At 45.7% G+C, this 43,721-nt stretch carries 41 protein-coding genes, 1 tRNA gene and 2 pseudogenes; 28 read left to right on the top strand and 16 right to left on the bottom strand.

What is annotated here, in order from left to right; genetic code table 11:
* The coding region (locus Q384_RS03245) for a transposase (protein WP_483855118.1) at positions 1-249 on the top strand (249 nt) is incomplete at its 5' end.
* Between the two features lie 146 nt (positions 250-395).
* On the opposite strand, the gene Q384_RS03240 is transcribed toward Q384_RS03245, so the two are convergent.
* From Q384_RS03240 to Q384_RS03210, 8 genes and pseudogenes are all read right to left on the bottom strand, one after another.
* Positions 396-2,927, bottom strand: a complete 2,532-nt coding sequence (locus Q384_RS03240; RefSeq protein ID WP_245608497.1) for a RelA/SpoT family protein — start codon at positions 2,925-2,927, stop codon at positions 396-398.
* Between the two features lie 19 nt (positions 2,928-2,946).
* Positions 2,947-3,150: a DNA-directed RNA polymerase subunit omega gene (gene rpoZ, locus Q384_RS03235; protein ID WP_037585929.1), complete on the bottom strand. Its 204-nt coding sequence runs from the start codon at positions 3,148-3,150 to the stop codon at positions 2,947-2,949.
* Positions 3,151-3,203: 53 nt separating this feature from the next.
* The gene (gene gmk, locus Q384_RS03230) at positions 3,204-3,824 is read right to left on the bottom strand and encodes a guanylate kinase (RefSeq protein ID WP_211251074.1); all 621 of its coding nucleotides are present in this window, start codon (positions 3,822-3,824) and stop codon (positions 3,204-3,206) included.
* Positions 3,825-3,890: 66 nt separating this feature from the next.
* Entirely contained in the window at positions 3,891-4,985 is a 1,095-nt protein-coding gene (locus Q384_RS03225; protein ID WP_156956416.1) for a phospholipase A, read from the bottom strand.
* Between the two features lie 107 nt (positions 4,986-5,092).
* Positions 5,093-6,511: an alanine/glycine:cation symporter family protein gene (locus tag Q384_RS03220; RefSeq protein ID WP_037585925.1), complete on the bottom strand. Its 1,419-nt coding sequence runs from the start codon at positions 6,509-6,511 to the stop codon at positions 5,093-5,095.
* A gap of 102 nt (positions 6,512-6,613) precedes the next feature.
* A complete protein-coding gene (locus Q384_RS13145; RefSeq protein WP_156956415.1) occupies positions 6,614-6,757 on the bottom strand; it encodes a hypothetical protein in 144 nt (47 codons plus the stop codon).
* Between the two features lie 27 nt (positions 6,758-6,784).
* Positions 6,785-8,860 (bottom strand): annotated as a pseudogene (metG, locus tag Q384_RS03215) (methionine--tRNA ligase); the annotation flags it as partial.
* Positions 8,861-8,930: 70 nt separating this feature from the next.
* Positions 8,931-9,725, bottom strand: coding sequence for an IclR family transcriptional regulator (locus Q384_RS03210; RefSeq protein ID WP_051940365.1), 795 nt, complete (start codon positions 9,723-9,725; stop codon positions 8,931-8,933).
* Between the two features lie 273 nt (positions 9,726-9,998).
* Here Q384_RS03210 and mgtE point away from each other — a divergent pair, with 273 nt between their 5' ends.
* The 4 genes from mgtE (at position 9,999) to Q384_RS03190 (ending at position 14,646) form a co-directional block, all read left to right on the top strand.
* A complete protein-coding gene (gene mgtE / locus Q384_RS03205) occupies positions 9,999-11,423 on the top strand; it encodes a magnesium transporter (protein WP_051940363.1) in 1,425 nt (474 codons plus the stop codon).
* Between the two features lie 95 nt (positions 11,424-11,518).
* The gene (phoR, locus tag Q384_RS03200) at positions 11,519-12,850 is read left to right on the top strand and encodes a phosphate regulon sensor histidine kinase PhoR (protein ID WP_037585921.1); all 1,332 of its coding nucleotides are present in this window, start codon (positions 11,519-11,521) and stop codon (positions 12,848-12,850) included.
* A 273-nt stretch (positions 12,851-13,123) separates the two neighbouring features.
* Positions 13,124-13,873, top strand: coding sequence for an amino acid ABC transporter permease (locus tag Q384_RS03195; protein ID WP_037585939.1), 750 nt, complete (start codon positions 13,124-13,126; stop codon positions 13,871-13,873).
* 17 nt (positions 13,874-13,890) lie between these two features.
* A complete protein-coding gene (locus tag Q384_RS03190) occupies positions 13,891-14,646 on the top strand; it encodes a HesA/MoeB/ThiF family protein (RefSeq protein WP_037585919.1) in 756 nt (251 codons plus the stop codon).
* Between the two features lie 17 nt (positions 14,647-14,663).
* On the opposite strand, the gene moaC is transcribed toward Q384_RS03190, so the two are convergent.
* Entirely contained in the window at positions 14,664-15,146 is a 483-nt protein-coding gene (gene moaC, locus Q384_RS03185; RefSeq protein ID WP_037585918.1) for a cyclic pyranopterin monophosphate synthase MoaC, read from the bottom strand.
* A 166-nt stretch (positions 15,147-15,312) separates the two neighbouring features.
* On the opposite strand from moaC, the gene mog reads away from it, so the two are divergent.
* Positions 15,313-15,891 carry a molybdopterin adenylyltransferase gene (gene mog, locus Q384_RS03180; protein WP_037585917.1) on the top strand — a complete coding sequence of 193 codons (579 nt, stop codon included), beginning with the start codon at positions 15,313-15,315 and terminating at the stop codon, positions 15,889-15,891.
* 273 nt (positions 15,892-16,164) lie between these two features.
* Entirely contained in the window at positions 16,165-16,476 is a 312-nt protein-coding gene (locus Q384_RS03175; RefSeq protein WP_245608496.1) for an ArsR/SmtB family transcription factor, read from the top strand.
* 418 nt (positions 16,477-16,894) lie between these two features.
* On the opposite strand, the gene nadD is transcribed toward Q384_RS03175, so the two are convergent.
* From nadD to Q384_RS03145, 5 genes are all read right to left on the bottom strand, one after another.
* A complete protein-coding gene (gene nadD, locus Q384_RS03170) occupies positions 16,895-17,542 on the bottom strand; it encodes a nicotinate-nucleotide adenylyltransferase (protein WP_037585916.1) in 648 nt (215 codons plus the stop codon).
* A gap of 41 nt (positions 17,543-17,583) precedes the next feature.
* Entirely contained in the window at positions 17,584-18,096 is a 513-nt protein-coding gene (gene lptA, locus Q384_RS03165; protein WP_084224373.1) for a lipopolysaccharide transport periplasmic protein LptA, read from the bottom strand.
* Positions 18,080-18,652, bottom strand: coding sequence for an LPS export ABC transporter periplasmic protein LptC (lptC, locus tag Q384_RS03160; RefSeq protein ID WP_037585915.1), 573 nt, complete (start codon positions 18,650-18,652; stop codon positions 18,080-18,082). The genes lptA and lptC overlap by 17 nt, the downstream gene beginning before the upstream one ends.
* On the bottom strand, positions 18,649-19,191 hold the full coding sequence (kdsC, locus tag Q384_RS03155) for a 3-deoxy-manno-octulosonate-8-phosphatase KdsC (protein ID WP_037585914.1): 543 nt from the start codon (positions 19,189-19,191) through the stop codon (positions 18,649-18,651). The genes lptC and kdsC overlap by 4 nt, the downstream gene beginning before the upstream one ends.
* Positions 19,192-19,981: 790 nt before the next feature.
* Positions 19,982-20,821, bottom strand: a complete 840-nt coding sequence (locus Q384_RS03145) for an NAD-dependent epimerase/dehydratase family protein (protein ID WP_037585912.1) — start codon at positions 20,819-20,821, stop codon at positions 19,982-19,984.
* A 534-nt stretch (positions 20,822-21,355) separates the two neighbouring features.
* Between Q384_RS03145 and Q384_RS03140 the strand changes: the two genes are divergently transcribed.
* The 5 genes from Q384_RS03140 (at position 21,356) to Q384_RS03120 (ending at position 24,701) form a co-directional block, all read left to right on the top strand.
* Positions 21,356-22,261 (top strand): LysO family transporter, encoded by a 906-nt coding sequence (locus Q384_RS03140; protein ID WP_037585911.1) that lies wholly within the window; start codon positions 21,356-21,358, stop codon positions 22,259-22,261.
* A 114-nt stretch (positions 22,262-22,375) separates the two neighbouring features.
* Complete coding sequence (gene dapF, locus Q384_RS03135) at positions 22,376-23,230, top strand: diaminopimelate epimerase (RefSeq protein WP_037585910.1); 855 nt, start codon at positions 22,376-22,378, stop codon at positions 23,228-23,230.
* A complete protein-coding gene (locus tag Q384_RS03130) occupies positions 23,230-23,901 on the top strand; it encodes a DUF484 family protein (protein WP_037585909.1) in 672 nt (223 codons plus the stop codon). Before dapF ends, Q384_RS03130 begins: the two co-directional genes overlap by 1 nt.
* Entirely contained in the window at positions 23,901-24,455 is a 555-nt protein-coding gene (locus Q384_RS03125) for a hypothetical protein (RefSeq protein WP_037585908.1), read from the top strand. The genes Q384_RS03130 and Q384_RS03125 overlap by 1 nt, the downstream gene beginning before the upstream one ends.
* Before the next feature lie 170 nt (positions 24,456-24,625).
* Positions 24,626-24,701: transfer RNA gene (locus Q384_RS03120), tRNA-Ile, on the top strand.
* Positions 24,702-25,080: 379 nt separating this feature from the next.
* Here Q384_RS03120 and htpG read toward each other — a convergent pair.
* Positions 25,081-26,976: a molecular chaperone HtpG gene (gene htpG, locus Q384_RS03115; protein WP_037585936.1), complete on the bottom strand. Its 1,896-nt coding sequence runs from the start codon at positions 26,974-26,976 to the stop codon at positions 25,081-25,083.
* 200 nt (positions 26,977-27,176) lie between these two features.
* On the opposite strand from htpG, the pseudogene Q384_RS13905 reads away from it, so the two are divergent.
* The 15 genes and pseudogenes from Q384_RS13905 to hisD all read left to right on the top strand — a co-directional run.
* A pseudogene (locus Q384_RS13905) lies at positions 27,177-27,489 on the top strand (transposase); the annotation flags it as partial.
* Positions 27,490-27,872: 383 nt separating this feature from the next.
* The gene (locus tag Q384_RS03105; RefSeq protein ID WP_037585906.1) at positions 27,873-29,423 is read left to right on the top strand and encodes an urease accessory protein UreH domain-containing protein; all 1,551 of its coding nucleotides are present in this window, start codon (positions 27,873-27,875) and stop codon (positions 29,421-29,423) included.
* Positions 29,424-29,700: 277 nt separating this feature from the next.
* Positions 29,701-32,193 carry a heavy metal translocating P-type ATPase gene (locus Q384_RS03100; RefSeq protein ID WP_037585905.1) on the top strand — a complete coding sequence of 831 codons (2,493 nt, stop codon included), beginning with the start codon at positions 29,701-29,703 and terminating at the stop codon, positions 32,191-32,193.
* 2 nt (positions 32,194-32,195) lie between these two features.
* Positions 32,196-32,936 carry a hypothetical protein gene (locus tag Q384_RS03095; protein WP_037585904.1) on the top strand — a complete coding sequence of 247 codons (741 nt, stop codon included), beginning with the start codon at positions 32,196-32,198 and terminating at the stop codon, positions 32,934-32,936.
* Positions 32,937-32,951: 15 nt separating this feature from the next.
* Positions 32,952-33,815 (top strand): aldo/keto reductase, encoded by an 864-nt coding sequence (locus tag Q384_RS03090; protein ID WP_037585903.1) that lies wholly within the window; start codon positions 32,952-32,954, stop codon positions 33,813-33,815.
* A 139-nt stretch (positions 33,816-33,954) separates the two neighbouring features.
* A complete protein-coding gene (locus Q384_RS03085) occupies positions 33,955-34,161 on the top strand; it encodes a copper ion binding protein (protein WP_037585902.1) in 207 nt (68 codons plus the stop codon).
* Positions 34,162-34,454: 293 nt separating this feature from the next.
* Entirely contained in the window at positions 34,455-35,156 is a 702-nt protein-coding gene (locus Q384_RS03080) for a response regulator transcription factor (protein WP_037585901.1), read from the top strand.
* Position 35,157: 1 nt separating this feature from the next.
* Positions 35,158-36,546 carry a sensor histidine kinase gene (locus tag Q384_RS03075; RefSeq protein WP_037585935.1) on the top strand — a complete coding sequence of 463 codons (1,389 nt, stop codon included), beginning with the start codon at positions 35,158-35,160 and terminating at the stop codon, positions 36,544-36,546.
* Between the two features lie 48 nt (positions 36,547-36,594).
* Positions 36,595-36,864 (top strand): helix-turn-helix domain-containing protein, encoded by a 270-nt coding sequence (locus tag Q384_RS03070; RefSeq protein WP_051940356.1) that lies wholly within the window; start codon positions 36,595-36,597, stop codon positions 36,862-36,864.
* Positions 36,865-36,932: 68 nt separating this feature from the next.
* Complete coding sequence (locus tag Q384_RS03065) at positions 36,933-37,220, top strand: hypothetical protein (RefSeq protein WP_051940354.1); 288 nt, start codon at positions 36,933-36,935, stop codon at positions 37,218-37,220.
* Positions 37,221-37,383: 163 nt separating this feature from the next.
* A complete protein-coding gene (ttcA, locus tag Q384_RS03060; protein ID WP_037585900.1) occupies positions 37,384-38,295 on the top strand; it encodes a tRNA 2-thiocytidine(32) synthetase TtcA in 912 nt (303 codons plus the stop codon).
* Positions 38,296-38,307: 12 nt separating this feature from the next.
* Positions 38,308-38,496, top strand: coding sequence for a zinc-finger domain-containing protein (locus tag Q384_RS03055; protein ID WP_037585899.1), 189 nt, complete (start codon positions 38,308-38,310; stop codon positions 38,494-38,496).
* 113 nt (positions 38,497-38,609) lie between these two features.
* A complete protein-coding gene (gene hisG, locus Q384_RS03050) occupies positions 38,610-39,260 on the top strand; it encodes an ATP phosphoribosyltransferase (protein ID WP_037585932.1) in 651 nt (216 codons plus the stop codon).
* Positions 39,261-39,281: 21 nt separating this feature from the next.
* Positions 39,282-40,556, top strand: coding sequence for an NYN domain-containing protein (locus tag Q384_RS03045; RefSeq protein ID WP_037585931.1), 1,275 nt, complete (start codon positions 39,282-39,284; stop codon positions 40,554-40,556).
* 2 nt (positions 40,557-40,558) lie between these two features.
* Positions 40,559-41,848 (top strand): histidinol dehydrogenase, encoded by a 1,290-nt coding sequence (gene hisD / locus Q384_RS03040; protein WP_037585930.1) that lies wholly within the window; start codon positions 40,559-40,561, stop codon positions 41,846-41,848.
* 272 nt (positions 41,849-42,120) lie between these two features.
* Here hisD and Q384_RS13140 read toward each other — a convergent pair whose 3' ends face one another.
* A complete protein-coding gene (locus tag Q384_RS13140; RefSeq protein ID WP_156956414.1) occupies positions 42,121-42,291 on the bottom strand; it encodes a hypothetical protein in 171 nt (56 codons plus the stop codon).
* Between the two features lie 981 nt (positions 42,292-43,272).
* Between Q384_RS13140 and Q384_RS03035 the strand changes: the two genes are divergently transcribed.
* Positions 43,273-43,721: hypothetical protein (locus Q384_RS03035; protein ID WP_037585898.1), on the top strand; the 449-nt coding region annotated here is incomplete at its 3' end.

Raw genomic sequence — 43,721 nt, 5'->3', positions numbered from 1 at the left:
AAAACAGCCGGTCAATTGATGAAAAAGATGATGAAGCGGCGCAGTGCAATAGAACCCATTATCGGTCATTTGAAAAAAGATAACCGTATGGGCATCAATTATTTAAAAGGCAAGATTGGTAATGAAATCAATCCGATTTTGGCTGCCGCTGCTTACAATTTCCGTAAATTGTTGACATGGTTGTTTTTTTGTCGAAAAAATTTAATTTTATTTAGGTTTTTAAGACAAGATTTTTGGCAAGTTGTTTGAATATTTTAGATCAGGTTCTTCAGGGACGACTAGCTATATGCAGTATAAGTCGCATCAATCACTCAGCGAGCTGTGCCATATGAAGTTCCGGAGAGCTATTTTTTTGATATGTGTAAACAACACGGCGAATTTTTACATTTTGTACGTTATATCCGTACCACGCGACGTACTGCGGGGATAGAGTGCAGGGCACGGGTGATTTTGGTGAGCTGATCCAGATTGTTTACTTGCAGAACGAAGCGAAATTCAATAAAGCCGTCGGTACCGTCTTGGGTTTTGGAAGGCGTGTCCACTGACACAATATCCGCGCCGTCGGCGGAAATGGTTTGTGCTAAGGTTGCCAATAAGCCGTGCATGTCTTGTGAGGCTACCTGAAGCACGGTGTGATAGGTATTTTGTGCCACATCGTCCCAATTGGCATCTAATTGGTTTTCAGGGTCGGCTTTGAGAATATTGTTGCAGTTATCACGATGAATAATGATGCCTTGGTCTTTAATCAGCAAGGCTTTAATGGCATCGCCGGGAATGGGGTTGCAGCATTTTGCCAAATGTACACGTCCGGTTTCATTACCGGAAATTTTAATGGGTGAGAGTTTGACGGTATCGCCGAAATGTTCACCTGCTAAATTGGCGATGTGCATTGCCACAGATACAGGCTGCAGATGTCCCATACCCACATCGTATAACACATCTTCAAATGGGGTGTTTTTATCTGCCAAATCTGCTAAATATTTTTCTTTCAGGCTCTCTGAGAGCAATACATTTTGCGGCAATAAGCCGGTAAGGGCTTTTTGCAGCAGACTTTCGCCCAATTTTATCGCTTCATCGCGGTTCATGTTTTTGATTTGATTGCGAATGGCACTGCGTGCACGGCTGGATACAGTGAAATTAAGCCAAGCAGGATTGGGGTGGACCACATCGGCAGTGATGATCTCAACGGTATCACCGGTTTTTAATTTGGTACGCAGTGGCATTAAGTTGTGGTTGATGCGTACTGCCACAGTACGGTTGCCAATATTGGTGTGAATGGCATAGGCAAAATCAATGGGGGTTGCGCCTTCGGGTAAAACGATGATTTTTCCTTTGGGCGTGAAAATATAAACTTCGTTGGGGAATAAATCAACTTTGACGTGTTCTAAAAATTCCAGTGCATTTTCGCTTTTTGCTTGTAAATCCAATATGGTTTGCAGCCATTGGTGGGTGCGCATTTGTGCTTGATTGAAGCTGCTTTGATCACCGGATTTATACAGCCAATGGCTGGCAATGCCGCCTTCGGCTATGGCGTCCATTTCATGGGTACGGATTTGCACTTCAATCGGCAAGCCATAAGGTCCCATCAAAGTGGTGTGCAGGCTTTGATAGCCGTTATTTTTTGGAATGGCAATGTAATCTTTTATTCTGCCGGGCTTGGGTTTATACAAATTGTGCAACGCACCTAAGGCGGCGTAGCAGGTGGGGATATTGTTTACAATCACGCGAAACGCATAAATATCCATAACATCGGCAAAATGCAGGTTTTTGGCTTGCATTTTCTGATGAATACTGAACAGATTTTTTTCACGCCCTTTGATTTGGGCTTCAATATTGGCACTCACCAGCCGCTGGCTGAATGCACGCAATACTTTACCGACCACATCGCGCCGATTACGCCGCGAAGCGGACAGGGCTTTTTCCAAAACCTGATAGCGTTTTGGATGAAGGTGCTGGAAAGAGAGGTCTTGCAGTTCGCGGTAAACTTGATTCAAGCCAATTCGGTTTGCCAGCTGGGCGTAGATTTCTAAAGTTTCCTGTGCAATACGGCGGCGGCTTTCCGGTTTTTTTGCATCAAGCGTGCGCATATTGTGTAAGCGATCAGACAGTTTAACGATGATGACGCGAACATCTTTCACCATGGCTAAAATCAATTTGCGAAAGCTCTCTGCTTGTGCTTCGGCTTGATCGTTGTACTCCAGTTTTTCCAGCTTAGATAAACCATCAACCATGTCGGCAATCACTTCACCAAAAGCGGCGGCAATTTGCGGTTTATTTGTACCTGTATCTTCCAGTACATCGTGTAAGACACCGGCACACAAACCTTGTACATCAACATGCCATTGTGCTAATTGTGCGGCAACCGTCATGGGGTGCGTGATGTAAGGTGCGCCGCTGTTGCGAAATTGTCCTTGATGCGCGGCAATGCCGAAATCACAGGCGGCATTTAAAAGTTGTTTTTCTTCAGGTTTTAAGTAATTGGCTGTTTTCAGCAGATATTCACGTGCTCGCTCAATAATGGCATAGTAGGCTGCCTGAATTTGTTCTTCACACACAGATAGCTGCTTTGTAAAACCATGTTCATTTTTGGTATGAATGTGCCCAATGATTTCAATGCCAACGCAACCCAATTGCGGTTGCAGTTCGGCAATATGAGCAGGTTTGCCCAAATCTTCCGCTGCTGTTTGAATTAAAGCGGCGGCTAAAGCGTGAACGCGGTGTTGTTTTTGCGCCAATGCGGCACTGATTTTAAAAGCACGCTCTGTATCATTGATTTTATCGGTTGCCGCTGCCTGCTGATATACGTAAGCACACGCTGCTTCTAACATGGCAAAACGCTCTGATTTTTTCAGATAGCCGCTTACTTGGAACAAATGATTGCGCCAATCGGAAAATAGCGGCGGATAGCAAAGGCTGGCGGGATACATGACAAAATCGCAGTCTGATTTATTTTTGCTGATGCAGGATTTCTTCACCGATTTGACCGGCGGCAATTTCACGCAAGGCAACCACTGTGGGTTTATTGCGGGTATCGTCCACCAATGGGGTAGCGCCGTTGGCAATTTGACGGGCGCGCAGGGCTGCTGCCAAGGTGAGGTCAAAGTGGTTGGGAATGCGGTTGATGCTGTCTTCAATGGTAATGCGTGCCATGTGTGGATTCCTCAGAAAGGGTTCAGTAAAAAAGAATGGTTCATTGTCGCTAATTATGAGGCATTTGCCAATAATTGCTTGATGAAATGATGCTGGCGGGTTTGCTTTAAGCCACGAGCACGAATAATGTGTAATAAATCTTGTTCGGCTTTGTCTAAGTCGCCGTTAATGACGGCGTAATCAAAAAAATGGGCTTGCTCAATTTCGCGGCAGGCTTCCTGCAAGCGTGTTTGAATAACCTCGCTGTTATCTGTGCCGCGATTTTGTAAACGGTTTGCCAATACCGACATTGACGGCGGCAAAATAAAAATACTGCATGCCTCTGGGAGATGCTTGCGTACTTGTGCGGCTCCCTGAACGTCAATTTCCAAAATAACATTGATGCCTTTTTGGGTTAAAGAATCAATGGCGGCATAGCTGGTACCGTAATGATTGCCGAATACCAGTGCGTGTTCCAAAAAAGCATTTTCTTTAATCAAATGTGTAAATTCGGGATTGTCCACAAAATGATAATGAACGCCGTTTTGCTCCGCTCCGCGCGGTGCGCGGGTAGTGTGTGATACAGATACGCGAATATCGGGCTGACCTTGTACCAAACGCGACACCAACGTGGTCTTTCCTGTACCGGAAGCGGCGGAAATAATGAAAATATTGCCTTCTTTTTGCATGATAATTGATTGGAAAATAATTGTATTAATTATGCCACAGTGTATTGGTTGCTACTGTACTGTTTTAAAAATTTAAAATCCGTCCCAATCATTCAGCATTAAGCCGATACCGATGCTGCGATGTCGGTGATTATAATCCAGCAGACTTTCACCATAGCCGCTGTATCCTTGTATATAGGCTTTAAGTTTGCCCGCCAGCGGAAATGTGTAGTCCACTTGCATGCCGCCCTTGCCCGTTGCGGGATTGAAGCGCAGGGTGCTGCCGAAAGTTTGCTTGTGGGCGAAATGGTATTGCAGACGTAAATCGCCGTAGCCCATGTAGCGAGTGATGTCCGGATTATTATCATCGCTGTGGTTTTCCGGAATGCGCCACCACAAACGCGGCAATACGGTTAATCTGCCCCATTCCATTCCCGCCATGACATATGCGCGATTCCATGAACGGCTCAACGGGTCAGATTGCCCGTTGGATTGGTGTAAATAACCCGCACCCAGCATTCGTAATTTTCCGTTAAACGGTAAAGGTGCACTCACCGGTTGGGTAATAAAAAATTCGGGCATGTAGTCGGTATTACGAAACTCAGCGGAAGTATAGCCGTTATATACTTGCCAATGCGATTGCTGCGTGTAGCCAAACCACAAATCAGCACGCGTTTTGAATAAGTCTTGTGCAATTTTGGTTTTAAACGATAATTGCATCTTGGCTTCCGTTTTTTGCTGCTCTTTTTTATTATCAATCACCTTGGTTTGTGTGGGTGTGTGCATTCGATAATTTGGGCGGCTGTTATGCCACAGCGGCAAAAGATACATTGGATAGTGTTCACGCATGGTGAAAGTGCCTGATTCGTCATTGCGATCTAAATCATAAAGTTCACTCAATGAACTGATGCTTTCAGGCAGCTCTTGGTTTTGCGGTATCAATACAATATCAACGCGGTCATTATCCAGACTTTTATCCAAAGTTTGTATCAAATCAATGGCAGGTTTTTCCGATTCGTTATCCGATGGCGAAACCGATGCGTAAGCACGATCAAAACATGCCAAACGCTCAGTATCATTAGTGATGCCGACACAGACCGTTGCCGTTTCTTCGGCATACGCAATCAGGCTGCTTGAAAACACCAAAGCAGCCAGAACCGCATGGAAAGGATTGAAAGAAAAATTCATTTTTGACATGCTTTTGAATGGTTATGTTTTAATTTTATTCTATACACAAGCGGTAATCACAATAATCACAGTCAGCCAAAAAAGCGCATAAAAACAGGTTATTTTCCTTACCAAATATCACTTTGCACTTTGTCGCGCAATTTTGGGTGGTCTGCCATTTTAAACACTGGATCTTTCCCTGCTTTTAATTGGTTTTGATAGTCTTTCAACAATAAAAACACATAGGGTGATAACAATATAATAGCAACCAAGTTAATCAATGCCATCAAACCCATGGATAAATCCGCCATATCCCACACCAGCGGTACACTGTTTACCGCACCAAAATACACCATTGCCAGTACCAGTAAACGGAATACCAGCATCACGCTGCGATGGTTTTTAATGAATTGCACATTGCTCTCGGCATAAGCATAGTTGCCGATAATGGACGAAAACGCAAAAATAAACAGCAGAAATGCTAAAAAATCCGCACCCCAATCACCCACGTGGCTGACAACTGCCGCTTGCGTTAATTGTACGCCGGTTAATTCAGCGGAGGCGGTTACGTTGGATAACAACAGGATAAAAGCAGTACACGAACAAACCACCAAAGTATCGACAAACACGCCCAGCATTTGAATCATGCCTTGGCTTGCAGGGTGTTTGACATCGGCGGCAGCTGCGGCGTTGGGGGCAGAACCCATACCTGCTTCGTTGGAAAACAGCCCGCGTTTAATTCCCAGCATCATCGCTTGTGAAACCAAACCGCCCAACAAACCACCGCCGGCGGCTTGGGTATGGAAAGCATTATTAAAAATCAAGCCAAACACGGCAGGCACGGCACTGATGTTGTTAATGACTACCCAGAGAGCCAGCATCAAATACAAAGAAGCCATTAATGGCACCAAACCCTCCGCCACCTGTGCCACGCGGCGAATACCGCCGAAGATAATCGGTGCGGCTAAAATCACCAAACCAATGCCCACCATGTGTTTGTTCCAGCCCCAAGCAGATTCAGCGGCGGCAACGATGGAGTTGGCTTGTACAGCATTAAATACCAAGCCAAACGCCAAAATCAGGCTTAATGCGAACAACACCGCCAGCCAATGCTGTTTTAATCCGGTGCTGATGTAATATGCAGGACCGCCGCGAAATTGTCCATTATTGTGGTCACGAATTTTAAATAGCTGCGCCAAGGAAGATTCTGCAAAGGCAGAACTCATGCCGAGCAATGCCGTGAGCCACATCCAAAACACCGCACCCGGGCCGCCTAAGGCAATGGCAATGGCGACTCCGGCAATATTGCCGACACCCACGCGGCTTGCCAATCCGGTAACAAAAGCCTGAAATGAAGTGATGCCGTGCGGGTCGTTTGGATTTTGCCGCCCGCCCATCATTTCTTTGATGCTGCGCGGAAACAGGCGGATTTGTACACACAAGGTGCTGAGGGTGTAAAACACACCCACGCCCAATAACAAATAGACCAAGCCGTCCCATAAGGGCGCATTGAGGGTATTTACCCAAATGTGGAATTGTTCAGTCATAGGCACCTTCTCTTAAAATGTCATGTTAATAATACTCAGGGGCATTGAAATAATTTTTTGCATTGGCAAAAAAATACTGCGGGAATGGTGTTGTGTTTCTAATCATTCATCAATGGCATAATGGGTTACTGAATTAAAAGCAGATATTGTGTTTTGGTGTATCGTGTCAAGCAGCAAAAAAGTATTTTCAAGTACGCCGTTTTCAGGCAGCCTGCCGATGAAAAACGTATGGTTAAGAATATCCATAAGGCAAGCTGCTTTGTTGTATTGGAATTAGCCAATTCGCATACCGGGCAGTGCACCGCTGTCCACGTCCAATAAAAACAATTGTCCATTGCCCGAAGCAGAAGTAATCATGCCTTCCGACATGCCGAATTTTGCCATTTTACGCGGGGCAAAGTTGGCAACCACCACCACCATTCGTCCAATGAGTTTTTCGGGTTCAGGATAGCCGGCGGCAATGCCGGAGAAAATGGTGCGCTGTTCAAAGCCCAAATCCACTAAAAATTTCAGCAATTTAGTGCTTCCTTCCACTTTTTCGCAGCTCAATACCTTGGCAACGCGTAAATCAATTTTCATAAAATCATCAAATGAAGCGGTATCGGCAAGCGGTGTGTATTCGGCATTTGGGGCAGCTTGGGCTGGTGTTGGGGCTGCCTGAATATTTTGTTTATTGGCTTCGATTAAATCGTCCACGTGTTTTTGCTCCACTCGGTGCATTAAATGTTGATAAGTGTTAATGACATGATTTTCAGGCAGCCTGTGCTGGCTGTTTGCCCATGTGAGGGCGGGAATATTCAAAAATTCAGCGGTTTGGACAGCAATTTTGGGTAATACAGGAGCCAAATACACGCTTAAAATGTGAAAAGCATTGATGAGTTCACTGCACACATGGTGTAAGCATGTGTCCATACCGTCTTGCTTTGCCAATTCCCACGGTTTATTGGCATCAACGTATTCGTTCACCGCATCTGCCAATGCCATGATGTCGCGCAGAGCACGGGCGTATTCACGTTGTTCATAATGTTCGGCAATGATGTCGGCGGCGGCAGACAGCTGAGTCAGCAATGCGCTGTTACCCACATCACACAGGCTGCCTGAAAAACGTTTACCAATAAATCCGGCGGCACGGGCGGCAATATTGACGTACTTGCCGATTAAATCGCTGTTTACACGGCTGATGAAATCGTTGAAATTCAGATCTAAGTCTTCAATTTTGCTGTTGAGTTTGGCGGCAAGGTAATAGCGCATCCATTCGGGATTGAGTTTGCCGTCAAGGTAGGTACGTGCGGTGATGAATGTGCCGCGCGATTTTGACATTTTTTGCCCGTCCACGGTTAAAAAACCGTGGGCAAAGACAGCAGTGGGTGCGCGGTAGTCGGCAAAACGCAGGGTTGCCGGCCAGAACAGGGCATGGAAATACAGAATATCTTTTCCGATAAAATGATACATTTCGGTATTGCTGCCAACGGAAAACCAGTTATTAAAATCCATACCAATGCGGTCACATAGGTTTTTAAACGCTGCCATGTAGCCGATTGGCGCATCCAGCCACACGTAAAAATATTTGCCGGGTGCATCGGGAATTTCAAAACCGAAATAGGGCGCATCGCGGCTGATGTCCCAATCGTTTAAATGGTCGTCGTCAAGCCATTCTTTCATTTTATTTAACGCTTCGGGCTGTAAGTGTGCTTGGGTTTGTCCGTTTGCTAAGATACTGCTGCCTGAAGTCCATTTTTTTAAATAATCGGCACATTCGCCCAATTTGAAAAAGAAGTGTTCCGATTCTTTTAATACCGGCGTTGCGCCGGAAATGGCAGAGTAGGGGTTGATTAGCTCCGTGGGGCTGTAGGTAGTGCCGCAGACTTCGCAATTATCGCCGTATTGGTCTTGCGCGTGGCATTTCGGGCATTCGCCTTTAACAAAACGGTCGGGCAGAAACAGATTTTTTTCAGGATCGAATAACTGCTCAATGGTGCGCACGGCAATTTTACCGTTGGCTTTGAGTTTTAAATAAATTTCACGGGAAAATTCTTTATTTTCAGTTGAATGGGTGCTGTAGTAGTTGTCGTAGCCAATATAAAACCCGTTAAAATCTGCTAAATGTTCTTCGCGCACTTTGGCAATCATGTTTTCCGGTGTAATGCCTTGTTTCTGCGCTGCCAGCATCACCGGCGTGCCGTGGGTATCATCAGCACAGACGTAATAACATTCGTGACCGCGCATTTTTTGAAAGCGTACCCAGATGTCGGTTTGAATGTGTTCAACCATATGACCTAAATGAATGCTGCCATTGGCATAAGGCAGGGCAGAGGTAACCAGAATTTTGCGAGGTGTGGTCATGTTTTTGTTGTGTTTAAATGTTGTTTTGCAAGCACGCTATTATAGCAGAATGCTTGCGCGTGATTGGCGGCAGTGTTTAACCGCGGGATTGGCAGCCCAATGACAAAGAAATTTTGGTGGCGCAATCAAGCAATAAGGACAAAAGCTGCCGGCGAACGTTGTCGTTATCAAGCAGTGCGTCGGCAACCGATAAATTAATCGCTGCCGTAATGTTGCCGGTGTAATCGCAAATCGGTGCTGCCAGTGAGGTAGCAAAATCCGATTGATGTTCCACCCAGCCGCGCCGACGGTCTTCTTCAATAGTGGCTTGCAATTCAGGCAGGCTTTGCGGCGATTGTGAAGCAGTGTATGTGTCAAGCAGCACGTGCCGATAGAGTTGATTTAAAGATTCATGGTTTAAAGCACACAGCAAAACCCGTCCCAGGGCGGTGGCATGACAGGGCAGACGCGTGCCGATGGGTACATTTACCGCCAGACGCTGATACGCATAAGCACGGTAAATATACAAGGCATCGGTTTGGTCGCGCACCGCTAAGTGGCAAGAGCAAGACGAGCGGTTGCGCAGCTCATTCAAATGCGGTGCGGCAACATCAACAATATCGCGGCTTGCCAGCCAAGAAAAGCCGTTCATCATCACACGGCTGCCCAATTCATAGTGGGTTTTGTCTTTTTTGTACAAATAGCCCATTTGTGTCAGCGTTTGCACAATACGATAGATGGCAGAAGAGCTTACGCCCAGTTGCTGCGCCATTTGCGCTGTAGTCAGTACACGGCTACTGCCGCTGAACATTTCCAGAATACGCAAACCGCGCTGCAATGCAGGTACTTGATAATCTGCTTCTTGTTCAATGATTTCTTTGGCTGAAGACATGAGTTTCCTTTGCATTTTGACGCACTCTGTTTCGAGTTTACAGCATATTTTCGCTGCCATGCCAGCGATTGCTTTGTTGTTTGGTAATGCCTGTTTTCAATTAGACAAGCCAAATCAATCCCGATAGAATACGCCGTTTTTCATTATTTTCCTGCCTTTGCTGCGGGTTTTTATTTTTATGGAACCTCCCAGTCCTTTTTTATATTTGCTGACTGTTTTTTTCTGATTTCAACCCAATAGCGTTCTGCCGTTATTTGGGATAACGGAGTTGCTATGAACGCTGCCACTCAAAGCGATTTGACTCGCTTATCTGTTGATATTGACCACATTCGTGAATTGGCGGAAACCTTACTGCCGATTCATGATCAAATTGAGCTGAATAAACCCTTAGCCGATGCTCAATTTAATCTCACTTTGCAAGAACTAACCGCTCTTTTGCACGAGTTGCACCCTGCTGACGTAGCGGTGCTGCTGGAGTCTTTGCCTTTACAAGAGCGGGTTTTGGTGTGGAAACTCACCACGCCTGAAGACGATGGCGAAGTTTTGCTGGAAGTGTCCGAACCCGTACGCGAAACCTTGATTGAAGCAATGGGCAAGGGTGAGTTGCTGGCAGCGGTAGATGATTTAGATGCCGATGAATTGGCGGCACTGGCTGCTGATTTGCCCAATCAGGTGGTGTACGAAGCCCTCAGCAACCGCGATGAAGAAGAGCGGGCGCAGGTGGCGGCGGCAATGTCGTTTGAAGAAGATCAAGTCGGCGCACTCATGGATTTTGAATTGGTGAGTATTCGTGCCGATGTGTCTTGTGAAGTGGTTTTGCGTTATTTACGCCGTTTTGAAAGTCTGCCGGATCACACTGATAAAATTTTCGTGGTGGACGACCACGATATTTTACAAGGCATACTGCCCATTCGTCATTTGCTGGTGGCTGACCCTGAAACGCTGGTTGCCGATGTGATGACTGATGACATGGTTACATTCCGCCCGGAGGACAACGCAGAAGAGGCGGCGGCGGCGTTTGAACGCTACGATTTGGTAACCGCACCTGTGGTTGATGCCAATCGAAAACTGATCGGGCGTGTTACCGTCGATGAAATGATGGACGTTATCCGTGAAGAATCCGAAGCCGATATGCTGAGTATGGCGGGTTTGCAGGAAGAAGAAGATTTGTTTGCACCGGTAATGGATTCTGTGCGTAACCGTTGGGTGTGGCTGGCAGTCAATTTATGCACCGCTTTCGTTGCCAGCCGAGTGATTGGTATGTTTGAAGGCTCAATCGAAAAAATTGTGGCACTGGCTGCCTTAATGCCGATTGTGGCAGGTATCGGCGGCAATTCAGGCAACCAAACCATTACCATGATTGTACGTGCGCTGGCGATGGGGCAAATGGCCACTGCTCAAGGATGGCGGTTACTGCGCAAAGAAGTGGGTGTGGCTTTGGTAAACGGCTTAATCTGGGGTTCGGTGATGGGTGCTGTGGCGTGGCTGTTGTACGACAGTGCAGGCATCGGCTTGGTGATGGTGGCGGCCATGACCTTAAATTTGCTGCTTGCCGCCACAGTGGGTGTATTAATACCGGTTATCATGGAAAAATTAGGACGTGATCCGGCTCTGGGCAGCAGTGTTTTGATAACAGCAGTAACCGATTCAGGCGGCTTTTTGATTTTCTTGGGTTTGGCAACGATGTTTTTAATATGAATTTTTAATATGAATTATGAATACGGTGTCATGCAACGGTAAAATACTTACCGTAAACTTTTTCAAGCAGCCTTTTTAAATAATGGCTCAAAAATATGGTTGAATTTCGTCAGCACCTTTATCAAGTATTTGCCTCAATTATTGCCGTTGCATTGATTGCTTATGTTTTCGGCGGCTGGATTGCCGCATTATCGGGCGTGTGCTTGCTGCTGTTGATTTGGTTGGTGATTTATTGGTATCACCTTGCCAAATTGGCAGGCTGGCTGAAAAGTCCGAAGCTCAATACTGCACCGCGTGGTTTTGGGGTTTGGGAAAACATTTTCATTGATTTGCTGCAGTTGGTGAAAAGCCGTAAAAAACGCCGACAAAAGCTGGAGGCCGCCTTGCATCGTTTTCACAGTGCCACAGAAGCCATGCCAAATGGTGTGATTATTCTGGATAATCACGGACGGATTGAGTGGCTCAATACGCTGGCTGCCCGTCATTTGAATTTGAATATTCAACATGACCGACGCAGCATTTTGAGTAATTTAATCCGCGTTCCTGAGTTTTATCCATTTGTCAGCCAGCCTTTAAATCAGCAGCCGATTAGCCTGAAATTGGCTTTGCCTGATTCACAAACCGCGATAGACCGCACCATTCTCATTATCCGTGCGCCTTTTGAAAGTAATGCAGACTTATTGATTACACAAGACATCAGTGCTGCGGAACAATTCAACGTTACGCGAACCGCTTTTGTTGCCAATGTGTCTCATGAACTGCGCACACCGCTTACGGTGGTCAATGGTTTTCTGGAAACTTTATCCAATATGCCCGACTTGCCCGGTGAGCAGCAGCAAGAATTTATTGGTTTGATGCACAAAGAAAGCCAAAGAATGCTCAGTGTTGTTAATGATTTACTCACACTTTCACGACTGGAGAGTCAGACCGCAGCGAGTATTCAGACCTCACCGATTAATCTGAGTGCTTTGTCGGAACAGGCAATGCAGGCAGCGCAAACTTTATCCGATGGTAAACACCGTTTTGAAGTGGAAATAACACCTGATATTGAAATCAATGGTGTTCAGTTGGATTTGTATAATGCTTTCAGCAATCTGTTATTCAATGCGGTGCGTTATACGCCCGAAAGTGGTGAGATTCGTGTGTCGCTCGAAAAGACGCAGCCTGATGATGATATTCAGGCAGCCCAAATTATTTTCAGCGTTCAGGACAGCGGCCCCGGTATTGCGGCGGAACATTTGCCGCACCTGACTGACCGATTTTATCGTGTTGATGTGGGGCGTTCACGCCAAAGCGGCGGCACCGGCTTGGGTTTGTCTATTGTGAAGCATGCACTGGCAGAACATGGCGGTTATTTAGAAATTGACAGTGAAGTGGGCAAAGGCAGTGTTTTTCGTGCTGTTTTGCCACTTACCGATGCGGGTTAAATGAATGACATTCAGGCAGCCGGCATAAGTAACTGCACAGTTTATTGGCAGCACCTTTCTTGAGGTGCTGTTTTTTTGTTACAATAACGGGATTTTTCATAAAAATACATTGAAACACGGTTATCACTAAACGACTGTTTTTTGCACATGGATACTGCTTTTCGTACAAGAGCTTGATTGTTTCGGATTAGTGCGTGATGAAAAAGAAAGCAGCTTGGTTGCATATTGAAAAACAATGAACATTGAATGGTGTTGTCATTGTCTGGGGTATTTATGAGTTTTCGTTTTGATATTGTTTACGAATACAGCGGTATGTTTTTGCAAGCGGCAAAATTGACGCTGGGTATAACCGCTGTTTCGGTATTTATCGGCACTATTCTGGGTTTGTTTGCCGCTTTGGCACGGATTATTCGTGTGGAAAAAGGCGGGCGCATTGTTCGTGCGTTTGCGTGGCTGCTGCGGCAAATGTCGTTGTTGTATGTTACCCTGTTTCGCGGCACACCTTTGTTTGTACAAATTTTTATTTGGTATTTTGTGTGGTTTCCCGCGCTCATTCACCAAGACGGCGGCTTGTTGATTAGCGGCGATGCAGCAACGGAGCTGCGCCGAAATTATGGTGCGCTGATTACCGGTATTCTGGCACTTTCTACCAACGCCGGTGCATATATCACTGAAATTTTCCGAGCCGGTATTCAATCCATTGATCGAGGTCAAATCGAAGCGGCGCGTTCTTTGGGGCTGACTTATCTGCAAGCAATGCGTTATGTTATTTTACCGCAAGCCATACGCCGCATGCTGCCTCCGTTTGGTAATGAATTTATTACGCTGCTGAAAGACAGCTCCTTGCTTTCTGCTATTGCTGTTGCCGAACTGGCGTTTGTGGCGCGTACTGCGGCAGGACGCTATTCTGTGTATGAAGAGCCGTATTACACCATTGCGCTGATTTATTTGGTAATGACCATTGGTTTAAGCTGGTTGTTTTCGTGGCTGGAAAAACGATACAAAGTATCGCATCACCTGTAACACATAGTAAGCAAATCATGATTACCGATACACAGCTTTTGCGCTATAGCCGTCATGTTTTATTGAATGAATGGGATATTTCCGGTCAGGAAGCCATTTTGGCAAGCAGGGTGCTGGTGGTTGGTTGCGGTGGCTTGGCGCATCCGGCTTTGACTTATTTGGTGTCTGCGGGTGTTGGCAATATTGTGCTGGCAGATGACGACACGGTTGAATTGAGTAATCTTCAGCGTCAATTTTGGTTTACTGAAGCGGATATTGCCAAAAACAAAGCAAAGATTTTGCAGCAGCGTTTGGGTGAGCGCAATCCTGATGTGGTGATTCATGCTCATGCTTGCCGAGTTGATGCGGATTTTTTGCAAAAATATTTGCCGAAAGTAGATTGTGTATTGGATTGCACCGATAATTTTGTCTCGCGTTGTCTAATTAATCGCATGGCGCATCAATACCAAGTTCCGTTGATTTCGGCTTCGGCATTGATGTTTTCCGGTCAATTGGCGGTTTATGACTTTCGCTGTGAGAATACGCCGTGCTATCAATGTGTCTTTGATGGCAATATTAACGATGTTGATGCTGCCTGTGCCAAAAATGGGGTTTTTTCACCGTTACTGGGGATTATGGGGGCGGCTCAAGCGGCTGAATCTTTGAAATTATTGGCGAATATCAATACACAAACCAAAACAGTATTGCACCATTTTGATGCTTTGCGGTTTCAATGGCATCAATGGCAAGTTCAAAAAAATCCCGCTTGTCCGATTTGCGGACAGCGGGATTAGGATTGGGCAACAGGTGGTTAATCAGCTTGCCACTCTCCGGATTTGCCGCCGCTTTTTTGCAATAAGCGCACAGTTTCAATCACCATGCCTTTATCTACGGCTTTAAGCATGTCGTAAATGGTGAGTAAACCGACAGATGCGGCAGTGAGTGCTTCCATTTCCACACCGGTTTGTCCCGTGGTTTCTGTTTGTGTCTGAATGCGGACGCTGTGGTTGCTTTCGTTGCAGTGAAAGTCCACTGCGGCACGCGTTAAACCAATGGGGTGGCACAAAGGAATTAGCGAACTGGTTTGTTTGGCTGCCTGAATGGCGGCGATGCGTGCGATGCCTAAAACATCGCCTTTTTTACTGCTGCCCTGTATTAGGTGTTGATAGGCGGTTTCATTCATGCGGATAATTCCTTCTGCCACGGCGACGCGTCGAGTAGCGGCTTTTTCACCCACATCAACCATGTGTGCTTGTCCGTTGTTGTCAAAGTGGCTGAGTTCGGAATGGTTCATTTGGATTTCATCACAAGTATTAAAATAGAGGTATTATAATGAGCTAATTTGAAAATCGGTGCAAGGCAGAGCGGTAAAACTGTATCAGTAATATGATGAAGATAAATAATGCTGATGTTTTTTACAATCGGCGGCGCAATATTATCGGGTAATTTCGGAAAATAGCATGAGTGCAAATAATAATATCTTAAAAATTGGCTTGGTTTCCATCAGCGACAGGGCATCTTCAGGGGTGTACGATGACTTGGGATTGCCGAGTTTAAAAGACTGGCTGCAAAAAGCTGTCTTGAATCCAATGGTATTTGTTGAGCATTTAATTCCTGATGAACAGCCTCTTATTGAGGCAACTTTGAAACACTTAGCGGATATTGAGGAATGCCCGTTAATACTCACTACAGGCGGAACCGGTCCATATTTGCGTGATGTTACACCGGAAGCAACACTGGCTGTGGCTGATCGCATTATTCCGGGGTTTGGTGAACTAATGCGCCAAATCAGTTTACACTTTACGCCTTCGGCAATTTTATCACGGCAAGTTGGTGTATTGCGCCATAAAAGTTTGATTTTGAATTTACCGGGAAAACCCAGCGCCATTGCAGAAACATTGGGCGGCGTAAAAAATGAACAAGGAAAACAATTGATTCCGGGAATTTTTGCTTCAGTGCCGATTTGTATTGATGCTGTGGGCGGTCCTTTGGTGGAAACCAATCCGGATGTTTGTGTGTCGGTTCGCCCAAAACGCTGAAGTGATGCTGAATAGCGGATTGATGCAGATAAAGGCTATATATTGCGCTATGCTGGTATAATAACGTACAGTACTATCATAACCAAGAAGTTTAAAAGCAGGTGGAATTTTAAAAAAGATGTTGTATGATTAAACCGAGACAGACAGCTTCTTTCATTGAGAGAAGAAGGATGAATTGGTATGATAATTTATTCTTTTGTCAGTATTTTTATCTGAATCATGCCTTTTAAAATACCATTGGTAAATCAATAATGGAAAAGGAATTTAGGCTCAATGAAAAACAATCACGCTCCTTTGTTAAATATGATGGTTATTGCAGAAGATGTTGGTCAAACACTCAAAACCATTGCTCACCCGCATCGTTTAATGATTTTATGCTTATTGAAAGAAGGTAAAAAAAACGTTACTGAGATGACGGAAGTATTGGGTATCAGTCAAACAGCAATGTCAAATCATTTGGCAAGATTACGCAAGGAGAATATCGTGGATTTCACGCGGTATCACCGCAGTTTGGTTTACGAATTGACATCTGATGATGTGAAACGAGTGATTAATACCTTGTATGAAGTGTATTGCACTCGTTGATTGATCGTTGCAATTGATACGGAATACGGTTTCACTATTTTTTCGTTTTCGATTAAAAGTAGTGAAATTGGGTTAAAATGATTAACAAAGAAAAATAACGCTTGACGATTTATATTGTTAGGCGGATAATCTATATTGTTAGGTGGTTGTAATGACTGCTTAATAGTTTCTCCTCTATTTCTCCTTTGTAGACTTGGCGCATACCACATCGGTATGCGCATTTTTTTTCTTATTTTCAGATAGTTGCTTTGATAAAGACGTTTTTAATCAGGATACGGGAAGTGCTGTGTATTGTGGTATCTGTAAAGCGTTTCACATAGCGGCATCACAAGTTGCCAGGCTGCACTCTTTCATAAAAATTATTCTATTATTTTCGTTTTTGTTCTTTTGTGAATTTTTAAGTCATCATCGGATAGGGTTAATTCAAATAAAGACCATGCCGAATAATATAATTGACCACAGCATCAGGCAGCTTATTTTGAACAGCTGCAATATTACCGCTTTGGCATTGATGGCGAATGTCGGTGGAACTGATGGGTAAAAACGGAGCATTCAACGCGTAAAATCGTCCGCCATTGTTGCCTTCGGGGTGATTCTGCATTTTGTGTAATGCTGTTGTTTGCCAAGCAGAAACCAATGAATTGATTTGATGTGTTTCTTGATTGCCGCGTGAAGCCACGGCGATATTAACCTGATTGAGCAGGGTATGGAAACGATGCCATGTGTGAATTTGCGCGAAAGAATCCATGCCCAGCAACCACCACAATTGCGCTTTTTTAAATACTTTGTTGAATGCCGAAACAGTGTTGATGGTGTAGGTATTGCCGCTGTGTACCAAATCGTAATCCGATGCAGAAAAGAGTGTGTCTGATTGAATTGCCAATTGCACCATATCCAGTCGTTGATCAGCGGTAGCGTATGTGCGCTGCGTTTTGTGATACGGTTGTCCGGCAGGAATCACAATAACTTCGTCCAGTGCCAATTCAGCGGCAAAGGCGCGGGCAATGTGCAGATGCCCGTTGTGAATGGGGTCAAATGTTCCGCCGAATAAGCCGATGCGATTCATGCTTATTTTCTTTTTTAAATCAATGATTAAATGCAAATTATTTATTTTTGCTTTTGCGGCTGAATCACAATATGCACCCGTCCGTTTTTACCGCCGCGTACAGTATATGTTTCGGCTCGGGTGTTATAAATAATGCTTTGTCCTTGCGCACTGTCGCTGCCGCGAGTGATTTTGGCATTGCCGGTGAGTGTAACCACGCCGCTTTGACTGGCATAACTGACGGCATTGGCTTGACCATACACCTTATTGTTTTTATCTAATTGCTGCCCGAAAGTAACCGGTGAACCGTTTGCGAGTATGGTTTGATTGCCGGCTTTGTCGCGGTTCGCTTCCACGCGGTCAGCGTTGATAAACATTGTCCCTTGACGGACACGCACTTGACCCGAAAATACAGTGCTTTGATTGTGCTGGTCTAGCGAGCCTTGGTCTGCTTCAATTTCAATTGGCTGATGCCGATCACTTTCCAAAGCAAAAGCGGGAATGCCGCTTGTTATCAAAGCAGTGAATAAAACACCATAAGACAGGCGGAGCAGGGGTTTACGGTTTGGGTTCATAGATAGTGGTTTTCACGCGAGATGATAAATTTAAAAAGCCTCGTTCTCTGTTGTATTCAAAACCAACCGCTTTTCCATGTGATAAGCCGTAATGATAATTCACAGCGACATCGGTTTTGGCGGTTTGGGTTTTGGTATTTACTTCCAAATGATCGGTTTCGAGCTGACCTTCCGCTTCGCCGGCGGTGGCTTGTTTGGTTAAGATAACTTGATGATCAAACCATACTTCACGGCTGTTGGTGTGGTATTGTGCGTCAGCAGCGGATACGTTGTACAGCGGTTTACCATCATGATACATGGTCATTTTCGGTTGTGTGATGAATATTACCTTTTGATTGGGTAATTGCCATACTGATTTTGCAGTAACAGTTTCATTTAACTGACCATTTTCATTAAACCGTGCTCCGGAAATATCGTTGATTCGATAACGCGGCTCATTGGGATTAAGAACCGCTTCTTCGGTTGGGGTTTCACTGATGCTGTCCAGCCAAAAGCTAACGCCGCCCAAAATGCAAGCCAAGCTTAAAGGGAATAACCAGTTACCGCGCGGTTTCATGCGGTGTACCTGCTTAAGGCTGCCTGAAGCGTGTTTTGTGCCTGCATAATCAAATCACACAATTCGCGAACCGCACCGGCACCGGCGTTTGCTTGGGTTACGTATGCGGCGTGCTGTAATACAAAACGGTGTGCTTGCGGTACGGCAACGGGCAGGCCGCAGCGCACCATTACCGGTAAATCAACCACATCATCACCGATATAAGCACATTCGGCTTCCGTTAAACTGGTTTGTTGTAATAAAGTCGCATAACAGGCACGCTTATCATGTATGCCTTTGAAATAGTGATGAATGCCCAATTGGCGCACCCGCACGGCAACCGAAGGCGCGTCGCGTCCGGTGATGATAGCGGTTTGTACACCGGAGTCGTGCAGCATTTTGATGCCGTGTCCGTCAAGCGTGTGAAATGATTTGATTTCTTCGCCGTTGTCACGAATAAAAATACGCCCGTCGGTGAGTACACCGTCCACGTCCATAATCAATAATTTAATTTTTTGGGCTGCCTGAAAAACGGCTTGCTCGGCTGGTATTGAAAACATGGAAAATTTATCTTTATTATGAATTTATGAATGATTTCATTTGTTTGAGAAACAGTTGCCTGATTTTTTACCACTGTTTACGGCAATATTTTTTTGCTTATTATCGGCGCAAGTGAGTGAAAGTACAAACCCTTGTTTGTGATAAGTAAGCAATACAAATGCTTGCCTTCAAGGGCTTCCAGCTTGTATTAAATCACGTAAAAGAGAAAGATTAAAAATCATTTTTAATCTTTCGGTCAGGCCGCACAAGGCACTTTTGAGCGTACTTTCATACGCTAATGGTAGCATTCTTCTGTTTGCAAAATGAGGTTGTTTACCATTATAAAACTTTAAAAACGAGATAATTTCAGTTTTCAAATTGATATTGTCAAAAATACCATTGCCAAGCTATTTGTGCTTTAGCATACCAAAAAGACGCTCAACAACCGCATTATCACAACAGCAACCAATACCCAATATATCGGAACGTATTTTTAACTGCTTGATACATTATTGAAAATTTCGAACCATATATTGTACGGCACGGTTGCTGTGGAAAATACAGCCAAATCATGGTTTTGTTTTAAGATATATGATTGTTTTAACAAATAAATAACAAGGTCTTGAATCATGCGTTCTGATGAAGCCCAACCAACAATGCACCGTGAACACAAATCCATCACAACCGCCGAATAATGCTAACTTTCATTGGTTTATGGTGTTTTGCTTGTTAATCAGCTTTACCGCCTCTCGTTTACACTTATCGGTGTTATGGCATTGAGTCTTAGTATGGTTAGTTTTAGGGGTAATGTTATGCCAGCCCCGCAAATTCGCTTGCTGCCAAGGGTTTTCTGCCCAGTAGCTTGGTAAAGCCGCTGTTGTCAGCACATGAACCTTGTTCCAGCAGGGAAAATGTGTCGGGGGAGATAACGCCGTTGGTGATAATTTTACCCAAAGGCAGGAAGGGTTTAATCAAGCCCAACGGAATAGAGACGATTTTTGCATCGGGTTTATAATGCAAACCGCGGCGCAGGATATTCAGGTAATCCGCCATGGTACAACGCAAACTGCCCGTCATATTCACTATAGTGCCGTTTTCGGGCGGCTGATTGACGAAATTCACCAAGCCTTGTGCCACATCGGCAACATGGACAGGTTGCAATTCAAATTTGCCGCCGCCCGGCAATGCCAAAATCGGTAAACTCGCCAGCCGAATAAACATTTCACAGCTTACCCCGCCGCGCCCGTAAATCACCGACGGGCGGGCAACGGCGGTTTGCAAGCCGCTGTTCATCACTGCTTCATCACCGCGACCTTTGCTGCCGACAAACGGCACGGTTTGCGCCGCATCTGCACCCAATGCCGACAATTGCGCCCAGCGGTTTACCCCTGCTTCTTTTGCCCATGCTGCCATTTTCGTGGGCGCGTGGTGGTGAATTGTTTCGAGAATATTGGCATGGCGGCTCATAATTCCCACCGTATTTACCACCACATCTTTATTTTGCAGCAAAGGCATGGCGGCTTCTTGGCTTAAGTTTAATAAATCCAATTCGTGGTGGCGCGGCATCGTTATCTCATGCCCTTGTTCTTTTAATAAAGCCGCCACGCGTTTGCCGACAAAGCCACTGCTGCCCAAAAGTAAAATGTTCATGGTTTTTCTTTCTTTAGATAGTATTTGGTTGTTTTTATTATGTTTTTTAGCAATTTAGCGGGTGTTCTGTCATATCGGAGGCAATTTAACTTGGCTAAATTTATGTGTAAGAAATGTTGCTTACATTTACATCAAAATAAAAATAACTTTCTAACACCTAATGTGGTGTCGCCTCATTAAATGATTGATGATATTTCACTGCATTATATAGCTAAACCACTAATTTTTTAAAACAATTAATCGGAAAAGCCAATCAATCGAAACAAGCCCCATGCACAAGTTGAACAAAGAATCCATATTATTGATCCTGAAAAATTTGCGTTATTCTTTGTAAAATCAATTATGTTCGATTTATTGGCATTGTTAAGTGTAAAACGAAAAAACCATAATATCTGATTTTTTATATTGCGATGCACGGCAAAGCAGCAGCCTGAAAAACATAAAACAGGGGCGAGCAGTGGGGTAAATCTGCTACCATATTAAGTTTCCGCTTCTGTCGCGTTCAGGCAGCCTTTTAATGATATTGAGATTGACATGCACAGCCTCATCACTTTGGTTTCGATTTTGTTGCCGCTGTTTGCCGGCTTTTTTGTGCGTTTGCCGCCGTTGTTGTTACGCAGGGTAAATCAAGCACTGAATATACTGGTATATGTGATTTTGGCACTGATTGGTTTGTCTTTGGCGCGGGTGGATAATTTAGGGCAGCAAATTGGTTTTGTGGCACTGGCAGCCGGTGTGTTGTTTGTGTGTGTTGTGGGCTTCAATATTTTGGCTTTGATTTGGTTCGGTGCAAAATTTCCGTGGCGGCACAGTATCCATGGTTCGAATATTCGCCAGAACGTCAGCCTTTCAGGCAGCCTGAAACAAATTGGTTGCGTGTTGTTGGGTTTTGTGTTCGGTTTATTATTGCCTGCGTATTGGCTGCCGCCTGAATCTTTGAGTAATTATGCTTTGATGTTATTGGTTTTTTTTGTGGGTATGCAGCTCAGGGGCAGCGGCATTACCCTGCGCCAAGTGCTGTTAAATAAATATGGCGTGCAAATCAGTGCGGTGTTTATGGTGAGCTGCTTGGTGGCGGGTGTGTTGTTTGCGCTGATTATGCCCGATGTATCGGTCAGCAAAGGGCTGGCGTTGAGTTCGGGTTACGGCTGGTATTCGCTCTCAGGCATTGTGATGACCGAGGCTTACGGACCAGTGTGGGGCAGTGTCGCCTTGGTGAATGATTTGGCACGTGAATTTTTTGCGCTGGCATTCATTCCGGTATTGATGCGGCGGTGGGTTGGTGCGGCGGTGGGCGTGGGTGGTGCAACCAGTTTGGATTTTACTTTGCCGGTGATTCAATCTTCGGGTGGGGTTGAAGTTGTGCCGTTAGCCATTAGCTTCGGCTTTGTGGTGAATGTGGCATCACCGATTTTGATGGTGGTTTTTTCTACTTTATAGTCTGCTGATAAATAAAATTTTTATTTAAATTCAATGCTAATATAATGTTTACCAGAGAAGCATATCCTGCTTTTGTTGTTACTCCTTTTAAATTTTGAGCTTGAGTATTACATCATGACAACCCTTAAATTCACAAAAATGCACGGTTTGGGTAACGATTTCATGGTTATCGATGGCATTAACCAAGTATTTGATGCTGAAAATGCACCGATTGCGGCTTGGTCAAACCGCCATACCGGTATTGGATTTGACCAATTATTGCTGATTGAAAAGGCGCAAACCCCGTCAGTGGATTTTCGTTACCGCATTTTCAATGCAGATGGTTCAGAGGTAGAGCAATGCGGTAACGGCGCACGCTGCTTTGTACGTTTTGTTATTGACAACGGATTGACCGATAAGCGGGAAATTGTTGTAGAAACCGCCAAAGGCATTATTGTGCCGAAATTGAATGACAACGGCACGATCACGGTTGATATGGGCAAACCTTTGTTCGCACCGCAAGATATTCCGTTTTTGCCGATTTCCGAAACCGATGCCGAAGCAGTTACCCACATGGTGATGGTGGACTTGGACACGGTGCCGGTTTCGTGCGTGAATATGGGTAATCCGCACGCGGTCATTGTGGTTGATAACATTGATACCGCGCCGGTTGCGGTTTTGGGTGCTGCAATTGAAACACATCAGCAATTTCCGCAGCGTGTGAATGTGGGCTTCATGCAGATTATTTCGTCAGGGCACATCAAATTACGCGTATTTGAACGCGGCACAGGCGAAACTCAAGCCTGCGGCACTGGTGCGTGTGCGGCGGTAGTGGCGGGTATTCGCCAAAATTTACTCTCAAGTGAAGGGGCGGTGTGTGTGGAATTGCCGGGTGGTGAGTTGAGTATCCGTTGGGCGCAAAAAGAAAATGGTCATGTCATGATGACGGGACCGGCACAAACTGTTTATACGGGTGAGGTAGCATATTGATGAGTGCCAAACAATCTGTAAATGTGCAGCAAGTGCTGGCTTTTTTGGAAAATCACCCCGATTTTTTGGTTCAATATGCGGAAAAACTGGGGTTTCGGCCGCAAGAAAATAAAGTATTGTCATTTAATCAAGGCAAACTTGCCCAAATGCAGCAAAAAAGTGAACGCACCCATACATTGATGCAGCAAATCATTGCCGATACGCAGCACAATTCGATTGTCATGCAGAAATTGCTGGCTTTTACCCACCGTTTGTTACTCACCGCCAATTTAACGCAATTGGTAAAAGCCGTTGATGCTGGCTTGCGCCAAGATTTTTCTTTGCCGAATTATGCTTTTAAAATTTTGCCGCCCGAAATTTCCAAAGCCAAAATTCCCAAAATACTGTTGTGGCAAACAGAAATATCGGCTGAAGCAGCCGCTGATTTTTATCATGTGCAATGCGGCAGTCAAATCCACGCGGCTATTCAGGCACTGCTTATTCAGCAAAATCCTTCATTAATGAGTTTTTTGCAGCTGCCTGTTGTTTGGCAGGGTAAAACCATCGCTTTTTTAGCAATTGGTCATGAGGATTCGGGCTATTTTCATGCTGATTTATCCACCGATTTGGCAGCACAGCTGGCAGCCAATTTAGCCGCCGTGCTGGCACGTTTATTGAGGCTGCCTGAATAATGTGGGGCAACATCACGCTTTGGGCTTTAGCGGCATACATCAGCATATTTGTACTGCAATGCTTGCGGTATCGCCAATGGTTGTGGCTTATCGGTGCAGTATTGTGCTGGTGGATAATGGCAGATTATTCTTCGTTGTATCTGCCCGGAGTGTTGGGCAGCAGCCATTTAGCCAATCTTTATATACCATCACTTTACATCACATTGTCTTCACCGCTGGCACTGCGCAAACACAACCAATCTAACAGCGTGTATTTATCTTATTTGGCGTCTTCAGGCTGGGTCATGCTGGCTGCTTTCTCGGTATTGCTCGGCTTAATTTTAATGCGTTATCCAAACGGAATCAGCCTGTATTCACTGCTGTCTTTATTGGGTCTTTTCTTTGGACAGCCGATTTTTTATTTGGGTTGCCAATGGCTGTTAATGTTATTGTGGTATTTGAACCGTGATCATATTGGAGCAGAAAAATACAAAGTTTCTTATGAAATTGGTTTTTTATTGATGGTACTCTGGTTTTTCGGCTATGTTTTATGCGATTTAAGCGGATATGTTTGACTGATGAATTGAAAGATATCGACAGTTAAGGAAAAAAAGAAGTTTTGTACAATGGCTGATAAAAATCTGAAAAAGCAGTGGCGTTGGTTTTTTCAACCATGCGAATCTGCTCATTATTGTTTTGCAATAATCAGTATTTTTGCTATAATGAAAAGCTAATTTTCCCTGTCGGGCCTGTAGCTCAGGGGTTAGAGCAGGGGACTCATAATCCCTTGGTCGTCGGTTCGAAACCGACCGGGCCCACCAAGATAATATTCAGATTATTCAATGTGTTGTTTTTGTCAATATTGCCAGCCGCTTTTTAATCAGTGTGCCGAGTTTGTGCCTCAAAAAAGCCAACATCACTAAGCTGTAAAAACTTGTCGTACTGTTCACGCATTATCAAAATAACAATAGCTTTCTAAAACACCGTATGGCGTTGCGCCGTTAAGTGATTGATGCTGCTTAACCACATTGTGGTCATTGATGAAATGCTTCAACTCTGATTTTCGGCATTCGCTGTTCTTAAACAGTATTTTGTTGTGCCACATTTCAATAAAAAAAAAGCGGTGAATAAAAAATTCACCGCTTTTTTGCCTTGTTTCAGGCAGCCTGAAATTTCAAGCACAAAAGAAACCAGAAATTATTATTGCATTGAGAGTAGCAGTCCGTTCATGCGTTTCACAAATGCGGCGGGGTTGTCGAGTTTGCCGCCTTCAGCAAGCAAGGCTTGTTCGTAAACCAATTCTGCTAAATCGCTGCGTTTGGTTTCATCTTTTTCGGCGGCAATTTTCTGAATCAACAAGTGTTGCGGGTTGATTTCCAAAGTGGGCTTATTGTGCGGGATTTGTTCGGCTGCACCTGCTGCCGCCAACATACGCGCCAAGTGTGCGCTCATGTCGTGTTCGCCCACCACCAAGCAAGCGGGGCTGTCGGTAAGGCGCGTAGTGGCGCGCACGGTTTCTACTTTGTCACCCAATACCGCGGCAATGGCAGCGGCAACGTCTTTGCTGTCTTCTTCAGCGCGGGCTTGCTCGGCTTTGTCGGCTTCGTCTGTTAAGCCGCCTAAGTCCAGCGCACCTTTGGCAACGCTTACTAAAGATTTTCCTTCAAATTCATGCAGACTGCCAACTACCCATTCGTCAATGCGGTCAGTAAGCAACAATACCTCTACGCCTTTTTTGGCAAAAATTTCCAAGTGGGGGCTGTTTTTGGCGGCGGCATAGCTGTCGGCGGTGAGGTAGTAAATTTTATCTTGACTTTCTTTCATGCGGCTGATGTAGTCCGCCAAGGTAACGGTTTGTTCATCACTGTTGTTGTGCGTGGAGGCAAAACGGCACAGTGATGCAATTTTGTCTTTATTGGCAAAATCTTCACCGATGCCTTCTTTCAGCGTTTGCCCAAATATTTTCCAAAATTCAGTGTATTTTTCGGGTTGATTTTTTTGTAAATCTTCCAGCAGTGACAACACTTTTTTCACGCTGCCTGCACGTATCGCATCCAGATCTTTGCTTTCTTGCAGAATTTCACGAGACACATTCAGCGGCAAATCGCTGCTGTCAATCACGCCGCGCACAAAACGCAGATACAGCGGCATTAGTTTTTTCGCATCGTCCATAATGAACACGCGTTTTACATACAATTTCACACCGTGTTTCGGGTCGCGTTCATATAAGTCGTAGGGTGCGCGTTTGGGGATATACAGCAAGCCGGTGTATTCTTGCCGGCCTTCCACTTTGAAATGCGTCCACGCCAGCGCATCGTCAAAATCGTGGGCAACGTGTTTGTAAAATTCTTGATACTGCTCATCGGAAAGCTCGCTTTTGGGGCGTGTCCACAAGGCTTGCGCTTGATTCACGGCTTCCAGTTCGTCTGATGGTTTGGGGTTGCCCTCATCATCATATTCCGGTGCTTTTTTCATGAAAATCGGCACAGAAATATGGTCGCTGTAGGTGGTTACAATTCGGCGTAAAGTCCAGTCTGACAATAAATCGCTGTGTTCTTCTTTGATATGCAAAATAATATTGGTACCGCGTTTGGGTTTGGTGATGGTTTCTACCGTGAATTCACCATCGCCGGCAGACACCCAGCGCACCGCTTCGTTTTCAGGCAACCCTGCGCGGCGGCTTTCTACGGTTACTTTGTCGGCAACGATAAATGCGGAGTAAAAGCCCACGCCGAATTGACCAATCAAGTTGGTATCTTTTTTGGCATCGCCCGTGAGCTGTTCAAAAAAAGCACGGGTGCCGGATTTGGCGATGGTACCTAAATGCTCAATGATTTCGGCTTCGTTCATGCCCACGCCGTTGTCGGAAACGGTGATGGTTTTGGCATCGGTATCAGCGGTTACGGTAATTTTGAGTTCGGGGTCATCGCCAAGCAGGGCATTGTTATTTAATGCCTCAAAACGCAGTTTGTCGCAGGCATCGGCGGCATTGGAAATCAGCTCGCGTAAAAAAATCTCTTTATTACTGTATAAAGAATGAATCATTAAATGCAGTAATTGTTTGACTTCGGTTTGAAAACTGTGGGTTTGTTTCATGATGCTCCTCAAGTTGCTTGTTGGTTTTAATGTGATAAAAAAGCGATTGATGCGCAGATAAGGGCAAAGGGTGATGGTTTCAAGCGCAGAAAACTGGCTTTTATCATTGACTTTATTGATCTGTTTACCGCAAGCAGACGGCATGAACACATTAAGCAAAACGGAATTTGTGTCAATCCTCCCCCTAAACTATTCCAAAAAAGACGGTTAAGGCAAATTCCGGCAGTTTTGAATTGGAAACACCGCGAGACCGCAACGGCAGCTTCGAACCGCAAATCGTCAAAAAAAATCAGACCAAACTCTCCGAAGAAATCGATGACAAAATCATTTCTCTGTTTGCTTTGGGCATGAGCTATCGTGATATTCAAAGTCATATTGCTGACATTTACGGGCCGGCGGTTTCAGATGGTACGATTACCAACCGTTTGTTGCCTGAATTGAAAAAATGGCAGCCGTCTATTGAATGCCGTTTATCCCTTTGTCTGGTTGGACGCCGTCCACTGCAAAATCAAATTGGCGCAACAAATGGTCGTTTTTGTCGGCGTATTTCCGTTATCCTGAAGCGATACGCAAACCGATTTACACACTATATTAAAGATACTTTTTTAACCAATTGTTTTATATCGTTTGTAAACGGTATTCCATTTACCAAACGATTTGGGTAAATTACGCCAAGTATTGGTCGGTTTTAATCTATCCATTTGTTTATTATGAATTGTATGGATAAATTTCCGCAGACTCTAAATACGACAGGACAGGAAGCACAATTTCATCTCTGAATTATGCGGTGAGGTGGCGGAGCAATAATTTTTTGAAAAGATTGTGCACCCATATAAAATCCATACATTTGCAAGTTATGCTGACCACCAAATCAAAAAAAGGTGTCTACTGTTGTTATGGAGTCAGAATTAAAAACAAAGAGGCTGCGCATCGGTGGCATGACGTGCATAAGTTGCCAGAATAAAATTGAAAGGAAGCTGCGGAACACGGCTGGCGTCAAATCCGCTGACGTAAGCTATGGTGCCGGAACCGCTACCATTGCCTACGATGCCAACATTATCACAATGCGGGAGATTGAAGCGGTTATTGAAAAGTTGGACTATCACGTGCTTCATGGCAACGGGCTTCAGGAGTCGAACATCAGTCATGTTGTTGGTACTTTGGTGATTGTTGTTTCTCTGTACATGTTTTTGCAGCAATTCGGGATACTGAACCTGCTCGTTCCAAACCAGTTGGCAGACACAAAAATGGGGTACGGAATGCTGTTTGTGATTGGCCTCATCACTTCCATTCATTGTGTGGCAATGTGCGGCGGCATTAACCTTTCGCAGTGTATTCCACGGGGCGGAGCAAAGAGAAGCGGTATGTCCACATTTGTTCCCGCGTTTCTTTATAACCTTGGACGGGTGGTTTCCTACACCGTTATTGGTTTCCTATTGGGGTTTGTCGGTTTGCTGTTCAGCAGCGGTTCGGAGGTTGGGCTGCCAGTAATGACACAAGGCATACTTAAATTGATTGCGGGTGTGTTTATGGTCATTATGGGAATCAATATGCTGGGGCTGTTCCCGTGGCTTCGTAAACTGAATCCGAGGATGCCGAAAATCTTTGCCCGTAAAATCGGAGCGGAAAAGGTCAAAAGCAAAAGCCCGTTAATTGTCGGTCTCTTCAACGGTCTTATGCCCTGCGGACCTCTGCAATCTATGCAGATTGTAGCACTGGGGTCTGGAAATCCGATTGCGGGCGCGCTCTCTATGTTCCTGTTCAGTTTGGGAACCGTTCCGCTTATGCTGGGGCTTGGGTCAGTCGTTTCGGCACTTGGAAAAAGGTTCACACAAAAGGTGATGACTGTTGGAGCGGTGCTGGTTGTGGTACTTGGTCTGGCAATGCTCTCACAGGGCGGAAGCCTGTCGGGATTCCTGCCGCCGGATATACTCTTGCTAATTATACTCGCGCTGTGTGCAGCAGGCGTTGTTTCGTGCCTCCCGTTCCAACAGCCAACGCATAAAACAATCTCGGTAGTCGCCGCATTGGGCATCACAGTTGTACTATTGGTATCATGGAATGGGTTAAATGCCTCTTTGGATGGGGATAAAGGAAGCCCTTCCGCAGCTAACGATGGTATCCAGGTCTTGGACGGCAAGCAGGTTATAAACAGCACACTTTCTTCCGGCAAATACCCAGACATAATTGTTCAAGCCGGAACACCGGTGAAATGGGTTATTGACGCGCCAAAGGGTAGCGTCAACGGCTGCAACAACAAAATGCTCATTAACGATTATGGCATTGAATATTCCCTCAAGACAGGTGAGAACGTGATTGAGTTCATGCCTGGTAAAGCTGGCACCGTTCAGTACAATTGCTGGATGGGTATGATCCGCGGTTCTATCAAAATAGTGGAAGCCGGCGCGGTGATTGATGACGGTTCCGCAGCAGCAGATAGCAGATAAAATAGAACGCGCCGTTTAGTGTTGATGCCTCGGATAATCCTATTCCGTCAAGTGTAGTAATCCAGACAGATAACATCAGTGTGGCAGAGCTCAGAACAATTGATGTAGGAGACGGTGAAGAGTACAACATTTAGCGCATAAGCATTGATACCGGTTACAGTTCCGCGATAGTCGCAGTACAAGCATGAACCCGGTTCCAGCTTTCCCTGAAAACAAAACCGTGACCTAAGTATGATAGATGGAAACCATTAAAAAATAACATTGAGGTGATCTAAAAATGGAAAGTCAGGTATTGAATATTAGGGGCATGACCTGTGCGGCCTGTGCTCAAAGGATAGAACGGGCGATGCGAAAGCTATCCGGCATCGGGAAAGCCAGTGTCAATCTCGCCAGCGAGAAGTTATTTGTGGAATTCGACGGGGCGGTGCTTGGGCTTCCTGCAATCAAAGAGGCCGTACACAAAATCGGTTATGAGGTAATCGAAAAAACCGACAGCACGAACATCACCATCCCGATTGGCGGTATGACTTGCGTGGCTTGCGCTCAAAGGGTTGAGAAAGCCATTAAGAAATTAGATGGTGTGACGAGCGTATCAGTCAATTTCGCCACCGAGAAAGCGACCATCGCCTACGAACCGCAGAAGGTTCGTGCGTCGGTTATCAAGGAAGCCGTTGAGAAAGCCGGTTACAAGGCGTTGGAGATTTCCAAAGCCGATGCAGGTGATGAGGACAGGGCGCGGAAACAGCGTGAAATAAAAATCTTATGGACGAAGTTCATTGTGGCCGCCGTATTCTCTATCCCGCTGCTCTACATCGCAATGGTGCCGATGTTAACAAAATACGGGATTGTACTGCCGTATCCGAAAAGCCTTGACCCTATGAACTATTCCCTGATTTACGCTTTGCTTCAAATCATATTGGTTCTTCCGGTCATTGGCGTGGGGTATAGGTTTTATACAGTGGGATTCAAAGCACTTTGGAATCGCAGCCCGAATATGGATTCCCTGATTGCCATCGGTACAACTGCCGCCGTGCTTTACAGTGTTTACAATACATTCCAAATAGCCACGGGCAATTTCAGAGCGGTGGAAAGTCTGTACTTTGAAACGGCGGGCGTTATTATCACTCTGATTTTGCTGGGCAAAACGCTGGAGGCCGTATCCAAAGGCAAAACGAGCGAGGCTATTAAGAAACTCATGGGACTTGCGCCGAAGACCGCGCTGATTCTTCAAGACGGTGTGGAAAAGGAAATTCCCATTGACGAGGTGGAAATCGGCGACATTATCATCGTCAAGCCCGGCGCGAAAATCCCAGTAGACGGCACGGTGACGGACGGTCACACTTCCATTGACGAATCAATGCTGACCGGCGAGAGTATGCCGGTGGATAAAAAAGCAGGGGACGCGGTATACACTGCTTCGCTGAACACGACCGGCACGGTGCAGTTTCGTGCCGAAAAAATCGGCAGCGATACGGCGCTGGCGCAGATTATCAAACTGGTTGAGGACGCGCAGGGCAGCAAAGCCCCCATCGCGCAGATGGCCGACATCGTTTCGGGTTATTTCGTGCCTATCGTGTGCGTCATTGCGTTGCTGTCCGGAATCGCGTGGTTTTTCGGCAGCGGCGGCAATCTGGAGTTCGCACTAACTATCTTCATCGCAGTCCTCGTAATTGCATGTCCTTGTGCGCTGGGATTGGCGACGCCAACCGCCATTATGGTGGGAACAGGAAAAGGCGCAGAGAACGGAATCCTTATCAAGGGCGGCGAAGCACTTGAAACCGCACATAAAATCAACACCATCGTATTTGACAAGACCGGCACGATTACCGAGGGGAAACCCACGGTTACGGACGTACTGACAACCGAAGGCGTACTGCCCGATCATCTCCTGCAAATTACGGCATCAGCGGAAAAAGGCTCGGAACACCCGCTGGGTCAAGCGATTGTGGCGGGCGCACAGGATAAAGGTTTGGGGTTATTGAAGGTTGATGATTTCAATTCCATTACGGGGCGTGGTATTGAGGCGCAAATAGGCGGTCAGAGCGTTTTAGCCGGAAACCGCAAACTGATGGACGAGCGGAATATCTCCTTGACGGAATTGGAAACAGATTCCGACACATTGGCAAGCGAGGGCAAAACGCCTATGTACATCGCCATTGACGGACGGCTTGCGGGTATTGTGGCCGTGGCCGATGTGGTGAAGCCATCCAGTAAATCAGCCATAGAAAGCCTGCACAAGATGGGCATCGAAGTCGTTATGATTACGGGCGACAATCGCAGAACGGCGGACGCCATCGCAAAGCAAGTGGGTATTGACCGTGTACTTGCCGAGGTGCTCCCACAGGACAAATCCAACGAAATCAAAAAGCTCCAAGCCGAGGGGCGCAAGGTGGCGATGGTAGGCGACGGCATCAACGACGCGCCCGCGCTGGCACAGGCCGACATTGGAATTGCCATCGGTTCCGGCACAGACGTGGCAATGGAAAGTGCCGACATCGTGTTGATGAGAAGCCAACTGACCGACGTGCCGACAGCCATCAATCTGAGCAAGCGCACCATCCGTAACATCAAGCAGAATCTGTTTTGGGCGTTTGGTTACAACGTGGTGGGCATTCCCATTGCGGCGGGTGTCCTGTACCTGTTCGGCGGACCGCTTCTCAACCCAATCTTTGCGGCGGCGGCCATGAGTTTAAGTTCGGTTTCCGTATTAACAAACGCTTTGCGTTTGAAAAGATTTAAGGCGACAAGCCAAGAAAGGATAGGTACATAACTATGAAGAAACGCACCAAATTTATTGCAGCTGTTGCCGCCAGTCTGGCGTTAATGTTTACGCTTACCGCTTGCTCAGGACCCAGCTCGCTGGACGTAGTTGGCCGGCAATCTGTTACTTCCTTTGACGAAGTGCTGAAAACCATACCCGATCAGGTGAAGACCGATGAACTGAATGTCGGTTGGTCACTCTCTGCGCCGGACGATTCGGTACGCTTTATTTGGAGCGAAGATTACAGCAAAGCTCCTCTCCACGATGTTATGCTGGAACTTGACGCGCAGCCGTTCATTGATGCGGGGCTTGTCCCCGACAAATTGCCGGATAATTACGCCTTTTATAAGGACGATACGATGGGTAGCATGGGGAGTGAAATGTTGATGGTGGGTACGAAACTGGGCAGCGACAAATTAACCTACAGCGGTTCGCCTACCGCGCTTGCGGCCTATGAGCAAATTGTCACCAAATACCGCGATTCCATCAATTACCATGCCTCGCTCGACCACTACGGCGTGAAATTGGGCGACGGTAACATGTTTGAGTGGGCAAAGGATATGAAAATCAACGGATATGACAATACCGACCAAGACAAGGACATCGTGTTCGTGCTAAATCCCGAACCGCTCATCGCGGCGGGCGTTGACCCTGAAAAAGTTGAGGGATGGGCATACGCGCAAGTCCCAATCGAGGAAAACGGCAAAACAGAACAGGTTTGGAAACTGCTCAAACCGTTCAACTTGAAATAATGGAGGATAAAAAAAATGGAATATGTAACGCTTAACAACGGGGTCAAAATGCCGGTTCTTGGATATGGCGTGTTTCAAGTCCCTGATTTGTCTGAGTGCGAGCGGTGCGTCCTTGACGCAATTGACGTTGGCTATCGCTCGATTGACACGGCGCAGAGCTACATGAACGAAGCGGCGGTCGGAAACGCAATAGCCAAATGCGGCGTAGCAAGGGGTGAACTCTTCATCACGACAAAGATGTGGATTTCCAACTATGGCTATGAGAAGGCTAAAAAAGCAATCGACAATTCGCTCTCCAAATTACAAACGGATTATGTTGACCTTTTCCTGCTTCATCAACCGTTCAGCGATGTTTACGGAGCATATCGCGCTTTGGAGGAAGCCTATAAAGCAGGGAAAATCCGCGCAATCGGCGTGAGCAATTTCTATCCTGACAGGCTCGCCGACATAGCTTCGTTTAGCGAAATAAAGCCGCAGGTCAATCAGATTGAGACGCACGTCTTTCAGCAGCAGAAGTTTGCGCGGGAAGTCCTGTTGAGGTATGGCGTACAGGCTGAAGCGTGGGCGCCGTTTGCCGAAGGGAAAAATGACTTCTTTACCAATTCCGTGCTTGGTGAAATCGGCGCGAAGTATGGAAAAACCGTTGGGCAAGCGGCGCTGCGTTTTCTAATCCAGAGCGGCGTTGTTGTCATTCCGAAGTCAGTACGTAAAGAGCGCATGGCAGAGAACTTCGATGTGTTCGATTTTACGCTGTCTGAGGGTGATATGCGGGAAATCGAAAAACTTGACAAGGGTGATAGCCTGTTCTTCCGTCACGACACGCCGGAAGCAGTAGAGATGTTTGTGGGCTTGATAAAGGAAAGGGGCAGCTGCTCTTAAAGCCGTTAAACAGAGATCAGTTTTTCAAAAAGCTCCCGCGCACAAATGAAATCTATACGTCTTCACGTTACACTGGCCACAGATAACATGCGGAAACCGCAGTCCGACTGCCACTAAACAAAGAACTGGAGGTATCAAAATGGTGAGATCAATTATAAATGTGGATGGAATGTCCTGCGAGCATTGCGTAAAGGCAATCACAAAGGCGGTGGGTGCGCTTCACGGTGTATCGGATGCGGCGGTGGACTTGAACGCCAAGACCGTCATGGTGGAACATGACCCCACGCTCACGGTGGACAAAATCAAATACGAGATTGAGGAACAGGGCTACGAGGTCATTTCGTGACACGATGGGGTATCTGCAATTTCAGTGGCTTCTTATTTGTGCTGTTAAAAAAGTTTATAGAGGGAAAACTTATATTGAGGGTTGAGGGTATGCACTGCGGCCGTTGTGAAATCGCAATTCAAAATGCGTGCGTAAACTGCTTTGCATCAAAAAAGTCAAGCAAACAAATGCAAACGCGAAGTAATTACTGAGTACGATTCCGACGCGGTACAAATTATAACCGCCGTTAACAGTGCAGGATGTAGGATTATTGCCTGACAAGTACACGGCAAAAATCAGGAGGTGTTTTAAGCATGCCAATAAAGCCAAAAAATATCCTCGCGGTGGATGATGAACCAAAGATACTGGAAGTAGTGACTTCTTACATGGAGAGCCGTGGATTTACGGTGTTTTCCGCGCCAAACGGAAAGACAGCGTTGGAGATTTTTGACTGTGAGAACATCGCTCTTGTTCTTTTGGATTTGATGCTCCCCGACATCTCCGGCGAGGAAGTCTGTGCGAAAATCCGCAAGCAGTCGCGGGTTCCCGTTATTATGCTTACCGCTAAAATCGAGGAAGAAAGTCTGCTCAAAGGATTGGGATTGGGCGCAGATGACTATATCCGAAAGCCGTTCAGCCTGAAAGAACTCGGTGCGCGCGTAGATGTAACCCTGCGCCGGGCTTCCGATGACCTTGTTCCGCTTGTAACAAAAAACAGCTTCCGCAGCGGCGACCTTGTTGTGGACTTTGAGAAAAACATCATCAAAAAGCGCGGACTGGAGGTTTTGCTTACACCCTCTGAGCTGAAAATTTTTTCGGCACTGATTAAATATCCTCAAAAGGTTTTCACCCGCGCGGAACTTATCAAGATCGCGCTGGGCGATGAATTTGAAGGTTATGACCGTGCCATTGACAATCATGTTAAAAACCTGCGGCAGAAAATTGAGGACGATTCCAAAAATCCAGATTATGTCCTGACGGTTCATGGCCTTGGGTATAAATTCGAAGGTGGGTAAATTGCGAAGCCTACGGACACAATTATCGCTTGCCATCGTGTTCGTTGTGTTGATTGCGGTGGTGCTCATCAGCTTTTTTTCAAATGTCTTGATTGTTCGGCAGTTTGAGGGCTATATCATCGAGCAGCAGGATGCGAGGGTAAAGACCATCACCGATAATCTCGCGCAATATTATAACGGGCTGACAAACACATGGGATTTGAATGCGATTCACGCGCTGAGTATGTATTCATTGAATGATGGTTACATCATAAAGGTATCCGATTATCGCGGAGAAACCGTATGGAATGCGGAAAACCACGACATGGGTCTGTGTCAGCAGACCATGATGGACATTATGGCGCGAATGGAAGCTCACGGGGCAGCTGGCGAGTTTGTTTCCGTAAACTATGACCTTACGCAGAATGAGCAAAAAATCGGCACGGCGTCTGTCAAGCATTACGGCCCTTTTTTCCTGAGCGAAAACGAATTTTCGTTCATCGGAGCCCTGAATGTGATTTTGGCTGTCATCGGTGTTTTATCACTTGTGTTCTCATTTGTGGTTGGCTGGTTACTGGCAAGGCGGCTTGTACGCCCCATCCGTAAGACCGCAGATATAGCAGCCGCTATCGCAGATGGTCGTTATGACGTGCAGTTTGAAAGCAAGACAAATACGCGAGAACTTAATCATCTCGTGTTCTCAATTAATCATCTCTCTTGCGCGTTGGCAAGACAAGAGAGTCTGCGCAAACAACTCACCGCTGATGTCGCCCACGAACTGCGTACACCCCTTGCCACACTTGGTACGCATATTGAAGCGATGGTTGAAGGTATATGGAAACCAACGCCGGAACGCTTGCAAAGCTGCCATGAGGAAATTCTGCGGCTCGGTAAAATGGTGGCGGATTTGGAGCGGTTAGAACACGCGGAGAGTGAAAATTTAAAACTCGAAAAATCGTTTGTGGATTTGCTGGCACTGTCGAAAACCGTGTGTGACAACTTTGCGGGACAATTAGCAAATAAGAATCAACGGCTTGAAATAGACGGAGTGAATGTGATTGTTTCCATCGATAAGGATAGAGTTAGCGGGGTCATTATGAATTTGATGTCCAATGCTGTGAAATATGCGCCGGAGGGCAGTAAAATCAGCATTTTCATACAGGACACTCCGGAATTTGCGCAGCTTTCTATAGAGGATGCCGGACCAGGCATTCCTGAAGCAGAATTGCCATATATCTTCGAACGGTTCTACCGTGCGGACAAGTCGCGCAATCGTGATACAGGCGGCACTGGTATAGGACTTGCCATAGTGAAATCTGTTGTGTCGGCGCACGGTGGAACGATAACAGCGGGAAACCATGTGGGCGGAGGCGCGCGGTTCACAGTGACGCTGCCAAAGGCTGCAAGGTGAACTAGGGTTTCACATTCTCATTCATCTGCCGTTGGCAATCAACCGGCGATGGGAGCAAGAAAGAATCAGCTGGGATATTTGATAAAAACTGCAAAGTTGGATGCACATCTGACACAAAACCAACTGGCAGAAAAATTGGAGATTACGTCAAGATACTTGATGTCTATCGAAAACGACCAGAAAAAGCTCGGTTATAACTTGCTCCTCAGAGTTGTTCGAGAACACCAGATATCGGGTGATGGTACTTTTTATCCAGAGGGCGAGTATGGTGAAGCACCCGCTGTGGATGGAGCGAAAACGCCGTCAGATTCGCGCTAAGCGTTAAGTTATCGCTGGAGCAGTTTACGGAAATCGGAGATGTATCTGATTTTACTGTGAGAACCCGCATGCAAACATTCCCCTTTCAAACCGAAATCGCCATACGCATGCAAGCCAATACCGATGAAACCATTCACCCCGATGCGGTGTTTTACCAAACTTCAAATGGCTATTGGCTGGCTTGGTACGATGGCATCGCGGCGGTATTGCCGCCGAACACGCCACCCGATGTGCCTTGTGACCGAGTAGAAGGTGCGCACGATTTGGCAGAAGTGGTGTCGCTGATTGAAAGCGGCGAGTATGCGGAAATAGAAGAATTCGACGGCGATGATGCGGCATGGGCGGCGGTTAAATAGATATTGGCAGTTTTAAGTAATCGGCAGTTTTAAATAATTGCTTTTTTCAGGCTGCCTGAGGCTACTTGAGAAGCACAACCGTTATTCAGCTGTCTGTAAACGGTATTTACATGTATGTTTGCGTTACAATACCTCTTTATCAATTTATTTTCCATTCAGCCGCATGTCGCACAAACCCAAATCAGAATACGAAAACAACAAACTTGCCAAACGGCTGCGCCACCACGCAGGCGCGGCAATTAATGATTACCGCATGATAGAGGCGGGCGATAAGATTATGGTGTGTTTATCCGGCGGCAAAGACAGTTTTGCGTTGTTGGATATTCTCATGGGTTTGCAAAAATCTGCACCAGTATCGTTTGAACTGTTGGCGGTAAACCTTGATCAAAAACAACCGGGTTTTCCCGCGCACGTGCTGCCCGAATATTTAAGCAGGGTGGGTGTGCCGTTTCAAATCATCGAAGAAGACACCTACAGTGTGGTCAAACGGGTGATTGAAGCAGGTAAAACCACTTGCGGCTTATGCAGCCGTTTGCGCCGTGGGGTGTTGTACCGCGTTGCCAAAGAAAACGGTTGCACCAAAATCGCGCTTGGGCATCACCGCGATGATATTTTGGAAACTTTGTTTCTCAATTTGTTTTACGGCGGTAAACTCAAAGCCATGCCGCCGAAGTTGTTATCGGATAATGGTGAACACATTGTCATTCGCCCGCTGGCTTATGCTCGGGAAGCAGATTTGTCACGCTACGCTGAAATAAAACAATTTCCGATTATTCCGTGTAATTTATGCGGTTCGCAGCCGAATTTGCAACGGCAAGTTATTAAAAATATGCTGCAAGAGTGGGACAAACAATTTCCGGGGCGTGTTGAAACCATGTTCACCGCTTTGCAAAACGTGATACCGTCTCATTTGGCAGACACAGATTTATTCGATTTTGCTGATTTGCAGCGCGGGCAAACTTTGCCGCACGGCGGTGATACGGCGTTTGATAAAGAAGATTTTTTTTCAGGCAGCCTGAATCGCAGTAAGGTGTTCAATATTTTGGATAATCGAAATTTACCCTGCCCACAATAAAGGAACTGCTTCATGAGTAAGCCCTCTGTTATTGTTGTTTCTGCTGAAGATTTACCGTTGGTGTGCCGCGGCGAAGGTGCGGAAAATTGGAACGGGCATCCGCGTGTATTTTTGGTGCTGAACGCCGATCACCGCACGGCATCTTGTCCATATTGCGGCGCGGTTTATCGAGCGGAAGGCGAAATATCGGCACATCATTAAGTATGTTATCGAATTTTTCGCTGATTATTTTTTATTCAACCAAATGGTTGTTTACTCATAAAAACCGCATTATTTTCGGTTTGATTAAAACCCATTTTTTCGTCGTGTATTCAATGAAACCATTAACCATAGCCTTATCCAAAGGGCGTATTTTTGATGAAACCTTGCCTTTGCTGGCAGCGGCGGGCATTCATCCGACAGAAAATCCGGAGAAATCCAGAAAGCTGATTATTGCTACGAATCACGCGCATATTCGCTTGGTGATTGTGCGCGCCTCCGATGTGCCGACTTATGTGCAATACGGCACGGCGGATTTTGGTATTGCCGGTAAAGATGTGCTGATTGAACACGGCGGCGATGGGTTGTATCAGCCGCTGGACTTAAAAATTGCCCAATGCCGCATGATGGTGGCGGTGAGAAAAGGCTTTGATTATGCCGCTGCGGTGCAGCCCGGCTGCCGTTTGCGTGTGGCAAGCAAATACCCGAATATTGCCGCCGAACATTTTGCCGATAAAGGTGTACACGTGGATTTGATTAAGCTGTACGGTTCTATGGAATTGGCACCTTTAGTGGGTTTGTCCGATGCCATTGTTGATTTGGTGTCCACCGGAAACACTTTAAAAGCCAATGATTTGGAAGCGGTGGAACACATTGCCGACATTTCCAGCCGCCTTATTGTGAATAAGGCTGCCTTAAAACTGAAATACGATGTCATTCAGCCGATTATCGATACGTTTGCTGCTGCCACACAACAGGCTGCCTGAATGTTAAACAAAGGAAAAACCATGCCCATTGAACCGTCTGTGAAGCTGGCGGTGCTGATTGATGCCGACAATGCTTCTGCTGATATTATTGAACCTTTACTGGAAGAAATTGCCAAATACGGCGTTGCCAGCGTCAAACGCATTTACGGCGACTGGAGCAGCGGTTTGAAAAAATGGAAAGACGCATTGCTGCCGCACGCAATTACACCGATACAGCAATTTGCTTACACCAAAGGCAAAAATGCCACCGACATGGCAATGGTGATTGATGCGATGGATTTGCTCTACAGCGATACTTTTGATGGTTTTTGTATCGTGTCCAGCGACAGTGATTTTACTCGCTTGGCATCACGTATCCGCGAAAAAGGGCTGACGGTATATGGGTTTGGTCAGAAAAAAACACCGGAATCATTCCGCAAAGCCTGTGATAAATTCATCTACACTGAAAACCTGATGCAAGGCAGCCGCCATGCCATAACGGAAATGCCGGAAAACAGTGATGCTTATTCCGAAACACAAAAAAGACAGCCGGAAACCGAACGCACCAAAAATAATGGTAAAAAATTGCCGCGTGTGTTGTTGGATTTAATCGGCAATGCAGTTAAAGAACATGCCGATGACGACGGCTGGGCATCTTTGGGTGCAGTGGGGCAATACATCAATAAAGTTCAATCTGATTTTGATTCGCGCAACTACGGACACAGTAAATTGTCCAGCCTTATCAATGCCGTTGATTTATTTGAAACCAAACTTTACGGCAATCATTTGTGGCTGCGCGAGAAATCAAACAACAGCAAAAAAGCCGTTTTGCCTGCTGAAACTGCCAATAATAAAGGGCAGCAAAAGCAAAAGATTCAAAATACAGCCGTCCAAAATACCGCCAATAACACGCAAACCGCAGAAAACAATAAAAACGGCAAGCAAACAAAACCAAAGCAGGAACACCGAACGGCAGCCAAACCCACGGCGGTTAAAACCGACAATGCCGCCGCACAAATAGCCTCATCGGGAACCCGCCGCTTCAGCATATTGATTCCGTTGATACAAGATGCCGTTCAAGCCAACGCCAAAGAAGACGGTTGGGCGGCAATCAGTGAAGTATCCAAATACATCGAAACCAAAAACACATCATTTGATATTCGTGAACTGGGTTTTGATGACATCAAACAAGCCATCAAAGCCATATACAGCGAATGGATTGAAACCAAGAAAGCAGGGCGCGGTGTTCGTGTTCGCGTGAATAAAATTTATAACAATGACAAAATCTCGGTCGTTGAAGGTGCTAATCAATCATGATGATAAAAAAGTTAAACAGTCAAAGTGCTGATTTTGAAAACCAATTAAAAGCATTGCAGGCTTTTGAAATCGCGCAAGACCCGCAGATTGATGCCACGGTTGCCGCCATTTGCGATGATGTGCGGCAGCGCGGTGATGCCGCTGTTATCGAATATACCAACCGCTTTGACGGCATGAATGCACACAGCATGGCGGATTTAACCTTAAGCCAGCAAGATTTAAAAGAAGCCTTTTTCAGGCTGCCTGAAAATGTGCGCCATGCCTTGGAAACCGCTGCCAAACGCATTGAAGCCTACCACAAGCATCAAAAACAAGAATCTTGGTCATACCGCGATGAAAACGGCACTTTGCTCGGGCAGCAGATCACCGCTTTGGATCGTGTTGGGATTTATGTACCCGGCGGCAAAGCGGCGTATCCCAGTTCAGTGATGATGAACGCCATGCCTGCGCATGTGGCGGGCGTTGCCGAAATCATCATGGTGGTGCCGACGCCGCGCGGTGAACGCAGCGATATTGTGCTGGCGGCGGCTTATGTGGCGGGCGTTACGCAAATTTACACCATCGGCGGTGCGCAGGCGGTTGCGGCTTTGGCATATGGCACACAAACCATTACCCAAGTCGATAAAATCACAGGTCCCGGCAATGCTTATGTTGCTGCTGCCAAACGCCGTGTATTTGGTGTGGTGGGCATTGATATGGTGGCAGGTCCCAGTGAAATTTTGGTGATTGCCGACGGCACAACACCGCCGTACTGGGTGGCTATGGATTTATTCAGCCAAGCCGAACACGATGAAATTGCACAATCCATTTTAATCACCTCTTCGCCTGAGTATGCCGAACACGTTCAGGCAGCCATGCAAGCATTAATTGAAGAGATGCCGCGCCGAAATATTATCGAAGCCTCGCTGAAGCATCGCGGTGCGGTGATTATTGTGCGCGATTTAGATGAAGCCTGTGCTGTTGCCAATTATCTGGCATCGGAGCATTTGGAATTGTCGGTGGAAAACCCGTCGCATTGGGCAAGCAAAATCCGCCACGCGGGCGCGATTTTTATGGGACGCTATACCAGTGAAAGTTTGGGCGATTATTGCGCCGGACCCAATCACGTATTGCCCACCAGCCGCACCGCACGTTTTGCTTCGCCTTTGGGGGTATATGATTTTCAAAAACGCAGCAGTTTGATTGAAGTTTCTGCTGAAGGTGCGCGGCAATTGGGTGAAATTGCTTCTGTATTGGCACACGGTGAGGGCTTGACTGCTCATGCCAGAGCAGCAGAAATGCGTATGGAATAATCGTTTTATTTTAAGCACCAATCTGAATACAAAAGGCGAATTGATGTGTACTCGCTTTTTGTGTGGCTTCGGTGTTTTAGAATAATGCAGTGAAGCAAGCAAAAAATACCGTCATTCTCGTTTGCGCGAGAATAACGATATTGAATATTGAAAATGTTATCGTGTGCGGTTACTGCTTCGGCGGCAATACTTCTGTCGGATACCGATTTTTCGGATCAGCTTGATAGGGGTACATATTCGCTCCGCCTGTTAAAATAAACAGCTGGATTTATTTAAGTGTTGGTGATGCCGTCTGCGCCGCGTGAATACGCCAACACGCGCAGATCATCGGCAATTAAACCGTTGGCTGGTTTCGCATCTAAGGTGTTGTGGTGGCAGTGCGAAGTGTCCACCGCGCCAATAATGCGCACCAAAAACACCAAAGCCCTGTCTTTTAACAGCATCTACCGTAAATCAACAAATCACCTCGGCAGCCAAATCCCCACCTGTCCATACTACCTATTAAAACCAACGGCAAGCGCCAACTAAATGCCAAATTATGGTCATGCCATCTTTAGCAAGGCTCAATCAACGTTGCCGGCAAACGCCAAGCCAACGCCAAAAATCACCTCGGTAGGGATTTATAGCCATACTACCAATTTTTTCAAAATGACTAGCTGGAAAAACCACGGTTAATAGTCTGAAAGCTGCTGAATTAAATCATGTTTTCTTTTTTGAAAAAAAATAATAGTATAGCTATATCTTAATCGGTTTCAAGTTCTCCCCTTGGGTTTCAGGCAGCCTGAAACCCAAGGTTTGCTATTGGTGAGGTCAGGCACAAAGCAATCATGGTAATCACAGCCAAACCGTTTTAATAAAGCCCATACGCTCTCTTTGAGTGCATGGGCTTTATTAAAACAGAGCTATTTTGCATGATTGTTACAAAAATACAACAGTGCAAGAAAAAATACTGTTTGCTATTGCAATAAACTATCAATGATATTATAGTTCAATACGTTACAGTTATACTGTTCTTCACTGTTCTTCACTGTTCTTCACTGTTCTTCACTGTTCTTCACTGTTCTTCACTGTTAGCGTAATTGCGAAAAATAAGTACCGGGTTTTTTATTGGGGTGGGTTTTAAAGTCTGAGGTTTACCGCACGATAAATAGATGGCTTGGCGAAATAGAATACACGATATAGATTATAGGCTATGAATTGAAATAGCTCAATTTTTTAATAATAGCAGAACATGGCTTCTATAAGAAGATGATATAAATCTGCCATGCCAAATTTTAAATAATTTTGAATTTTAGCTGTGTCAATAAAATTAAATATTAATGGATTGATATATTTCAATTTATTTTTAAAAAGAAAACTAATTTTTAAATAACCATGACTATTATTTTTCATAGTCTTTGAAATATTTATACCATGAATATTTTATGAAAACAGCAATCATAACTTTTGTCATCATCATGGTGATTTTACAGCTTGTGTTTATTTACCGCGTGGCTACGCGTAATGCAGTAGAACCGGATTCGGATAGAGCGTTATCAGGGTCAGATATTTATATTATTGAACCAAAGTTTAATCTAAAATGGATTTTTGGTTCATTGACAGCGATTATTGCTTTGGCATTTATAAAGCCGCAATTGGCATATTTTTTATTTTGTTGCTGGCTGGTTTGGAATGCCATGCACATAGAATTAGTACATCGCTATAAAAAAGGTAAAAATGTTCAAAGTTTGGGATTGTCAGTAGCAAAAATGTTTTTGCGTAATATTTTTATCGCTCTTATGCTGCATTATATTGTTTTTGATATTTTAATTCATATTTCTGCGATAAGAATAGTTATTTTTTATATCTATACTACGCTGGAAATGATTTTTAA

This window comes from Stenoxybacter acetivorans DSM 19021 (assembly GCF_000745895.1).
GTDB classification, from domain to species: Bacteria; Pseudomonadota; Gammaproteobacteria; order Burkholderiales; family Neisseriaceae; genus Stenoxybacter; species Stenoxybacter acetivorans.
This window is presented reverse-complemented; position numbering and strand designations above follow the sequence as displayed.

What these genes read in the sequence shown, in the direction of transcription:
- Q384_RS03085 (WP_037585902.1), top strand. Translation starts at nt 33,955, where the DNA reads ATGGTGAGATCAATTATAAATGTGGATGGAATGTCCTGCGAGCATTGC.
- ttcA (WP_037585900.1), top strand. Translation starts at nt 37,384, where the DNA reads ATGTCGCACAAACCCAAATCAGAATACGAAAACAACAAACTTGCCAAA.
- hisG (WP_037585932.1), top strand. Translation starts at nt 38,610, where the DNA reads ATGAAACCATTAACCATAGCCTTATCCAAAGGGCGTATTTTTGATGAA.
- kdsC (WP_037585914.1), bottom strand. Translation starts at nt 19,191, where the DNA reads ATGTTTTCAATACCAGCCGAGCAAGCCGTTTTTCAGGCAGCCCAAAAA.
- Q384_RS03065 (WP_051940354.1), top strand. Translation starts at nt 36,933, where the DNA reads ATGCAAACATTCCCCTTTCAAACCGAAATCGCCATACGCATGCAAGCC.
- Q384_RS03055 (WP_037585899.1), top strand. Translation starts at nt 38,308, where the DNA reads ATGAGTAAGCCCTCTGTTATTGTTGTTTCTGCTGAAGATTTACCGTTG.
- Q384_RS13145 (WP_156956415.1), bottom strand. Translation starts at nt 6,757, where the DNA reads ATGGATATTCTTAACCATACGTTTTTCATCGGCAGGCTGCCTGAAAAC.
- Q384_RS03095 (WP_037585904.1), top strand. Translation starts at nt 32,196, where the DNA reads ATGAAGAAACGCACCAAATTTATTGCAGCTGTTGCCGCCAGTCTGGCG.
- Q384_RS03225 (WP_156956416.1), bottom strand. Translation starts at nt 4,985, where the DNA reads ATGAATTTTTCTTTCAATCCTTTCCATGCGGTTCTGGCTGCTTTGGTG.
- rpoZ (WP_037585929.1), bottom strand. Translation starts at nt 3,150, where the DNA reads ATGGCACGCATTACCATTGAAGACAGCATCAACCGCATTCCCAACCAC.
- Q384_RS03045 (WP_037585931.1), top strand. Translation starts at nt 39,282, where the DNA reads ATGCCCATTGAACCGTCTGTGAAGCTGGCGGTGCTGATTGATGCCGAC.
- Q384_RS03130 (WP_037585909.1), top strand. Translation starts at nt 23,230, where the DNA reads ATGAGTGCCAAACAATCTGTAAATGTGCAGCAAGTGCTGGCTTTTTTG.
- lptC (WP_037585915.1), bottom strand. Translation starts at nt 18,652, where the DNA reads ATGAAACCGCGCGGTAACTGGTTATTCCCTTTAAGCTTGGCTTGCATT.
- moaC (WP_037585918.1), bottom strand. Translation starts at nt 15,146, where the DNA reads ATGAACCATTCCGAACTCAGCCACTTTGACAACAACGGACAAGCACAC.
- Q384_RS03175 (WP_245608496.1), top strand. Translation starts at nt 16,165, where the DNA reads ATGAAAAACAATCACGCTCCTTTGTTAAATATGATGGTTATTGCAGAA.
- Q384_RS03240 (WP_245608497.1), bottom strand. Translation starts at nt 2,927, where the DNA reads ATGTATCCCGCCAGCCTTTGCTATCCGCCGCTATTTTCCGATTGGCGC.
- Q384_RS03220 (WP_037585925.1), bottom strand. Translation starts at nt 6,511, where the DNA reads ATGACTGAACAATTCCACATTTGGGTAAATACCCTCAATGCGCCCTTA.
- Q384_RS03190 (WP_037585919.1), top strand. Translation starts at nt 13,891, where the DNA reads ATGATTACCGATACACAGCTTTTGCGCTATAGCCGTCATGTTTTATTG.
- Q384_RS03140 (WP_037585911.1), top strand. Translation starts at nt 21,356, where the DNA reads ATGCACAGCCTCATCACTTTGGTTTCGATTTTGTTGCCGCTGTTTGCC.
- Q384_RS03145 (WP_037585912.1), bottom strand. Translation starts at nt 20,821, where the DNA reads ATGAACATTTTACTTTTGGGCAGCAGTGGCTTTGTCGGCAAACGCGTG.
- Q384_RS13140 (WP_156956414.1), bottom strand. Translation starts at nt 42,291, where the DNA reads ATGCTGTTAAAAGACAGGGCTTTGGTGTTTTTGGTGCGCATTATTGGC.
- Q384_RS03070 (WP_051940356.1), top strand. Translation starts at nt 36,595, where the DNA reads ATGGGAGCAAGAAAGAATCAGCTGGGATATTTGATAAAAACTGCAAAG.
- Q384_RS03125 (WP_037585908.1), top strand. Translation starts at nt 23,901, where the DNA reads ATGTGGGGCAACATCACGCTTTGGGCTTTAGCGGCATACATCAGCATA.
- phoR (WP_037585921.1), top strand. Translation starts at nt 11,519, where the DNA reads ATGGTTGAATTTCGTCAGCACCTTTATCAAGTATTTGCCTCAATTATT.
- Q384_RS03090 (WP_037585903.1), top strand. Translation starts at nt 32,952, where the DNA reads ATGGAATATGTAACGCTTAACAACGGGGTCAAAATGCCGGTTCTTGGA.
- mgtE (WP_051940363.1), top strand. Translation starts at nt 9,999, where the DNA reads ATGAACGCTGCCACTCAAAGCGATTTGACTCGCTTATCTGTTGATATT.
- Q384_RS03210 (WP_051940365.1), bottom strand. Translation starts at nt 9,725, where the DNA reads ATGTCTTCAGCCAAAGAAATCATTGAACAAGAAGCAGATTATCAAGTA.
- Q384_RS03080 (WP_037585901.1), top strand. Translation starts at nt 34,455, where the DNA reads ATGCCAATAAAGCCAAAAAATATCCTCGCGGTGGATGATGAACCAAAG.
- nadD (WP_037585916.1), bottom strand. Translation starts at nt 17,542, where the DNA reads ATGAATCGCATCGGCTTATTCGGCGGAACATTTGACCCCATTCACAAC.
- htpG (WP_037585936.1), bottom strand. Translation starts at nt 26,976, where the DNA reads ATGAAACAAACCCACAGTTTTCAAACCGAAGTCAAACAATTACTGCAT.
- dapF (WP_037585910.1), top strand. Translation starts at nt 22,376, where the DNA reads ATGACAACCCTTAAATTCACAAAAATGCACGGTTTGGGTAACGATTTC.
- Q384_RS03195 (WP_037585939.1), top strand. Translation starts at nt 13,124, where the DNA reads ATGAGTTTTCGTTTTGATATTGTTTACGAATACAGCGGTATGTTTTTG.
- Q384_RS03105 (WP_037585906.1), top strand. Translation starts at nt 27,873, where the DNA reads ATGGAGTCAGAATTAAAAACAAAGAGGCTGCGCATCGGTGGCATGACG.
- Q384_RS03100 (WP_037585905.1), top strand. Translation starts at nt 29,701, where the DNA reads ATGGAAAGTCAGGTATTGAATATTAGGGGCATGACCTGTGCGGCCTGT.
- mog (WP_037585917.1), top strand. Translation starts at nt 15,313, where the DNA reads ATGAGTGCAAATAATAATATCTTAAAAATTGGCTTGGTTTCCATCAGC.
- lptA (WP_084224373.1), bottom strand. Translation starts at nt 18,096, where the DNA reads ATGAACCCAAACCGTAAACCCCTGCTCCGCCTGTCTTATGGTGTTTTA.